Source organism: Gallaecimonas xiamenensis 3-C-1, from assembly GCF_000299915.1.
GTDB lineage: Bacteria > Pseudomonadota > Gammaproteobacteria > Enterobacterales > Gallaecimonadaceae > Gallaecimonas > Gallaecimonas xiamenensis.
This window is the reverse complement of the sequence record NZ_AMRI01000033.1, coordinates 1-40,602: the sequence shown is the minus strand read 5'-3', so window position 1 is coordinate 40,602 and position 40,602 is coordinate 1. Positions and strand designations below refer to the sequence as shown.

At 57.5% G+C, this 40,602-nt stretch carries 40 protein-coding genes and 1 pseudogene; 32 read left to right on the top strand and 9 right to left on the bottom strand.

Annotated features, from left to right (window positions below; translation table 11 throughout):
* Window positions 1-52: 52 nt before the first annotated feature.
* Both B3C1_RS17540 and B3C1_RS17535 read left to right on the top strand, forming a co-directional pair.
* Complete coding sequence (locus tag B3C1_RS17540; RefSeq protein WP_008486468.1) at window positions 53-793, top strand: 3-hydroxybutyrate dehydrogenase; 741 nt, start codon at window positions 53-55, stop codon at window positions 791-793.
* Window positions 793-4,146, top strand: coding sequence for a PAS domain-containing hybrid sensor histidine kinase/response regulator (locus B3C1_RS17535; protein ID WP_008486467.1), 3,354 nt, complete (start codon window positions 793-795; stop codon window positions 4,144-4,146). The genes B3C1_RS17540 and B3C1_RS17535 overlap by 1 nt, the downstream gene beginning before the upstream one ends.
* Here the strand turns inward: B3C1_RS17535 and B3C1_RS17530 are convergent.
* Both B3C1_RS17530 and B3C1_RS17525 read right to left on the bottom strand, forming a co-directional pair.
* The gene (locus B3C1_RS17530; RefSeq protein ID WP_008486466.1) at window positions 4,135-4,776 is read right to left on the bottom strand and encodes a response regulator transcription factor; all 642 of its coding nucleotides are present in this window, start codon (window positions 4,774-4,776) and stop codon (window positions 4,135-4,137) included. The genes B3C1_RS17535 and B3C1_RS17530 overlap by 12 nt on opposite strands.
* 61 nt (window positions 4,777-4,837) lie before the next feature.
* Window positions 4,838-7,084 (bottom strand): TonB-dependent receptor, encoded by a 2,247-nt coding sequence (locus B3C1_RS17525; protein ID WP_035482671.1) that lies wholly within the window; start codon window positions 7,082-7,084, stop codon window positions 4,838-4,840.
* 142 nt (window positions 7,085-7,226) lie between these two features.
* Between B3C1_RS17525 and B3C1_RS17520 the strand changes: the two genes are divergently transcribed.
* The gene (locus tag B3C1_RS17520) at window positions 7,227-8,525 is read left to right on the top strand and encodes a GntP family permease (protein ID WP_008486464.1); all 1,299 of its coding nucleotides are present in this window, start codon (window positions 7,227-7,229) and stop codon (window positions 8,523-8,525) included.
* 11 nt (window positions 8,526-8,536) lie between these two features.
* Window positions 8,537-9,694 carry an E22 family MetX-like putative esterase gene (locus B3C1_RS17515; protein WP_008486463.1) on the top strand — a complete coding sequence of 386 codons (1,158 nt, stop codon included), beginning with the start codon at window positions 8,537-8,539 and terminating at the stop codon, window positions 9,692-9,694.
* Window positions 9,695-9,731: 37 nt separating this feature from the next.
* Here B3C1_RS17515 and B3C1_RS17510 read toward each other — a convergent pair whose 3' ends face one another.
* Window positions 9,732-10,910, bottom strand: coding sequence for a multidrug effflux MFS transporter (locus B3C1_RS17510; protein WP_035482682.1), 1,179 nt, complete (start codon window positions 10,908-10,910; stop codon window positions 9,732-9,734).
* Between the two features lie 84 nt (window positions 10,911-10,994).
* Here B3C1_RS17510 and B3C1_RS19550 point away from each other — a divergent pair, with 84 nt between their 5' ends.
* The 16 genes from B3C1_RS19550 (at window position 10,995) to B3C1_RS17435 (ending at window position 23,042) form a co-directional block, all read left to right on the top strand.
* Window positions 10,995-11,429 carry a MarR family winged helix-turn-helix transcriptional regulator gene (locus B3C1_RS19550; protein WP_008486461.1) on the top strand — a complete coding sequence of 145 codons (435 nt, stop codon included), beginning with the start codon at window positions 10,995-10,997 and terminating at the stop codon, window positions 11,427-11,429.
* A 29-nt stretch (window positions 11,430-11,458) separates the two neighbouring features.
* Window positions 11,459-11,725: a hypothetical protein gene (locus B3C1_RS17500; protein ID WP_008486459.1), complete on the top strand. Its 267-nt coding sequence runs from the start codon at window positions 11,459-11,461 to the stop codon at window positions 11,723-11,725.
* Window positions 11,726-11,740: 15 nt separating this feature from the next.
* Window positions 11,741-12,427: a glutathione S-transferase family protein gene (locus B3C1_RS17495; protein WP_008486458.1), complete on the top strand. Its 687-nt coding sequence runs from the start codon at window positions 11,741-11,743 to the stop codon at window positions 12,425-12,427.
* Window positions 12,424-12,930 carry a GNAT family N-acetyltransferase gene (locus B3C1_RS17490; protein WP_008486457.1) on the top strand — a complete coding sequence of 169 codons (507 nt, stop codon included), beginning with the start codon at window positions 12,424-12,426 and terminating at the stop codon, window positions 12,928-12,930. Before B3C1_RS17495 ends, B3C1_RS17490 begins: the two co-directional genes overlap by 4 nt.
* Before the next feature lie 96 nt (window positions 12,931-13,026).
* A complete protein-coding gene (locus B3C1_RS17485; RefSeq protein ID WP_008486456.1) occupies window positions 13,027-15,036 on the top strand; it encodes a S9 family peptidase in 2,010 nt (669 codons plus the stop codon).
* A gap of 225 nt (window positions 15,037-15,261) precedes the next feature.
* Entirely contained in the window at window positions 15,262-16,593 is a 1,332-nt protein-coding gene (locus B3C1_RS17480; RefSeq protein ID WP_008486455.1) for a hypothetical protein, read from the top strand.
* Window positions 16,594-16,657: 64 nt separating this feature from the next.
* Window positions 16,658-16,981, top strand: coding sequence for a hypothetical protein (locus tag B3C1_RS17475; RefSeq protein ID WP_008486453.1), 324 nt, complete (start codon window positions 16,658-16,660; stop codon window positions 16,979-16,981).
* Window positions 16,982-17,029: 48 nt separating this feature from the next.
* Entirely contained in the window at window positions 17,030-17,623 is a 594-nt protein-coding gene (locus B3C1_RS17470) for a hypothetical protein (protein ID WP_008486452.1), read from the top strand.
* A gap of 177 nt (window positions 17,624-17,800) precedes the next feature.
* Window positions 17,801-18,304: a hypothetical protein gene (locus B3C1_RS17465; RefSeq protein ID WP_008486451.1), complete on the top strand. Its 504-nt coding sequence runs from the start codon at window positions 17,801-17,803 to the stop codon at window positions 18,302-18,304.
* Window positions 18,301-18,939, top strand: a complete 639-nt coding sequence (locus B3C1_RS17460; protein WP_008486450.1) for a CHAP domain-containing protein — start codon at window positions 18,301-18,303, stop codon at window positions 18,937-18,939. The genes B3C1_RS17465 and B3C1_RS17460 overlap by 4 nt, the downstream gene beginning before the upstream one ends.
* A complete protein-coding gene (locus tag B3C1_RS17455; RefSeq protein WP_008486449.1) occupies window positions 18,936-19,565 on the top strand; it encodes a hypothetical protein in 630 nt (209 codons plus the stop codon). Before B3C1_RS17460 ends, B3C1_RS17455 begins: the two co-directional genes overlap by 4 nt.
* 27 nt (window positions 19,566-19,592) lie before the next feature.
* On the top strand, window positions 19,593-20,102 hold the full coding sequence (locus B3C1_RS17450) for an endonuclease V (protein WP_008486448.1): 510 nt from the start codon (window positions 19,593-19,595) through the stop codon (window positions 20,100-20,102).
* Window positions 20,103-20,211: 109 nt separating this feature from the next.
* Window positions 20,212-20,559: a GlpM family protein gene (locus tag B3C1_RS17445; protein WP_336391135.1), complete on the top strand. Its 348-nt coding sequence runs from the start codon at window positions 20,212-20,214 to the stop codon at window positions 20,557-20,559.
* Window positions 20,560-20,742: 183 nt separating this feature from the next.
* Window positions 20,743-21,966: a GGDEF domain-containing protein gene (locus B3C1_RS17440; protein ID WP_008486445.1), complete on the top strand. Its 1,224-nt coding sequence runs from the start codon at window positions 20,743-20,745 to the stop codon at window positions 21,964-21,966.
* 438 nt (window positions 21,967-22,404) lie between these two features.
* The gene (locus tag B3C1_RS20350) at window positions 22,405-22,581 is read left to right on the top strand and encodes a hypothetical protein (protein ID WP_156804620.1); all 177 of its coding nucleotides are present in this window, start codon (window positions 22,405-22,407) and stop codon (window positions 22,579-22,581) included.
* Between the two features lie 89 nt (window positions 22,582-22,670).
* A complete protein-coding gene (locus B3C1_RS17435) occupies window positions 22,671-23,042 on the top strand; it encodes a lysozyme inhibitor LprI family protein (protein WP_008486443.1) in 372 nt (123 codons plus the stop codon).
* On the opposite strand, the gene B3C1_RS17430 is transcribed toward B3C1_RS17435, so the two are convergent.
* On the bottom strand, window positions 23,039-23,425 hold the full coding sequence (locus tag B3C1_RS17430; protein WP_008486441.1) for a hypothetical protein: 387 nt from the start codon (window positions 23,423-23,425) through the stop codon (window positions 23,039-23,041). The genes B3C1_RS17435 and B3C1_RS17430 overlap by 4 nt on opposite strands.
* A gap of 74 nt (window positions 23,426-23,499) precedes the next feature.
* On the opposite strand from B3C1_RS17430, the gene B3C1_RS17425 reads away from it, so the two are divergent.
* The 3 genes from B3C1_RS17425 to B3C1_RS17415 are packed head-to-tail and all read left to right on the top strand — an operon-like array spanning window position 23,500 to window position 25,022.
* On the top strand, window positions 23,500-24,132 hold the full coding sequence (locus tag B3C1_RS17425; protein ID WP_008486440.1) for a LysE family translocator: 633 nt from the start codon (window positions 23,500-23,502) through the stop codon (window positions 24,130-24,132).
* Window position 24,133: 1 nt separating this feature from the next.
* Window positions 24,134-24,655, top strand: coding sequence for a GNAT family N-acetyltransferase (locus B3C1_RS17420; protein ID WP_008486439.1), 522 nt, complete (start codon window positions 24,134-24,136; stop codon window positions 24,653-24,655).
* A gap of 10 nt (window positions 24,656-24,665) precedes the next feature.
* On the top strand, window positions 24,666-25,022 hold the full coding sequence (locus tag B3C1_RS17415) for a DUF1304 domain-containing protein (RefSeq protein WP_008486438.1): 357 nt from the start codon (window positions 24,666-24,668) through the stop codon (window positions 25,020-25,022).
* 43 nt (window positions 25,023-25,065) lie between these two features.
* On the opposite strand, the gene B3C1_RS17410 is transcribed toward B3C1_RS17415, so the two are convergent.
* Window positions 25,066-25,635 (bottom strand): hypothetical protein, encoded by a 570-nt coding sequence (locus B3C1_RS17410; RefSeq protein WP_008486437.1) that lies wholly within the window; start codon window positions 25,633-25,635, stop codon window positions 25,066-25,068.
* A gap of 302 nt (window positions 25,636-25,937) precedes the next feature.
* Here B3C1_RS17410 and B3C1_RS17405 point away from each other — a divergent pair, with 302 nt between their 5' ends.
* Together B3C1_RS17405 and B3C1_RS17400 are read left to right on the top strand one after the other, a co-directional pair.
* Entirely contained in the window at window positions 25,938-26,276 is a 339-nt protein-coding gene (locus tag B3C1_RS17405) for a tRNA-binding protein (RefSeq protein WP_008486436.1), read from the top strand.
* A gap of 14 nt (window positions 26,277-26,290) precedes the next feature.
* Window positions 26,291-26,905 (top strand): flavin reductase family protein, encoded by a 615-nt coding sequence (locus B3C1_RS17400; RefSeq protein WP_008486435.1) that lies wholly within the window; start codon window positions 26,291-26,293, stop codon window positions 26,903-26,905.
* A gap of 30 nt (window positions 26,906-26,935) precedes the next feature.
* Here the strand turns inward: B3C1_RS17400 and cobO are convergent, their stop codons facing one another.
* Entirely contained in the window at window positions 26,936-27,517 is a 582-nt protein-coding gene (gene cobO / locus B3C1_RS17395; RefSeq protein WP_008486434.1) for a cob(I)yrinic acid a,c-diamide adenosyltransferase, read from the bottom strand.
* 70 nt (window positions 27,518-27,587) lie between these two features.
* On the opposite strand from cobO, the gene metH reads away from it, so the two are divergent.
* Window positions 27,588-31,241 carry a methionine synthase gene (gene metH / locus B3C1_RS17390; RefSeq protein ID WP_008486433.1) on the top strand — a complete coding sequence of 1,218 codons (3,654 nt, stop codon included), beginning with the start codon at window positions 27,588-27,590 and terminating at the stop codon, window positions 31,239-31,241.
* An 802-nt stretch (window positions 31,242-32,043) separates the two neighbouring features.
* Here metH and B3C1_RS17385 read toward each other — a convergent pair.
* Entirely contained in the window at window positions 32,044-32,406 is a 363-nt protein-coding gene (locus tag B3C1_RS17385) for a transposase (RefSeq protein WP_008486431.1), read from the bottom strand.
* A gap of 496 nt (window positions 32,407-32,902) precedes the next feature.
* Between B3C1_RS17385 and B3C1_RS20345 the strand changes: the two genes are divergently transcribed.
* The 6 genes from B3C1_RS20345 to B3C1_RS20330 are packed head-to-tail and all read left to right on the top strand — an operon-like array spanning window position 32,903 to window position 37,418.
* Window positions 32,903-33,151, top strand: coding sequence for a hypothetical protein (locus B3C1_RS20345; protein WP_156804619.1), 249 nt, complete (start codon window positions 32,903-32,905; stop codon window positions 33,149-33,151).
* Window positions 33,144-34,100: a DHH family phosphoesterase gene (locus B3C1_RS19950; RefSeq protein WP_083858389.1), complete on the top strand. Its 957-nt coding sequence runs from the start codon at window positions 33,144-33,146 to the stop codon at window positions 34,098-34,100. The genes B3C1_RS20345 and B3C1_RS19950 overlap by 8 nt, the downstream gene beginning before the upstream one ends.
* A gap of 10 nt (window positions 34,101-34,110) precedes the next feature.
* The gene (locus B3C1_RS19945; RefSeq protein ID WP_083858388.1) at window positions 34,111-35,007 is read left to right on the top strand and encodes an HTH domain-containing protein; all 897 of its coding nucleotides are present in this window, start codon (window positions 34,111-34,113) and stop codon (window positions 35,005-35,007) included.
* A gap of 1 nt (window position 35,008) precedes the next feature.
* Complete coding sequence (locus tag B3C1_RS20340) at window positions 35,009-35,890, top strand: hypothetical protein (RefSeq protein WP_156804618.1); 882 nt, start codon at window positions 35,009-35,011, stop codon at window positions 35,888-35,890.
* Entirely contained in the window at window positions 35,891-36,856 is a 966-nt protein-coding gene (locus tag B3C1_RS20335; protein ID WP_156804617.1) for an AIR synthase related protein, read from the top strand. It abuts the gene before it with no gap.
* A 1-nt stretch (window position 36,857) separates the two neighbouring features.
* The gene (locus B3C1_RS20330) at window positions 36,858-37,418 is read left to right on the top strand and encodes a nucleotidyl transferase family protein (RefSeq protein ID WP_008486429.1); all 561 of its coding nucleotides are present in this window, start codon (window positions 36,858-36,860) and stop codon (window positions 37,416-37,418) included.
* Between the two features lie 1,237 nt (window positions 37,419-38,655).
* On the opposite strand, the gene B3C1_RS17370 is transcribed toward B3C1_RS20330, so the two are convergent.
* Window positions 38,656-39,612 carry a transposase gene (locus B3C1_RS17370; protein WP_008486427.1) on the bottom strand — a complete coding sequence of 319 codons (957 nt, stop codon included), beginning with the start codon at window positions 39,610-39,612 and terminating at the stop codon, window positions 38,656-38,658.
* A 569-nt stretch (window positions 39,613-40,181) separates the two neighbouring features.
* A pseudogene (locus tag B3C1_RS20485) lies at window positions 40,182-40,602 on the bottom strand (alpha-amylase family glycosyl hydrolase); the annotation flags it as partial.

Sequence of the window (40,602 nt, the reverse complement as noted above, 5' to 3'; positions counted from 1 at the left end):
CGCCGGCACGCTTATCGCTGCCGACGACACGCCAGAAATGGAGGTCTGAGCCATGAAAGTACTGGTTACCGGCGGCGCCTCGGGTATCGGCCTTGGCATAGGGGAACACTTTGCCAAGGCGGGCCACCAGGTGATTTTGGCCGATCTGGATGGCGCCAAGGCACAAGCGGCCGCCGCCACCTTGCCTGGGGCCAGGGGCGTTGCCCTCAATGTAACGGACCCGGCCCAAATCCAGGCCCTGGCCCAGGAGCTTGGCAGCCTAGATGTGCTGGTCAACAACGCCGGTATCCAGCATGTGGCGCGCCTGGAGGATTTTCCCCCGGAAAAATGGCGCCAGCTTATCGACATCATGCTGGTGGGCCCGGCCTTGATGACCCAGGCCTTCTTGCCGGCCATGCGCGAGCAGAACTTTGGCCGCATCATCAATATCGGCTCCATCCACGCCTTGGTGGCGTCTCCCTTCAAGTCCGCCTATGTGGCGGCCAAGCACGGCCTGTTGGGCTTTGCCAAGACCCTGGCCCTGGAGCTGGCCGAGGCGGACATCACCGTCAACACCATCTGCCCGGCTTATGTGAAAACCCCCCTGGTGGAAAAGCAGATAGCCGACCAGGCCCGTGAAAACGGCCTGACAGAGGATGAGGTGGTGAGCACCATCATGCTGGCACCCATGGCCAAGAAGGCCTTTATCGGCATCGATGAAATCGCCGGGACCGCCGCCTTCTTGGTGAGCCCGGCGGCCAGGAACATCACCGCCCAGACCCTGGTATTGGATGGGGGCTGGACCGCCAGGTGATGCCCCTGGGTTGGGGGCCGGTTACCACCGTCTCCCTTATCTACATCGCCCTGCTGTTTGCCATCGCCTATTGGGGCGAGCGGGTCAACGCCAGGCACCGGCTGTCCGGGTGGACGGCCGGCCTTTCCCTGGGGGTTTATTGCACCTCCTGGGCCTTTTTCGGGGTTACCGCCCAGGCGGTCCACAACCACTGGTGGCTGCCCCCCACCTATACCGGCACCTTGCTGCTCTATCTTTTTGCCTTCCCGGCTATCAAGCGCCTGGCCATCCATGTGCGGCGCAACAATATCACCTCCATTGCCGACTTTATCGCCACCCGTTTTGGCCGCTCCCGCACCCTGGCGGTAGCGGTGACCCTGGTGGCGGTGGCCGCCGTTATTCCCTATATCGCCCTGCAGCTGCGGGCGGTGGCGGACGCCATCAATGTGCTGACCGGGCATCAGAGCGGCTATTGGTGGCAGGACACCGCCCTGGGGGTGGCCTTGGCCATGGCCCTTTTTGCCATGCTGTTTGCCTCCCGCCGCACCCAGGCCCAGGCCCATAACGCCGGCCTGATGACCGCCATGGCCTTTGAGTCCGTGGTCAAACTTATCGCCTTCTGGGTGCTGGCCCTGGTGGTGATCTACAGCCAGTTCGGCAGTCTCTCGGCGCTCTTTGACGCCGCCAGGGACAACCCCCAGGTGGCCAAGCTGCAAAGCGAGGCCGCCCCCGGTTATGTGTATTGGGTCCATACCCTGTTGGGTCTGGCCGCCACCCTCTGTCTGCCACGGCTCTTTCACTTGGCCTTTGTAGAAAGCCCCAGGCTGCCTTTTTTGCGCCGAACCCGTTGGCTGTTTCCCGCCTACCTGGTGGCCATCGGCATCTTTACCCTGCCCCTGGGGCTGGCCGGCGCCGTGTTGCTGGGGGACAAGGTCAGCCCGGATCTGTACGTGCTCTACTTGCCCATGGCCATGGACTCCACCTGGTTGACCCTGCTGGCTTTCCTGGGGGGCTTGTCCGCCTCCACCGCCATGGTGGTAGTGGCCACTGTGGTGCTGTCGATCATGGTCACCAACGATCTTACCGCCCCCTTGCTGCTGCGCCTGCGCGGCCTGCCGGAAAAAGGGCAGGGCAGTTGGCTGCTGTGGCTGCGGCGCCTGGCCATGTTGGTGGTGGTACTGGGGGGCTTTTTCTATTACCGGGCCAGCGCCACCAGCGGCACCTTGTCGCAGATGGGGCTGATGGCCTTTGTGCTGGTGGCCCAGCTGTTCCCGGCGCTGCTGCTGGGGCTGGTGTGGCGCCGGGCCAATTCCCAGGGGGCCAGGGCCGGCCTGACCGTGGGGGCGGCGCTCTGGGCTTACTGTCTGCTGTTGCCCGAAGGCTTCGGCCTGGCCCTGCCGGGGCTGGCCAGCGGCATGGATGCCATCAGTTTTGGCTCCCTGGTAAGCCTGGGGGGCAACCTGCTGACCTTTATGCTGGTATCCCTGGCCACCAGCACCTCGGTCAGCGAGCAGCTGCAGGCCGACCAATTCTTGCGCCAGCCCCTGCAAAGCACCCCCTCCATCCTCACCGTCCAGGACTGCTTCGAGCTGGTCAAACGCTTTGCCGGGGAACCGGCGGCCAAGAGCCTGGTGCGCCGCCAGTTCCCCCATGGCCCCACCCCGGACCGCCAGGCCGCCCCGGTGGCTTTGGTACAGCAGGTGGAAAAGCACCTGTCGGCGGTGATCGGCGGCGCCTCCATGCGGATGGTGATGGACGCCCTCAGGGCGGAAAAATCCCTGCCCCTGTCCCAGGTGGCCAGCTTTGTGGACGAAGCCTCCCAGGTGCTGCGCTTTAACCAGAGCCTGCTGAGCGCCACCATAGAAAACATCTCCCAGGGCATCAGCGTGGTGGACCGGGACCTTCGCATCATCGCCTGGAACCATCGTTACCTGGAACTGTTCGAGTACCCGGCGGGACTGGTGACGGTGGGGCGGCCGGTGGAGGATCTGATCCGCTTTAACGCCGAGCGTGGCCTGTTGGCGGGGGATACGGACCAGGAGGTGCAAAAACGCCTCAACCACCTGCGCTCCGGTTCCCGTTACCGTTACCAGCGCCGCCAGGACGACGGCACCGTACTGGAAATGGTGGGCCATCCCTTGCCGGGGGGCGGCTTTGTCACCACCTACAGCGATATCACCGAGTTTATCCAGGCCCAGCAGCAGCTGACCGAGCTCAACGAAGCCCTGGAAGAGCGGGTGATAGAGCGGACCCAGGCCCTGCAGGACCTGAACCAGGAGCTCTTTGCCGCCAAGCAGGCGGTGGAGGAGGCCACTGCCGCCAAGACCCGCTTTTTTGCCGCTGCCGGCCACGATCTGTTGCAGCCTTTTAACGCCGCCATCCTCTTTGGCGCCCTGCTCAAGGAAAAGGCGCCAATGGGGGAGCTAAAAGATCTGGCGGACAATGTGCAAAGCTCCTTGCTGTCCGCCGAGGGGCTGCTGGGCTCCTTGCTGGAGATCACCAAGATAGAAGCAGGGGCCGTCAAGGCCGAATGGGGGGACTTTGCCCTGAGTGAGGTGCTCACCCCCCTGGTGCGGGAATTCTCGGCCCTGGCCGAGGCCAAGGGGATCTGCCTGAAGGTGGTGCCCACCCGGCTGTGGGTGCGCTCAGACAAGAAGCTCTTGCGCCGTATCCTGCAAAACCTGCTGGCCAACGCCGTGCGTTATACCGAGCAGGGCCGGGTGCTGGTGGGCATTCGCCGCCAGGGCCGGGAATTGGTGGCCTGGGTCAAGGACACCGGCCCCGGCATCAACAAGGCAGACCAGCGGCGTATCTTCGCCGAATTCCAGCAGTTAAGCCCGGGCCAGGGCCTGGGATTGGGCCTGGCCATCACCGACAGGTTGTGCCGGCTGCTGGGCCACGGCCTTTGCCTGGAGTCAGAGCCTGGGCGGGGGGCGGCCTTTGGTATCCGCCTGCCAAGGGCGGCCCCGGGCCAGTTGGCCGAGGTGAAAACCTTGGGCCGTGAAACCCACCAGTGGCTGCCCAGGCTCCCCATCTTGGTGATGGACAACGACGACAAGGTCCGCGAGGCCCTCAAGGCCCTGCTGGAAAGTTGGGGGGCACGGGTGGCGGCAGTGAGGGACGAGCACGAAGCCCAGGCCCTGGAGGAGCCGCCGGCCCTGTTGTTGATGGATTATCACCTGGATGACGGCGCCCTGGGAGTGGACGTGGCCAAGCGCCTGCAAGGGCGTTTTGGGGAGGTACCCTGTGTGGTGCATTCGGCCGACCAGTCCGAGCAGATCCGCAGCGCCGTTATCGACGCCGGCTTTCACTTCCTGCTAAAGCCGGTCAAACCCATGCCCCTGAAGAACCTGATGCGCCGCCTATTGGCTTGACGCCACCTGGTGCAGGCTCTGGTAAAGCAGCCCGGCCTGGGTGCGGTTGTACACTTCCAGCTTTCGCAAAATGGCAGAAACGTGCTGCTTGACGGTGGTTTCCTGCACCTGCATCTCAAAGGCGATCTGCTTGTTCAGCAGGCCGTCGGCAATCATTTTCAGCACCCTTAGCTGCTGGGGGGTGAGGCGGGCGATCAGCGCCAGTTTCTGGGTGTCTTCCCCCTGGGCCAGCTCTACGCCGTCGGGCAGCCAGCTGTCCCCGTCCAGTACCGCATCGATGGCCTGGGACAGGGTGCCAAGGGGCGCCGATTTGGGCACAAAGGCGCTGGCCCCCAGGGCCATGGCGCGGCTGATGGTGAGGTTGTCTTCGTGGGCGGAGATCATGATCACCGCCACGTCGGGGTATTCGGCCTTGAGCACGGACAGGCCGGCAAAGCCGTCGGTACCCGGCATCATCAGGTCTAAAAACACCAGTTCGGTGCCGGGGTATTGCTTGAGCAGGGCCCAGACGTCGGCCATGCAGGCCGCTTCCAGCACGGTGGCTCCGGGCATCAGGGAACCGGCGGCCTGTTGCAGGGCGCCGCGAAACAGCGGGTGGTCGTCAGCGATGATGGCACGCACGGCTAGCATAGATACCTTGTCAGCAGATGGTGCTAGTGTACCGGGCCTTTCGACCCGGTACAGCCTTGATTTAAAAACGATAACCTACTGACAGGCTGACGGTGCGCGGGTCACCGTAGTAGCCGACTATGGTGTCTTCGCCGCCAAGGCCGGGGCCGGTGACGTTGCCGTTGCTGTCGCGAACGGCGGCGAAGTTATAACCGGCCAGGCGGTATTCCTTGTCGGTGAGGTTGCGACCGGTCAGCTGCACTTCCCAGTTGTCTTTGTACCAGGCGATGGAAGCGTTCCACAGGGTCACCGAGCCAAAGTCCAGCATGGAGGGCACTTCGAAGATCTGGGTCTTGGAGCGGTAGTTGACCCCGCCGGAGACCACCATGTCGCCGCCGAAGGCTTCCAGGTTGTATTGGGCCAGCAGGCTGCCGGTCCAATCCGGGGTATTGGCAAAGCTCCACAGGTCGGAAACGTCGGTGACCTGGCCCAGGTTGGGGTCGAAGTAGTCCACCCGTTTGAACTCGGCGTCCACATAACCGGCGTTGGCGATGATCTGCAGGGCGTCGGTGGCGGCCAGGGTGGCTTCCAGCTCCAGGCCCTTGATATCGGCCTTACCGGCGTTCAGCACCTGGGAGGCCACGTCGGTGTTGTTGTTCACCGCCCGCTGCACCGTGATCTGCATGTCGTCGTAGTCGGAGTAGAAGGCGGCGACGTTGGTACGCAGGCGGTGGTTGAACCACTCGGCCTTGAAGCCCAGCTCATAGGTGTCGACGATTTCCGGATCGTAAGGGGCATCGGCATCGGGGTTGACCGACTTGTTGGCCCGCATGTCAAAGCCGCCGGACTTAAAGCCGTTGGTGTAGGAACCGTAGGCCATGATGTCGTCGCTCAGCTGGTATTCCAGGCCGACCCGGGGCGAGAAACGGTTGAAGGTGGCGCTGTCGGCAAAGTCCGACTGCACCGCAAAGGGTGTGGTGGGCTGGTCGTGGGGGTAGCGGATCCCCAGGTAGACGTAACGGTAGACGTCGGCGTCTTTTTCATCCCGGGTGTAGCGCCCGCCCAGGGTCATGGACAAGTCCTTGGCCAGGGGGAAAGAGGCCTGGGCATAGGCCGCCAGGCTCTTGGTGTCGACGCAGCCGCCGTTTTCCACCGTCAGCCCCTGCAGGCCCAGCACGGTTTCAAAGACGCCGCAGGCTTCGCCGTCCAGGTAATAGAGGCCGCCCACCGCTTGCCAGTTGCCGTTGTCAAAGTTGAGCTGGAATTCCTGGGTGAACTGCTTGTCGTCGTACAGGGCCGGGATATCCAGGGCCGGTTGGCTGGTGGAGTCGAAGTCGATATTGGTGTCGGTGTCACCGTCACGGTGGGCGGTGATGGACTTGAAGGTCCAGTCGTTGTTGATGTTGTAAGTGATGGTAAGGGCTTCGCCGCCGGTTTCCACGCTGTTGTCGGTGGGCATGGAGGTGTCGGAGTCGAAGACGTTGCCGTAGGGCTGCTGGCCGGTAACCAGGGAAGGAGTCAGGCGGTAGCCACCCTTGGCGTTGGAGTCGTCCCAGGTGCGGTCGGCCATAAAGCTAAAGCTCAGGTCGTCGCTGGGGTACCAGGCCAGGGACAGGCGGCCGGCCTGGATGTCCTTGTCGTAGTTGTCGGCGCCGGTGTTCTTGAACTCGCCGAAACCGTCACGGTTGAAGGTACCGTAGGCAAAGCCGGCCCAGAAGGTGTCGGACAGGGGCATCTGGCCCGCTATCTTGAAGTCTCGCTGGTTGTAGGAGCCCAGGGTGCCTTGTACATAGAGTTCCGGGTCGCCGTGCAGCTTCTTGGTCACGTATTTGACGGCGCCGCCTATGGTGTTGCGGCCATAGAGGGTGCCCTGGGGGCCGCGCAGCACTTCGATGCGCTGCACATCCAGGATGTCCATCACGGCCCCTTGGGGGCGGGCGATGTAGATGTCGTCGATGTAGATCCCCACACCGGGCTCAAAACCCCACAGGGGGTCTTGCTGGCCGATGCCACGGATATAGGCGGTCAGGGTGCTGTTGGTGCCCCGGCTGACCTGCAAGGTGGTGTTGGGTGAGTACCACTGGACGTCGGCCAGGTCTTCGACGCCGCGCTGGCTCATTTGCTCGGCCGACAGGCTGGTGACCGCCACCGGCACCGATTGCAGGTTTTCGCTGGTGCGCCGGGCGGTGACTTCAATCACCTCCAGGCTGGGATCCTCGGTTTTTTGGACGTCCTCGGCCGCCTGGGCGGTGGCCGAAAGGCTCAAACAGACCGCCAGGGCGATCCGGCTGGGCGTAAGGTGGTGCTGCAATTTCCTTGTTGTAGACATGGTTGGCGTTCCCCCATTTTTGTTATTTCGGTGTTAACCATACGCGCAATTGCCTCAGGGTCACGCTGTACCTTAGTACTATGGTCAATGACTTAGCCCTCCCCCAGACTGGACCCACAACCATCATAAGAAGGAAATCACCATGTTGAGCCTGTTGGGATTGCTGGTCGGCCTGGGGGGGCTTATCTGGCTGACCATGAGGGGCATGAGCCTCTTTTTGAGCGCACCCCTCTGTGCCCTTATCGTCGCTTTCAGCGGCGGCGTGCCGTTTTGGCAGGGGGGCAGCAACGATTTTGTCAGCGGTTACATGAACGGTTTCGGCGGTTTCGTGTCCGCCTGGTTCCTGATGTTCCTGCTGGGCTCCATGTTCGGTAAGTTCATGGAAGACACCGGCGCCGCCGAAAGCGTGGCCCGGGCCATCATCGGCAAGCTGGGGGTCAAGCAGGCCGCCATGGCGGTGGTGCTGGCCTGCGCCGTGCTGACCTACGGCGGGGTGTCGGTGTTTGTGGTGGCCTTCTCGGTCTACCCCATGGCCCTGTCGCTGTTCAAGGACGCCAACCTGCCCAGGCGCTTTATCCCGGCGGCCCTGGCCTTTGGCTCTGTGACCTTCACCATGACCTCTGCCGGCTCCCCCGAGATCCAGAACTGGATCCCCATCAAGTACCTGGGTACCAGCCCCTATGCCGGCTGGCAGGTGTCTCTGGTGGTGGGGCTGCTGATGGCGGTGATGGGCTACTTCTGGCTGCGCCACATGCTGCAAAAGGCGGTGGCAAGGGGCGAGCATTTTGTCGCCAGGGACGGGGACGTGGAGCTGGCCGACCGCAAGCTGCCCCCGGCCTGGACCGGCATAGTGCCGCTCTTTGTGGTGCTGGGGCTGTCGTTCTTCCTCCATGAAAAACTGGCCCAGGCCGCCCTTATCGTCGCCCTGGCCGGTGGCGTACTGACCCTGTGGCTGGTCAATTTCAGGTATTTTCGCAATCAGCAGACCGCCGTCAGCCTGGCCGCCACCGGCGCCCTGGTGGCCATAGGCAATACTGCCGCCGTGGTGGGCTTTGGCGCCGTAGCCAAGCTGTCACCGGCCTTTGCCATGGTGGTGGACGCCATGACCGGGCTGCCCGGCAACGAACTGGTGGGGGCTTCGGTGGCGGTGTCGGTGATAGCGGGCCTGACCGGCTCGGCCTCCGGCGGCCAGGCCATAGCCCTGCCCAGCATAGCGCCCCATTACCTGGATCTGGGGGTTAACCCCGACGCCCTGCACCGGGTGGTGGCCATCTCGTCCGGCGCCCTGGACTCGCTGCCTCACAACGGTTACGTGGTCACCACCATCCGTGCTATCTGTGGTGAGCGTCATGAAGATGCCTACTGGCCCCTGGCGGCCCTGACCGTGGTCATTCCCCTGCTGGGGACGGCCCTGGCCATCGCTCTGTTCTGTTGGTTCTAAGGAGAGACAAGATGCGTTATTGGATACTGGCCCTCGGCCTTTGCTGGGCCCTGGGGGCCCAGGCCCTGCCCCTGGTGGAAAAACAGCGTTTCGCCCTGGACAGCTTTACCACCCAATCGGGTACCACCCTCAAAGAGGTGGCGGTGGGCTGGGAAGCCTACGGCACCTTGAACGCCGACAAGTCCAACGCCATCCTTATCACCCATTTTTTCTCCGGCAGCTCCCATGCCGCCGGCAAGTACAGTGACCAGGATCCGCTGCCGGGCTACTGGGACGCCATCATAGGCCCGGGCAAGGCCATCGACACCGACAAGTACTATGTGCTGAGCGTCGACACCCTGGCCAACGCCAACGCCTTTGACCCCCATGTGATCACCACCGGCCCCGCCAGCCTCAACCCCGCCACCGGCAAGCCCTACGGCCTGGATTTTCCGGTGGTGTCCATCCGCGATTTCGTCAATGTGCAAAAGGCGCTGCTGGATAAACTGGGCATCAACAAACTCCATGCGGTGGTGGGAGCCTCCATGGGTTCTTTCCAGGCCCTGGACTGGGCCGTGGCCTACCCGGACAAGGTCGAGCGCATGGTCAGCGTCATCGGCGCCGGCCAGATGGACCCCTGGACCGTCTATGGCCTGGAGCGCTGGAGCGACCCCATCAAGGCCGACCCGGCCTGGCACAACGGCCATTACTATGAGCAAGGCCAGCCCAAGACCGGCCTGACCAAGGCGGTGGCCTACATCATCTATGACGCCACTTACCCAGACGGCTTTAACAGCCGCTACACGCCTCCCACGGACGCCGCCCCCAAAAGCGACATCCGCGCCGGCTACAAGTCGGTGGACGAGCTGATGGGCCATGCCGCCATCCGCGCCCACTTCCAAGACGCCAACGCCATCCTCTACCTGGTGCGGGCCTCCCAGATGTTCCTGGCCGGCTACAACGGCAAGCTGGAAGACAACCTGGCCAAGGTCAGCGCCAAGACCCTCTTTATGCCGGCCAGCCATGACCGGCTGCTGGTGCCGAAAATGGCCCGCAGCACCTACGAGACCCTGAAAAAACTGGGCAAAGACAGCCAGTACCAGGAGATTGACGGGGTCTGGGGCCACCTGGACGGCCTGGTCAATATCCAGAGCCAGGGCCAGGTGTTAAAGGACTTTTTGGACAAGTAAAAAAGCGGCCCAAGGGCCGCTTTTTTATGGGCCGCGTTTAGGCGGCCTGGGCGTTCTTGCGGGTCCAGATAAGCACCAGGCACAGGGCCGAACAGACCGCCTGGGCCAGCACTATGGCGCTGACACTTTCCGGCAGCAAGGAAGAGAGCCCGGACAGGGCGCCGGCAATGGAGAACTGCACCGCCCCCATCAGGGCCGCCGCCGTGGCGCCATGCTCGTGGAAGTAGTCCATGTAGCAGGCCTGGATATTGGGGGTGATGGCGCCAAGGGCCCCAACTGTCAGCATCATGGCCGGCAGGAACAGCCACAGCTGGGGTTTGAAGGCCATCACCAGTATCAGCAGCACTATGCCAAGGGCCTGCAGGCTCAGGGTCCAGCGCAGGATCTGCTGGGGCTCGAAGTGGTTCAACAGGCGCCTGTTGGTCAGGTTCATCACCAGCATCAGCACGATGTTGGCGCCAAACAGCAGGGCGAACAGGCCGGGGCTGACCCCAAAGTGCTCCTGGTAGATAAAGGACGAGTGGGTGATAAACAGCATCATTACCGAGAAGGCCAGGGCTTGCAGCCACATGAAGCGAAGGGCAGGGCGGGTGGCCAGCACCGCGCCATAGCGCTGCCAAAGGCTAAGGTGGGGGCCCTGGGGGCGGGTGCTTTGGCCACGGAAAATAACCGCCTTGAGCAGCAGCACCAGCAGCAGGGCATAGGCTCCCAGGAATACAAAGATGCTGGGCCAGCCAAAGGCCTCCAGCAGCAGGCTGCCCAAGCTGGGAGCCAGAGCCGGGGCCGCCACCATGATAAGGCCAATCAGGCTGAAGAACTTGGCTGCTTCCCGGCCGGACAGGCGGTCGCGCACCAGGGCCGGCACACAGACCATGGCCCAGCCAGCACCAAAGGCCTGCAGGGCCCGCAGCGCGATCAGGGCTTCATAATGCTGGAAGCGCCAGATACAGAAGCTGGCCAGGCCAAAGAGGCTAAGGCCGCTCAGCATCACCGCCGCCCGGCCAAAGCGGTCCGCCAGGGGGCCGGCCACCAACTGCCCAAAGGCCAGGGTAAACACATAGATGGAAATGCTCAGGGCTATCTGGTGCACCTGGGTGCCCAGGCTCAGGGCCATGGCCGGGAAGGCCGGCAGGTAGGTGTCCAGGGCCAAGGGGCCCAGGGCCATGGTCATGGCCAGCAGCAGGGCGAAGCCCAAATGGGGTTTGCTGTCGCTCAAGAAAGTTACCTCGACGGATAGCCCGGGGGTGGCCCAGGGGCTATTATAGTTGACATCGTCAACTATCATAGCAGCCAAAGCCCCATGCCAGATAGCCCACAGATCCCTTTTAGCGCCCTGATGACCCTGCTGCGTCGCCACTTGCAAGCGGCCTTGGCCGGCGCCGGTATCAGCTTAAGCCCGCCCCAGGGGCAATTGCTGGGCCTTATCGCCGCCAGCCCCGGCATCAGCCCCCAGGCCCTGGCGGCGGCCACCGGCCGGGACAAGGCCCAGATCACCCGCCATCTGGCGGCCCTTGAGGCCTACATTCAACGCCAAAGCGACCCCAAGGACGCCCGCCGCCAATGCCTGTCGTTAAACCAGCAAGGGCAAAGCCTGGCCATCGCCTATGCCAAGGTCCGCCAGCAGGCCCAGGCCGCCGCCTTTGCCCCCTTGACCGATGCCGAGCGCCAGCAACTGGCGGCCCTTATCGGCAAGTGCCTGGCCCCTGGCGCCGAACCGGGCAATAGCGCATCATAGCCCCATCTTTTTTGTAGCCAAGAGGCCTTATGAGCCAGGAAGACAACCCCTTTGACGAAAGCGAGCTCCTGGAGATCGTCGAAAACCAGCTGGCCGACAACAACCCCATCAAGGTCAAGGAAACCCTGCTGCGCCTGACCATGAAGGGCATGGACAGGGCCGAAGCCATGCAATACATCGCCTGCGCCCTGTCGGTGGAGATCATCGATGTGGTGGAAAACGGCCAGTCCTTTAACCACCAGCGTTACGGCGCCAACCTGGATCTGCTGCCGGACATGCCCTGGATGGAAGACTGAGCCACGGAGGCCGCCATGTACCAGCTCTATATCGCCAACAAAAACTACTCGTCCTGGTCCCTGCGCCCCTGGTTGTTGGCCAAGGAGCTGGGCATTGCCTTTGAGGAAGTGCTGGTGCCCTTTGCGGGGGCTGACAACCCCGATCGCTTCGGCCGCTTCGCCCCCAACGGCAAGGTGCCTTGCCTGGTGGACGGCGATCTTACCGTCTGGGACAGCCTGGCCATCATCGAATACCTGGCCGAGGGGCACCCCGGGGTCTGGCCGGCCGACGCCAAGGCCAGGGCCTTTGCCCGCAGCGCCTGCGCCGAGATGCACTCGGGCTTTGGCGCCCTTCGCACCCTTTGCACCATGAACTGCGGTATCCGGGTGGCCCTGAAGGAAAGAACGGCGGCCTTGGCAGCGGATCTGGCCCGTATCCAGGCCATCTGGCAGCAGGGGCTGGACAGCTTCGGCGGCCCCTTCCTGGCTGGCGCCGCCTTCAGCGCCCTGGACGCCTTCTTCGCCCCCGTGGTGTTCCGTTTCCAAAGCTATGGCATAGCCCTGGCGCCGGCCCTGGCCCAATACCAAGCGCGGATGCTGGCCTTGCCGGCCATGGTGGACTGGTACCAGGCGGCCCTGGCCGAACCCTGGCGCGACGAGGCCCACGAGCAGGAAGTGCGCGACGCCGGCACCGTCCTTGAAGACAGGCGCCAAAGCCGATGAACCCGGTCGCCCAAAGCCCGCGCCTCTGGCTACAGCTGCTGGGGGAGAAGGACGCCCCCTTTGTGCTGGAGCTGGTCAACCAGCCGGCCTGGATCGCCAACATCGGTGACAAAGGGGTGCGCACCTTGGACGGAGCCAAGCGCTACCTGGCAGAAGGGCCCCTGGCCAGCTACCGCCAGCACGGTTTCGGCCTCTATCTGGTCAGCCTTAAAGACGGCACCCCCATAGGGCTTTGCGGCCTGCTAAAACGCGACTACCTGGACCACCCGGACATCGGCTATGCCCTGCACTCCGGCCATTGGGGCCAGGGCTATGCCCGTGAGGCGGCCAGGGCCGTGCTGGACTTGGCCCGGCAAAAGGGCCTTGGCACCTTGCTGGCCATCACCCTGCCACAAAACCAGCCCTCCTGCGCCCTCCTTGAAACGCTTGGTTTCAGCCTGGACGGCCTGACCCAGGTGCCGGGAGGCAGTGAAGCCCTGCGGCTGTACCGCCTGGCCCTTTGACCCTGGCCGCAGCAGGCTGGCTGCTGGACGGGGTAAGGCTGTTGTTATCAATGCTTTGCACTAGGGTAGGTGGGGTGTAACAACAGGAAGCCCGAGATGAACAGACCCCTGCTCGCCCTTTCCCTGGTGCTGGCCCTGCCAGCGCTGGCGGCCGACCCCTTTACCCCCATGGACGTTTTCAGCCTCGAATACGCCGCCAGCCCGCAACTGGCGCCCAACGGCAAAACCGTCGCCTATGTGCGTACCGCCATGGACATCAAAACCGACCGCAGCTTCGGCAACCTCTGGCTGGTGGACAGCGACGGCAAGCACCACAGGCCCCTGACCTCTGGCCCCCACAGCGCCCGCTCCCCGGTCTGGTCGCCGGACGGCAAGCAGCTGCTGTACATCGCCAACGACGACGGCTCAAGCCAGCTGTACCTGCGCTGGCTGGACAGCGGCGAGACCGCCCGCCTCACCAACCTCACCGACAGCCCCGGGGACATCAGCTTCTCCCCCGACGGTAAATGGATTGCCTTCACCCTGCCGGTGGCGCTGGAGGAAAAACCCCTGGCCACCCTGCCGGCCAAACCGGATGGGGCCAAATGGGCCGAGCCTGCCAAGGTCATAGACAAGGTCTACTACCGGGCCGACGGCGCCGGTTACCTGGACAACAAGGTGCGCCAGCTGTTTGTGATGGCTGCCAGCGGCGGCGCCCCGCACCAGCTCACCACGGCGCCCTTTGACCATGGCGGCCACTACAGCTGGGACGCCGACAGCCAATCTTTGGTAATAAGTGCCAACCAGCATCAGGACTGGCAATACCAGCCCCTTAACTCCGAGCTGTACCGGGTCAGCCTTAACGGCAAGGTACAGGTCCTGACCGACCGCAACGGCCCCGACACCCAGCCGGCGGTGTCCCCCAACGGCAAGCACATTGCTTACCTGGGCTTTGACGACAAGAAGCTCGGCTACCAGAACACCCGCCTCTACCTGATGGACAAAGACGGCGGCAACCCCAAGGTGCTGACCGCCAAGCTCGACCGCAGCGTCACCGATGCCCAGTGGGACAGTGACGGCGACGGCCTCTTTATCAGCTACGACGACAAGGGCCATACCAAGCTGGCCTACGTCAGCTTGTCCGGCAAGCTCACCGACATCATCGACGATCTGGGGGGCACCTCCCTCGGCCGCCCCTATGACGGCGGCAGCTTCTCGGTGGCCGGGGACAAGGTGGCCTACACCCGCACCAGCACCAGCCGCCCGGCCGACGTGGCCCTGGTGACCAAGGGCGGCAAAGCCAAAAGCCTGACCGCCCTCAACGACGACCTCTTTGCCTTCAAGAGCCTGGGCAAGGTGGAAGAATTCTGGGTGGACTCCAAGGCCGACGGCTTGCCGGTACAGGCCTGGCGGGTGTTGCCGCCGGACTTTGATGCCACCAAGCAGTACCCGCTTGTTCTTGAAATTCACGGCGGCCCCTTTGCCAACTACGGCGCCCGCTTTGCCGCCGAGATGCAGCTCTATGCCAATGCCGGCTACATAGTGGTGTACGTCAACCCCAGGGGGTCCACCAGCTATGGCGAAGACTTCGCCAACCGCATCCACCACAACTACCCAAGCCAAGACTATGACGACCTGATGAGCGCCGTGGACGCCGCCATCGAGATGGGCAACGTCGACAGCCGCAACCTCTTTGTCACCGGCGGCTCCGGTGGCGGCGTGCTGACCGCCTGGATAGTGGGCTCCACAGACCGCTTCCGGGCCGCCGTGGTGGCCAAGCCGGTGATCAACTGGCTGAGCTTTAGCCTCACCGCCGATTTCAGCCCCTTCTTTACCCAGTACTGGTTTGCCAAGATGCCCTGGGAAGATCCCATGGCCTACTGGCGCCGCTCCCCCCTGTCCAGGGTCGGCAACGTCTCCACCCCCACCATGCTGCTGACCGGCGAGGCCGACTACCGCACCCCCATCTCGGAAACCGAGCAGTTCTACCAGGCGCTGAAGCTGCGCAAGGTGGACACGGCCATGGTACGGATCCCGGACGCCGGCCACGGCATCACCGCCCGGCCGTCCAACCTGATGGCCAAAGTGGTCTATATCCTGGCCTGGTTCGATAAATACAAAGAATAAAGTCCAAGGCGCCTACGGGCGCCTTATTTAATTGCAAGTCAAGTGTTTACCTTCTTGCCACATCCGCATACCCTGCACCCTGCCCAGGGCCGCCCTCCAGAGCGGCCCTGGGTTTATTGCCAGGGAGGCGAGATCACTCAGGACCAGCTAAAGGGCGTCAGCCTGCCTGGCCCAAGGCCTGGGCAGAGCCCTCGCCAACAGCTCAACAAACAGGGATAGACCACATTGCTACGCGCGTTAACTCATAAAACCAGCCCGCTGCTGCTGGCGGCCAGCCTCGCTACCTTGGCCGGCTGCGGCTTCCTCGACACCGAACAGAGCATCGACACCGACCGCAAAGAACAGCAGGAAGTGACGAACGGTTTCTTCGCCACCTACTGGAAAGGGGCCAAGCTCTCCATTCGTTCCATGCCGGTAGACGAACACACCCAGGCCATCGACTTTGCCGCCATACGCCAGCAACAGGCCGACCGCCTGGGCCTGGGGCCACAACTGAGCCGCATCTACGACTGGCAAAGCGCCCTGAGCGGCGACTATTCCGACAACGCCCTGGTGCCCTTTGATGGTGGCGATCTGGTGGACTTTGGCAAGGAAGTCTACGCCTTGTCCGACACCCTCGAAGGCCAGGACGAAGACAGCTACCCCACCTTCCTGGAAGTGCTGCACCACTCCAGCCGTGCCCTGGGCCGGCCCCAGGTAACGCTGCCAAAGGACTGGAACAACGCCATGGACCACTGGCTGTTCGCCCTGGTGCTGGAAGCCCGTATTGGCCTTGGCTCCTGGAAGACCTATGAACTGGCCAAGGTGGACACCAGCACCATGGCCAGCACCGATTATCGGGTGCTGGCGGGGCTGCACAAGGGCCTCGATGCCCTGCGTAACCAGTGGTATTTCCTGGCTGACGAAGATTTCAGCCGGGTGATTGACGAGGCCAACAGCGCCGACATTAAACTCAAACCCCAGACCCTGGAAGTGCTGACCCGCACCGCCATTGACGGCTTTACCCCCCAGCAGCAGTTCAAACTGCTGGCCAGGGCCAATGCCCTGCTGATGCGTGGCTACAGCCGCCACCAGGCCAAGAGTGCTGACCTGAACGACAAGGCCCTGGCCGACATCGAAGCGGCCATCGCCGACTACCGCACCCTGGGAGTGGAAAACGAACTGGTGTGGCTGGCCGAGAGTTACGTCTATATCAGCGAAGAAGAAAAGGACAAGGCCATCGCCTCCCTGACCAAGCTGCAAGGCAGCCGCTACCTCAGCGCCAAAGAAAAGCAGCTGCTGGCCGACACCCAGCGGGCGGTGCAGGACAGGGACCCGAAAAGCGCCCTTAACGTGCTGACCGACAAAGTGATTTTCTACCGCCTTGGGCTAAGCTACGCCCTCTCTTACCTAGACGAGATCCAGTGGCTGAAACTGCTCGAGCAAAGCGAGCAGGGCCAGCGCATCCTGGCGCACTTTACCGAACTCGAGCAGTACTACCACAAGGCCAAAGACAGCCTGGAGCTGGATAACCTCACCGAAAAGGGCAAGGGCCTCTTTAAGGACTTGGTGGAATAACACCAGGGGTAGAGCCCGGCCCCAAGGGCTGGGCGTTGTTGTCACAAGGACTGGGATTGATGCTGTGCTGATTGCCCTTAAAATCGCCATTTTCATTTCGTGTATCCGTTACTTACAGCTAAGTGGCCGGCCGGGGCGCACCGCCTTTATCTACGCCGGCAGCTGGTTGCTGCTGGGCTTGCTATGGATAGTGATGAACGCCAGCGACAGCGAGTCGGGGCTGCTGGTGTTGGGCATTTTTGGTTACGACCTGGCCCTGGGCTTTGCCTTATTCTGGCTCCTTGACCGCTTTGCCGGCCGAACAGTGCTGTTTTTGGGCACCATCGCCCTTTGGCTGGTGGTGGATAAGTTCCTCCAGGTGTTCCTGGTGCTGGCCTGGAATGCCTAGTGGGCGTCGAAGGCTGATGGCCTTTATTGAGGACTGCGGGAGCTACTGATGCTGGATAAAAGTTACAAGAAGCTGCTGGCGGTGCTGGCCATCATCACCGTCTTGGGTACCCTTGCGGGTAACATCAACAATATCCACGATTTTTTCAGCCAAACCCTGCCTTCTAAAAGCCAGGCCCAGAAGCTCTACGGCATCTGGTACGGGGATTACAGCTACCCCATCAGCGGTGGCCGCTTGGCGGTCAAAGGCACCACCGAGTACTTCAAGAACAACAAGTACAACTTCATCGGCGAGATAGCGGTGACGGCCGAGAAGGGCGGTCACAGCGTCAAGGTGCGCTACGACGTTGACGGCACCGGCCTGTGGCAGGTGGACGAGCAGTCCCTGACCGTAACCCTTAACCAGTTGCGCTCCGTGGTCAAAGATGCCAGCTATGACGGCCACCCCTTGGATATCCAGGCCTGGACCCAGGCAACGGGCCAGCAGCTTCCGGGCCTGGACCAAGCCATGGTCAACGGCATGAGCGACGACTTCACCATCTTGAGCCTGACCGAGCGGCGCCTGGAGCTGGCCAGCGATGCGCCCAAAGGGGGCAAGCTGACCCTGGCCATGACCCGGCGCGACCAGGTCTTTTCACACTGAATCGGGCCATGGCAGAGAAACTGCTGCCTTTGCCGGCATCTGCCCCAGGGCAGCGCTTTTTGTTGCAATAGCTCGTAACGGGCGCGGTGGACAACGAGCCGGCCACAGGCTGCTTCGCCACCGGCCAGAGGCCCTTCGCTGGCCTGTCATTTTCACGTTCAACCCAGGAAACGCATCATGGATGACATTCGCCTGCCCTATAAAACCGGCAACCTCAAGCTCATCGGGGCCATGGGGTTGTTCGGCGCTTGCGCCGCCCTGATCGGCCGTGAGGCCGCCACCAACGACAGGGGCCTTATCCTCAATCACCTGCTGGAGTTCTCAGCCCAGGGCGCCACCCTCTTTTACTGGGCCCTGGCCGGGGCGGCGCTGCTGTTTGTGCTGCTGGCGGCTCTGGCACTGGTGAAGAACAACCTGTCCAAACGGGAACTGGTGCTCACCGGCACTTACCTGGAGGCCCCTAAGAACGGCATCAGCAACCGCCTGGTCCGGGTCCAGTACAGCGCCATTACCGATCTGGTGCTGCAGCAGGTGCAGGGTATCCAACTGCTGAAGATCAGCCACACCCAAGGCAAGCTGACCCTGGCCAGCAGCATGCTGCCGGGCAAAGAGGCCTTTGCCCAAGTGTTGGCGGCCATCGAAGCCAGGGTGGCAACCCAGGGCGGGGAGGCCAAGGTATGAACAAGAAGGCCTGTCTTTACCTGGGCCTGGCTGCCCTAGCCCTTTTTGGCGGCTACAAGGGGGCGACCCGCCTTGACCCCAATCCCGCTCACCAGGTGGGGGAAGTGCTGGATAACCTTGATGGGGTGGCAGTCTATTACAACGGCGGCGTCAACCATGTGCTGGAGCGCAACCTGGCCGCCGACGGCTACAACCTGGGCCTCAAATACCAGTGCGTGGAGTTCGTCAAACGCTATTACTACCAGCAACTGGGCCACAAGATGCCCGACAGCTACGGCCATGCCAAAGATTTCTTCGACAAGGCCTTGGCGTCCGGCAGCCTCAACCCCAAGCGGGGCCTCTACCAATACCGCAATGGCGAAGGGGAACTGCCGGCCTTTGGCGACATCCTGGTGTTTGACGCCAGCCTGCTCAACCCCTACGGCCATGTGGCCATCGTCTCCAACCTGGATTTGGCCGCAGGGCACCTTGAGATCATTCAACAAAACCCCGGGCCTTTTTCCGGCTCAAGGGCAGCGTTCAGCATCGCAGTAGAAGACGGCAAGGCCAGGGTAGCCAGCAGCAGGCTGCTGGGCTGGCTGCGTAAGGCGGACCCTGCCGTCAGCCAGTCCAGCTATTCGGAGGTAGCGTTATGAAAGGGATGAAAGCCGGGTGGTTGGGGTTGGCGGCCCTGATGGCAACAAGCGCCGGCGCCCAGCAAGGGGATTATGTGGTAGACGCCATCTCCTTGCAGGCGTTTCGAGAGGCCCTGGCCCAGGCCCAGCCTAATCCCCAGCCCAGGCTGGACAGCATTCAGAATTGGGACCAGGCCCAGGCGCTGTTGGCGGGCCGGCTGATTTTGGATAGCGACCTTAAGGTGTTGGACGCCACCGGCCGGGTGTTGGCCCAAGAGGCGCAATTTGCAGATTGGTGCGACTTTGACGCCTATTACCCGGCCTTGGACCAGGTCAGCTTCAAATGCCTGCAAGAAAACGATGTGCTGCTGGATATGGCCACCGGCCAGCAACAAGAAGACGATCCCAGGCAAAGGCGCTACGCCCCGGGCGGCCAGTACCGCTACGGCGGCTATTACAACGGCCAGGAGCCGGTGTCCTTTATCCAAAAACGGGTAGGGGAGCACTGGCTAACCCTGCGCGAAGCCACGGACACCATGGCATCGGGCAAGCTGTATTTCCCAAGTGATTTCACCTGGGTATCGGCTCGGCGCTTCGTGTTCCAAAGCACCCTGGACCAGGGCTACTTCATGGGCACAATCCAATGAGGGGCAAAGGGACCCAGGCCAAAACTGATGTTGCTGGCAATGGATGTGCAATACCAGGGTGACCAAGCCCTGGTGGCCGCCGTGGCCTTCAATGACTGGCACTCGGCCCAGGCCTGCGGCCAATACCTGAGCCGGGTAGGGCCTGTGGCACCTTACCTGCCCGGGCAGTTCTACAAGCGCGAGTTGCCTTGCCTGCTGGCCCTGCTGCAAGAACACCGGCTGGCGCCAAAGGTTATCGTGATTGACGGTTACGTCTACCTGGACGGCCACAGCAAGCCTGGCCTGGGCTGGCATCTGCACCAGGCCCTTGGGGGCCAGGGCTGCGTCATTGGCGTCGCCAAGAAAGCCTTTGCCGGCATAGGGCAGGCCCACGAGTTACTGAGAGGGCAAAGCCAGAAACCGCTCTTTGTGACCAGCACCGCCGATCTGGCGTGGGCCAAGGCCTGCATAGGTGCCATGAGCGGCCAGCATCGGCTGCCCACCTTGCTGAAAATGGCCGACCAGCTGTGCCGGGCGGCGGCCAAGGCCAACCCCTAGGCGCTGTGGCCATTGGGTTTGTCCCGGTGGCACTTGGGCGCAGTGGCCCTTGGCAAGGGCGGGCAGGGGCCCTAGGCTCAGGCTCTCAACCTGCCAGAGGTGCCCGGTGCTGCCCCTTTTCCTTAAAAGCCTGCTTGGCGCCGCTGCGGTGCTGCTGATAAGCCTGTTGTCGCGCAGCCGCTTTGTTTACCTGGCAGGCCTGGTGCCGCTCTTTCCCACCTTTGCCCTTATTGCCCACTACCTGGTGGCAAAGGAGCAAGGCCCAGCCGCCTTGCGCCAAACGGCCCTCTTTGGGCTTTACGCCCTGCTGCCCTACGGCGCCTACCTGCTGGCGGTCTACCATCTCAGTGCCCGGCTGAGCCTGGCCTGGACCCTGGGCCTGGCCACCTTGGTCTGGTTGCTGTCGGCCAGCGTTTTGCTGTTGGCCTGGACCCGGCTGCAACCGGCGCTGGCTTGAGCAGCGTTTTACCGCCCAACACCGGCATTTGGCCGCTGCCAGCGGCTTTTGCCATTTTGACGCACTTTTCCCTAAAGTCCTCCTGGGCTATGGTCGCCTCAGAGGGGAAAAGCCAAGATCTGCCTTGAGGCAGGCTTACGACTAGCGCCCAAAAACAAGTCCTGCTGTTACCAAGGTATATGGATGGCCCAACGACAATTGATCGGCACTTTGCTTCCACCTTTTTTTATCTTGCTGCTGGCGGCTGCCGCCACCTTCTTTAACGAGCGGATCACCGGCGAGTGGCAATCGGCCTTGCTGTGGCTGCCCTATGCTCTGGGCATGGTGGGGGTGTGGCTGGCTATCCAGTTTTCCAAACGCCAGTTGCTGATGAGCGTGGTGTTGACCCTGCTGGGCTATGTGTTGATCCAGGCCTATCTGCAAAGGCCCATCAGCGAGCCCCTGGTGCGTTACGTCTACACCTTGTTGGTGCTGGGCCTGCCCCTGGCCATGCTCCTTAACCAGCTCTTCGTGGAAAGGGGCCTTAGCCACCCCAGCGCCATGTCCCTATACAGCGTGGTGGTGCTGGCGTTACTGATAGCCATCGCCATCTACCAGTTGCGTGGCCCCAATGTGGTGCTGCCCCTGGATAGCCACTTTGCTCCCAAGCGCTACGACGGGCTCTTTATCAGCGCCAACGGCCTGCTGATCTCCATTCCCCTTATCGGCGCCAGCGTGCTGTGCTTCCTGCTGCGCCGGGGCACCATCGAAGCGGGGCTGCATTTTGTCATGCTGGCCAACCTGGTGCCCCTTTATTGCCTGGACGTGCCCTTTATCTCCAGCATCTTTGCCACGGCGGCCCTGCTTATCGCCTTGCTGACCGGCATCAAGAACTCCCACGACCTGGCCTACCGGGACGCCCTCACCGGCCTTAACGGCCGGCGCAAGCTGTTCGAGCGCCTGGCGGGCTTGTCGCGCCACTACAGCCTGGCCATGCTCGATATCGACCATTTCAAAAGCTTCAACGACACCTACGGCCACGACGTGGGTGACGACGTGCTGGCCATGGTGGCCAGCAAAATCGCCCAGGTGGGCGGCGGTGGCGAGGTGTTCCGTTACGGGGGCGAGGAATTTACCCTCATCTTCAACGGCCGCAGCAAGGACGACGCCATGACCTACCTGGACGAGGTCCGTGAGCTGATCGCCACCACCCCCTTTATCGTGCGGGACAAGAGCAAGCGTAAGGTCGGCACCCCCGAGCAGCGCGGCAAGGGGCCCCGCAACAACAAGAAGGTGCAGATCACCGTCAGTATCGGCGTCTCGGAAAAAGGCTATGGCCAGGAGAAGGCCGAACAGATCATCAAGGCCGCCGACAAGGCCCTGTACAAGGCCAAGAAGCAAGGCCGTAACTGCGTGGTGGCCGGTTAAGGCGCCCTGTACTGGCCGGCGTCCTGCCGGCCGGTAACCTCTCCCAACTGACATTCTGCCATGGCCGCTGCCAGCGGCCCTGCTGGCGGGACTTTTGCCCCACCGCTCACCGCTCACCAGCGGCATTTCATCTGAAAAATCCTAAAGTTTTGTCGCCACAGGGTCGGATCTTCAAGGAGTGGCCGGCAAAGGGCTGGGACAAGGGTTCCCCCTGGCGGGCCACTGTATCGGTGATGTGGATAAGGATGTTGTTGCAAATGAAGCACGACCGGCACTCGAAGAAAACAACCATCTACTGCATGGTGCCATGCCCCAAGGGCCGGCCTGTGCCACCGTCATTTCTCCAAGATGAAAAACAGCCACTGGCGCGGTTCCCACGTTAAAAGCGCCCGGCAACTCGATAACGACAAATTTCATTTCAAAGAGGTGGAGTAGACAATGCGCGACGTACAAGTAGCCATGATGGACGCAGAGCTGAATACCCAAAGCTTCCAGGACAAGGAGCAGGGCAGCCAGGCCAGCCTTCGCGAGGTGCGCCCAGAAGACAGCTACAACGGCTGGAGCACCGACGCCATTCTTACCCAGGAAGAACGCCAATTCATCATGGCCCTCTGAACCCATTTCCCGTTGCCGGCCGCTGCCCCAGGGGCTAAAGTGGCCGGCCTGGCGCCCAGGGCGGGCGCCCACCCATCAAGGATGTCTCGATGAAATACCTTTCCCTGCTGGCCCTGATGGCCACCGCTGGCTTTGCCCAGGACTTCCAGGCCCAATACGATCAGTGCGTCAAGGACAACGGCCCCATCAACAACGGGGTGGTGGACTATTGCGCCGGCACCGTGGCCGACAGCGCCGACAAGGCCATCAAAGCCAAGGTCAAGGCCATCGCCAAGACCATCGCTGCCGACAACAGCGAAGAAGCCGCAGAGGATTTCACCCGTTTTGAAGACAACTGGCGCCAGTACCGTGACCAGCTGTGCAACTACAAAGGCTATTACGTGGGCTCCCCCATGTACGCCTATTGCCCCATGGAAGAAAACATCGCCCACCTGGCGGTGCTGGAAGAGCTGGGCTTCTAAGCTCGGCTGGCCTCGGTAAAACCCAGGTGATGCATCACTTCGCGCAGGGTCAGCAGCCATGACACCTGGGCCGGGCTGAAGGCCGGGCCGCCCACATAGGAGCGACGCTCGGCGGCCCTGGCCAAATCCCCGAAGGCCGCTTCCACGGCGGCCAGTGCCAACGGCAAGTCAAAGGCGTTGGCGCCGGGACCATCGAGCTTAAGCGCGGTGCCCGGCGGCAGGTCCCGGGCCAGGGGCATGATCACCTCTTCCAATTGGCCTATGGCCGCCTCCAATGCCATGGCCGTGGGCGGCTCGCCATCCAGGGCCGGCTGCGGCAGGGCCCAGCGCCTGTCCCCATGGCCAAGCCAGCTTTCCTGGCCCAGGTAAAGTCGGGTTCCCATGATGTGAAGTCCTTGATAAGCCTTGTGCTTCATTGTCATAGTGTCTCACTTCCCCCTGCGGAGCTACCCTCGCCATGTTAGGTACCCAAGATCTGCTGCTGTTTATGCTGTCGGGGCTGCTGCTCAATATGATCCCCGGGCCCGATTCCCTGTTGATCATGGCCCGCAGCGCCAGCCAGGGTTGGCGGGCCGGATCGGCGGCGGCCCTTGGCATAGGCGCCGGCACCCTGGTGCATATACTGGCGGCGGCCCTGGGGCTGTCGGCGCTGCTGGCCACCTCGGCTACCGCCTTCACCCTGGTCAAGTTGCTGGGGGCCTGTTACCTGCTGTATATGGGCCTGAGCATGCTGCTGGCCAAAGGCAGGGAAAAGGCCCAGCCCCATGCCCTCAAGCCACAGCGCTTGGCGCGTACCTTTGCCCAGGGCTTTTTAACCAATGTGCTCAACCCCAAAGTGGCCCTGTTCTTTTTGGCCTTTGTGCCCCAGTTCATCCGCCCCGACGCCCCGGACAAGGCCCTGGCCTTCGTGTTCCTGGGGCTGGTGTTTAACCTCAACGGCATGCTCTGGTGCCATGGCCTGGAGCTCTTTACCGCCTACGCCAGCAGCAAGGTCAAGGCCAGCCAGCGCCTGGCCCTGTGGCTGGGCCGCAGCATGGGGGCGCTGTTTTTGGGCCTGGGGGCTCGCCTGGCCTTGTCGGACAATCACTGATATGAAACTCATCCATTGCACCCAGGCTCGCCACGGCGACGCCATACTGGCCATCTTCAACGACGCCATACTGCACTCCACCGCCCTCTACGATTACCAGCCCCGCACCCAGGCTGACATGGACCAGTGGTTTGCCGACAAGGCCGCCCACCAATACCCGGTGCTGGGCCTGGAAGACGACAGCGGCGCCCTGATGGGCTTTGCCAGTTACGGCCCCTTTCGGCCCAGGCCCGCCAACAAGTACACGGTGGAACACTCCCTCTACCTGCACCCGGGCCACAGGGGCAAAGGCCTTGGCAAGGTGCTGCTCAAGGCCATTATCGACGCGGCCCGGGGCCAGCAATACCACGTGCTGGTGGGGGGCATAGATGCGGCCAACGAAGCCAGCAAGGCCCTGCACCTCAAACTGGGCTTTGTCCACGCCGGCACCTTGACGGAGGTGGCCTTCAAATTCGGCCGCTGGCTGGACTTGGCTTTTTACCAATTGACCCTGGACACCCCGGCCCAGCCGGTGGACGGCTAAAGGAGAAGACATGCTGATAACCCAACTGCTGGCGGCCCTGGTGGCGGCCATTCATGGTTACATCTTGGTGCTGGAAATGTTCCTTTGGGACAAGCCTGCCGGGCGCCGCGCCTTTGGCATGAGCGCCGAGCAGGCCGCCCAGACCAAGGTGTTGGCCGCCAACCAAGGGCTCTACAACGGCTTCTTGGCCGCCGGCCTGGTGTGGGGCCTGTGGCTGGGAGCGGCAGGTCTTGGGGTACTGGGCTTCTTCCTCGGCTGTGTGCTGGTGGCGGGGGTCTATGGTGCCCTGACCGCCAGCCGCAAGATCCTGTTCGTGCAGGCCCTGCCGGCAGCCCTGGCCCTTATCAGCCTGGGAGCTGGCTGGTAACAAAAAAGGCGCCAAGGGCGCCTTTTTCAATGGGCCTTTGCCCTTAAGCGGTGGCCGGTTCCTTTTTGGCGGCTGCCTTGGCCGGGGCCTTGGCGGGAGCCGGGCTGCTCTTGTCCAGGCAGGCCTTTTCAAACCAGCCCTTATAAGCCCCCTGGATCTCGCTCAGGGTGGCCAACTGGGCGTTTAGCCCGGCCTGGTACTGCTTGACGGCGTCCAAGGTGGAGCTCAGGTAGCCGGCCATCATTACCTGGGGCGTTTTCGGCTCCTTGGCCAGGGCCACCAGGGATTCCCCATAGGCCTGGGTGGCCTTGAGGGACTGGTTGTAATGGTCCCAGAGCTTGGCGGTGCTGCTGTTTTGCAGCTCGGTCAGTTCCGCCAGGGCCTCGCTGTCCAGGGCCGGGGCCTTGGCGAAGCCGTCCAGGTCCGGCTTCCAGTTCAGGTCCTTGACGCTGGCCAGGAAGGTCTCGCTGGCTTGCACCGCGTCCTTGATGGGGGCATAGGCGTTGAACAGATCAAAGCCCTTGGTCAGGGAATGGCTGTAAAAGTCCTTCCACTCGGCCAGGGCCTGGGTCAGGCTGGGGTCGACAAAGTCTTCCGCTTTAAAAGCGTTCATGGTGTGTCCTCAAAGGTAGTGTGGGGGAGACGGGCAAGGCCCGACAGCAACGCGCAGCGGCGGGAAAGGCGCGGGATCCCAAACTCTGTCGGCCTTCCCTGAACACATAACGCGCAAGGTTAAGCTATAGCCCATTTCTGGCAGTAGCATGAAAATTAACCACCCAGGCTGTGATCTTTTTTCAAAATGGTGCCCCGCTCAGACTTCAAAAACCAAGCTGTTGATGCGTATAGTGAAATCCTGTAACTGCCAGCAACAGGGCCAACCGGCAGAGGCCGGCCTGGCACCAGGGAGTCGTTCTGATGGAAACCATCGGCTTTGAGGACTTTTTAAAAGTCGAACTGAGGGTAGGGCAGGTAGTGGCTGCCGAGCCTTTCAAAGAAGCCCGCAAACCGGCTTATGTGCTGCACGTGGATTTCGGCCCTGAGCTGGGGGTGCGAAAGTCCTCGGCGCAGATCACCGACCACTACCAGCCCGAAGAACTGGTGGGCCGCCAGGTGGTGGCTGTGGTCAATTTTCCGAAAAAACAGATAGGGCCTTTGATGTCCGAATGCCTGGTGACCGGCTTTCATGACCAGAACGGCGCCGTGGCCCTGTGCATACCCGACAAAACCGTGCCGCTGGGCACCCGCCTGCTGTAAATAACGAGTGTCAGATGTCCGATCGTCATTTCTACGAACCCACCAAAGGCCACGGCCTGCCCCACGACCCTTTTAACGCCATCATCGCGCCTCGGCCCATCGGCTGGATCTCCAGCCAAAGTGGAGGCGGCGTGCTGAACCTGGCGCCCTACAGTTTTTTCAACGCCTTTAACTACGTGCCGCCCATCATCGGCTTTGCCAGCATCGGCGCCAAAGACAGCCTCAACAACATCCAAGAGACCGGCGAGTTTTGCTGGAACCTGGTCACCAAGCCCCTGGCAGAAAAAATGAACCAAACCTGCGCCGGCGTCGGCCCGGAGGTGGACGAATTTCAGCTAGCGGGGCTGACCCCCAAGGCCTCAAGCGTGGTCGCCGTGCCCCATGTGGCCGAGACCCCGGTAGCCTTTGAGTGCAAGCTCAGCCAATGCATCCAGCTCACCACGGCGGCAGGGGAAGCGGTAGACAGCTGGCTGGTGCTGGGGGAAGTGGTAGGGGTGCATATCGACAAAAGCCTCTTAAAAGACGGCATCTTCGACACCGCCGCCGCCCAGCCGGCCCTTCGCGGTGGCGGCCCGGCCGATTACTTCACCATCAGCGAAACGCTTAAATTCCAGCTCTTTCGCCCCTGAAAAAAGCCCCGCTCTAGCGGGGCTTTTTTATCAGTAATCAAGGCCGAGCTGGGCCTTGATGCCGGCGTCAAAGGCGTGTTTGACCGGGCGAATCTCCGACACCGTATCGGCCATCTCCACAAGGCGGCGGTGGGCGCCTCGGCCGGTCACCACCACATGCTGCAGGGCAGGGCGGTTGGCAATGGCCTCCAGCACCTCGTCGATATTGAGGTAGTCATAGCTCAGCATGTAGGTAAGCTCGTCCAGCACAACGAGGTTAATAGCCGGGTCTTTAAGCCAGGCCTTGGCGTCATCCCACACCTTTTGGGCGGCGGCCATATCCAGCTCGCGGCTCTGGGTTTCCCAGGTAAAGCCGGTGGCCATTACCGCGAAGGGTACGCCGTGGCTCTGTAACAGGTCGCGCTCGCCGCAGGCCCAGCTACCTTTTATAAACTGCGCCACGGCTGCCGTTTGGCCATGGCCCACGGCCCGGCACACTGTGCCAAAAGCGGCGGTGGATTTGCCTTTGCCGTTGCCGGTTAACACCAGCAGGATGCCTTTCTCATCTGTGGCGGCCTCGATACGGGCGTCGACCTTTTCTTTGAGCCGCTGTTGGCGCTCTTGGTGGGACATTAGGGCTACCTGTTTTTTGCCAATTTGCGTATTATGGCCGTCCAAACGTATAAACGTCCAATGGTGTCCGATGTCCGAACAACTCCTTGCCGCTCTCAAAGACCGCATCCTCATTATCGACGGCGGCATGGGCACCATGATCCAGAACCGCCAGTTGGAGGAGAACGACTTTCGCGGCGACAGGTTCGCCGATTGGCCGAGCGATCTCAAGGGTAACAATGACTTATTGGTGCTTACCCAGCCCAAGGTCATCAAGGACATCCACCGCCAGTACCTGCTGGCGGGGGCCGACATCATCGAGACCAACAGCTTTAACGCCACCCCCATCGCCATGGCAGACTACGGCATGGAGGCGCTGTCCAAAGAGATAAACCTCGAAGCGGCCCGCCTGGCCCGCCAGGCCGCCGATGAAGTGGCAAGTGAAACCGGCATTGCCCGCTTCGTTGCCGGGGTATTGGGCCCCACCAACCGTACCTGCTCCATCAGCCCCGATGTCAACGACCCCGGCTTTCGCAACGTCAGCTTTGACCAGCTGGTCGCGGCCTACACCGAGTCTACCGAGGCGCTGATTGACGGCGGCGCCGACATCATACTGGTGGAAACCATCTTCGATACCTTGAACGCCAAGGCGGCGCTCTTTGCGGTAGACGCGCTTTTTGAGCAAAAGGGGATCAAGCTGCCGGTGATGATCTCCGGCACCATTACCGACGCCTCAGGCCGTACCCTTACCGGCCAGACCACCGAAGCCTTTTACAACTCGCTGCGCCACGTGCGGCCGCTGTCCATGGGCCTTAACTGCGCCCTGGGCCCCAAGGAGCTGGCCCCTTATATAGAAGAGCTGTCACGCATTGCCGAGTGCTATGTGTCGGTGCACCCCAACGCCGGCCTGCCCAACGAATTTGGCGGCTACGACGAAACCCCCGAGCAGATGGTCGAATTTATCGGCCAGTGGGCCCTGGACGGCTGGCTGAACCTGGTGGGGGGCTGCTGCGGAACCACCCCTGCGCACATCAAGGCCATGGCCGAAGCGGTGAAGGGCCTTAAGCCCCGGGCGCTGCCGGACATCCCGGTAGCCACTCGCCTGGCTGGCCTTGAGCCCTGCAACATCTTTGCAGACAGCCTCTTTGTGAACGTGGGTGAGCGCACCAACGTCACCGGCTCGGCGCGGTTCTTGAAGCTCATCAAATCTGGCGATTACGAAACCGCCCTTGAGGTGGCGCGCCAGCAGGTGGAAGCCGGGGCGCAAATTATCGACATCAACATGGACGAAGGCATGCTCGATGCCGAAGCGGCCATGGTGCGCTTTTTAAACCTGATTGCCTCGGAGCCCGACATCAGCCGGGTGCCGATCATGATTGACTCCAGTAAATGGCACGCCATCGAAGCGGGCCTCAAATGCATTCAAGGCAAAGGCATTGTCAACTCCATCTCCATGAAAGAAGGGGTGGAGAACTTTAAAGCCCAGGCCCGGCTTATTCGCCGCTACGGCGCCGCCATGGTGGTCATGGCCTTTGACGAAGACGGCCAGGCCGATACCTACCAGCGCAAGGTGGAAATTTGCACCCGCGCCTACCGCATCTTGGTAGACGAAGTGGATTTCCCCCCCGAAGACATCATCTTCGACCCCAACATCTTCGCCGTAGCCACCGGCATCGACGAGCACAACGACTACGGCGTCGCCTTTATCGAGGCCTGCCGCACCATTCGCGACACGCTTCCTCATGCCCGTATCTCCGGCGGGGTCAGTAACGTCAGCTTCTCGTTCCGGGGCAACAACCCGGTGCGCGAAGCCATCCACGCCGTGTTCCTCTACCACGCCATCAAGGCGGGGCTGAGCATGGGTATCGTCAACGCTGGCCAGCTGGCCATTTATGACGATATCGACGACAAGCTCCGTGAAGCGGTGGAAGACGTGGTGATGAACCGCCGCGATGATTCCACCGAGCGGCTGCTGGCCATTGCCGACGACTACCGGGGCGACGGCACCGAGAAAGAAGCCCAAACCCAGGCCTGGCGCGAACTGCCGGTCAATAAACGCCTGGAATACGCCCTGGTTAAAGGCATTACCGATTTTATCGACGAAGACACCGAACTGGCCCGCGCCGCCGCCACCCGCCCGCTGGATGTAATAGAAGGGCCGCTGATGGACGGCATGAACGTGGTGGGGGACCTCTTTGGTGCCGGCAAGATGTTCCTGCCCCAGGTGGTGAAATCCGCGCGGGTCATGAAAAAGGCGGTGGCCTACCTCACCCCTTATATCGAGGCCGAGAAAGAAGAGGGCAAGTCCAACGGCCGGGTGGTGATGGCCACCGTCAAAGGTGACGTGCACGACATCGGCAAGAACATTGTTGGCGTGGTGCTGCAATGTAACGGCTTTGAGGTGATTGACCTTGGAGTGATGGTGTCGGTCGAGAAGATCATCGAGGCCGCCAAAACCCACAACGCCGACGTGATTGGCATGTCGGGGCTCATTACCCCGTCGCTGGACGAGATGATCCACAACGTCAAAGCCTTTAAAAAGGCCGGGATCAGCCTGCCGGTTATTATTGGTGGCGCCACCACCTCGAAAATCCACACCGCCGTGAAAATAGCCCCCCACTACGAGCACGGCGCCCTGTACGTAGCGGACGCCTCGCGCACCGTGCCGGTGGTCAGCAAGCTCATCGGCGGCGGCCGCGACGCCCTGGTGGCCCAGGAGTACAAAGAGTACGACATCATGCGCGAAAAGCGCCTCAGCCAAGGCCGCCGCAAGGCCCTGGTGAGCCTGGCCGCTGCCCGCGACAACCGCGCCAGCACCGACTGGGCCAACTACCAGCCCTTCAAGCCCAACAAGCTGGGCATCCAGGTGTTTGACGACTACCCCCTTGAAGATTTGATTGAGCGTATCGACTGGACACCGTTTTTCCGCTCCTGGGAGCTGCACGGCCGCTACCCGGACATCTTGAAAAACCCCACCGTCGGCGCCGAGGCCAAAGAGCTGTTCGACAACGCCCAGGCGATGCTCGAAAAAATCCTCAGCGAGAAATGGCTCACCGCCCGCGCCGTGATTGGCCTCTTCCCGGCCAACAGCGTCGACTTTGACGATATCGATATCGAAACCGATGAAGGCACGGTGCGCCTGCACCACCTTCGCCAGCAGATGGAGCGGGCCGGCAACCACAACTTTGCCCTGTCAGACTTCGTAGCCCCCAAAGGCACGGTGCAAGACTACATGGGCGGCTTTGCGGTAACCGCCGGTATCGGCATCGACCCATATGTAGAAGCGTTCGAAAAAGCCGGGGACGATTATTCGGCCATTATGCTCAAAGCCCTGGCCGACCGTTTGGCAGAAGCCTTTGCCGAGCGCATGCACGAGCGGGTGCGTAAAGAGTTCTGGGGCTACGCCGCCGATGAGGCGCTGAATAACGAAGATCTTATTCGTGAGCGCTACAAAGGCATACGCCCAGCCCCCGGCTACCCCGCCTGCCCGGATCACACCGAGAAAGGGCTCTTATGGGAGATTCTGAAGCCCGATCAGCGTATCGGCCTTAATATCACCGAGAGCTTTGCCATGTTCCCCACCGCCGCCGTGTCCGGCTGGTACTTTGCCAACCCCGAATCCCGCTACTTCGGCGTATCGGATATCGACCGTGACCAGGTGCAAGATTACGCGCGGCGTAAGGGCTGGACTATCGAGCAGACGGAAAGGTGGTTGGCGCCGATCCTCGGGTACGATCCAGAGTGAGTGACAAAAAAGCCGCGTTAAGCGGCTTTTTTGGTGAGGGAGGGTTCGTTTTCTTTGTGGGTAGCTGTCAAAGTGCTCGCTGTTGTCAGCCTTCCATGGCGGCTCCTTCCGGCTCGCACGTCCTGTGCTCGCGCTCAGCAGCATCGAAGCTGTGCTTCGACATACAAGCTTCGCCCCGACGCGTACTCACCTGCACCTAGGCGGCCCCTTCGCATCCCTGTCTCAGCTGCCCCTTCACTCCCTCCAGCAAAGCGCTGCACTTAACGGGCGTCAAAAGCGTGGGCTTCGATATTGCTCTTTTGACTCAGGTTAGGCGTATCACTTTTTTGCCAATTTTTGATGCCAAGCGGTTTACCCGTAACCTTGATGTGGTTATGGTGGTTTAAGTTGCGTTTATGTGAATGCTTAATGGAGTGGCAAGGACTGCCGGGAATAAGCAAAGGGATTTTGGGGACCACACCCAAGGGCGGTAGCGTGGGTTTTGGTTTGGTCAGGTTTCCATTAGCGCGTTGCGGATTTTGCAGGCTGCTAGCTTCCTTGTTGTTCGTTTAAATGCCGGGACTCGCCCCGGCGGGCGAGGCACTTTGTTTTCGCACAAAGTGCCCAAAGGCACCGCCCCGGCGTTACGCGATGTCCTTTCCTCTAGTCGCTTGCCGCTGACCGCTGCGTACGGTTCCCGACGCGTCCTCCGCTCGCTCGACATCCCTGTCTCGCGTCAGCTCACGCTCCTGGCGTAAAGGCGCTTTACTTAAAGGGGCTCCAAGAGCGGGTGGCTTCGTTGGGGTTTTGATTTTATAAAAGTTTAGAAGTGGATGTCCTTTGTTCTTAGCTTGCCAGCCAGGTACCGGCTAATGAGGAGTGGCAAAGAAAACAGCACCTCCCAGCGAGCCATCACCGCGTCATCGTCCACCGCCGCTGCGGCTTTGGCATCCGCATGCACCACCAGATGGTAATGATTGGACATCACCGCATAGGCACAAAGCTCAATGGTAAAGACAGATTGCAACACCTTCAGCCGGTCCATCACCCAGGCTTTGCGGTGACTGAAGTCCTGGCCAGTGAGGTTGTCTTTGCCACAGAGAAAGGCGCGGCGAACACAGCGGCAAATGCAGTGGTAGTAAGGCGTGTCGTTAATCGATACCAGTTCAGAGTGCGGGCGGGTCATGACGCTAATCCTTTAGCTAATGAGCTTTAAGCCTAGACCGCTAACGAATTCCTGTATAAACAGATGGGTGTCCTTTTTTACTTTTGAGCAAGATACTGAAAAATTAGCTAGATGTACAAATCAAAGAAATACCCAAAGGAAAAGCAGAGATCGAGGAAGCATCATTTATGATGTTCATATTTAAAAGGAAAAACTAGTTCAGGCATAAATAATCTTTGGGTGTTGGACGAATAAATTGTTAATTTTGATGGGTTTTCTGAAACACAATTTACCAAGATGGAGCTCAAAGATGGCAGACCAGTTATTGCTCCCGAAGCTTTAGAGGAAATGAAAGGGATGGAGTTTAAGCCAGATCGTAGACCTTATGTCTTTCTATTTTCTGACGAAGGAAAATGCATCGTGGTAGAGTTTAAATAACCAGAAACAGATCTAGCCGATTACCTCCAGCAGATGCCAATATATTGCCAACTAATTGCGAATTATGGTCAGGTAAAAGTTGAGATATGTCATTGGTGGAAAAATATTCAATGAAGCTGATCTGAATGAGTATGAAGAATCAGTTACTGGTTCTTGGTATAGAGATTCTATTCCAATTCGAGCTGTAAAAAAGAATGATCGCAGTGTGATTGCAGATATGAGACTTGAAGTAATTAGATTATCTGATATGGCAAAAAGAGCACACATAAGAAACAAGAGTTTCGCTGACAAATTGGGGCTAGATAAGCTAATTAATAATTATGAGTAATACACAATTTATTGAAACTAATGAAACTGTAATTGTTACCTCTGGTTCTGCTTATATAGACATAGACGTTCTCGCTTGTTCTTTAGCATTAAGTTGTTTACATAGACTATGTGGTAGAGAGTCAGTCGCATGTCATACAGGAAAAATGAATGGAACCATTCCCGAATATGTAAAAGTCGAAGTTAATGACTTATTTGAGAATGAATTACCCAGTTCGGGTAGATTTAAGTATGCATTAGTTGATATATCCAATCCTGAGTATTTTGAAAGTTTTGTTGATCATGAAAAAATCATCGAGATTTATGACCATCATTTTGGATTTGAAAAATATTGGAAAGATAAACTTGGCAAGTTTGTGCACATAAAACATGTAGGTTCGTGTGCAACATTGATATGGGAAAAATATGTCAAGCTTGAAAAAGTTCATCAACTTCCAGAGTCGATAGCTAAATTGCTTTATTTAGCAATAGTCTCCAACACATTAAACTTAAAAGCATTTGTAACAACTGACAGGGATATTGAAGCAAAAATTGGTATCGAGAAATTGGGATTTTTCAAATCGGAATTGATAACGGAGTACTATTCACATATTGAACATCAATTATTGAATGATTTTAAGAATGTTCTTCTAAATGACGTAAAAACTCACGATTGGAAAGGTGAAGATTGCTTCATTGGGCAACTTGAGATGTTAGATTCCGAAGAATTAATCGAAACATACTTTTTAACAGGTACTGCGACTAAATACATACAAGAAAAATACGCAACGAATGAACAACTTTGGTTTGTAGTTATTTCGGACATTAACAAAGGCTATAACTTGATTTTTACGGAAGATAGAAAAACTAAGCGTTTGATTGAAAGAAATTTTTCATTTACCTTTGATGGTAATTTCGCCAAGTCGGATAGGCTATGGATGCGAAAAGAGTTTATTCGAGACATGAGTTAAGGACAGTTTAATGGAAAAGAGTCTTCTAGACATAATACACATTGTCTTAGCTCAAGTTAAAAAACCCTTGACAGCGGAAGCGATCTTGAGAGAAATAGAATCAAATTGTTTATATGATTTCACAGGTAAAACTCCTAAAACAGCAATTAGAGCAAGGCTTGCTGAAAACATAGATCAATTAGAAAGCGCATCAAAATTTGTAAGGTTACAGAAAGGAACATTTGGTCTGAGAAAATGGCTGAATGACAGCCCCGGAAAGTATAAAGAGTACGAAGCGACAAAGAAAAGAAATCAGCTAATGGATGAATATTTACCTGTATTTGATAGAAATATCTTACCCCAAATAGTCTCCATCAACGGTTTAAACGAAGTTCCTATAGACTCTAATTGGTTCAAAGAAAATTGTACGCCTATGGTTAGGCATGAAGCTGAAGAAGATTATTCGGTTGTTCAATTAATCTCTGTTTTTATAATTAAATTTAAAGATAAAATCATAACTCACACTAGATCTGCAAAAGCTCCTGAGTCAAGGTTACATGGAGAACGGTCGATTATTTTTGGAGGGCATATTACATATGAAGAAGTTAACTCTTTATTTGACCCTTTTGACCCAGAGTCGACTCACCCATTTATTAAGCGAGAATTAGAAGAAGAAATTACCATTTCACCAGATTCAGTTATGACACCAATTGGCTTACTTTATGATTCTACAAGAGATGTAAGTAGTCAGCATTTGGGGCTGGTATATTTAGTTGAAATGATTAATGAAGATTACGAAGTTGGTGAGAAAGGCTACCACATTAATGATGAATTAACTCACATAAGTGATGTTATAAAAAACAAGACGGATTATGAGAATTGGTCGGTAGAACTTATAGATAAAATTTTAAATAAATGGAAATATTAACATGAATCAAAATGATATACATAGCGTTTATCTATCTCTAATAGCTAGTGTCGTTTTTCAAATTCTCTTTTGGATATTTAGTGCAATATACAACAAGTTAAAAAATGGATTTAAAGAAACTTCATTAAGTTTTTCGAGTCCGATTATTGCGATTTGGTTTACTCCAATTTTTATATTGTTAACATTGCTCTTTGTATATTTTAATAAAGTCGATATTTTAGTTGCTGCTTTGGTTATAAGCTATGCTCTTTTTATTACTACTTGGGTGTTAGCTAAGGAAATTCTCAATTTTAGAAAGGTAGGTATAGTTGGGGTTGATGTAAATATAGCTGAAGGTATTGATTATAAAAAAGCTTTAAAGCTCACAAAAAGAAACCTTAAGGTATTAGGTACTGGTGCTGATAAGTTGACTCAACTTGAAGATGAATTTTCGGAGGCGATAAATTCAGCTTCAAGGCAAAATAGAGTTCAGTTATTACTTTGTAATCCAAATAATAAAGCACTAGTGGAGATGGCACTCAATGATGGTAAGCAACAAAATGAATATGCTGACAATGTAAAGACTTCGTTGAACAGAATTAAAACAATCCATCAAAATACAGAAAAACTAGAAATTAGATTCTATGATGCAGAAATTCAAGAGGATATGCCTGTTTTTAGATTAATGTTTTTCAATGAACATTATTGTTTGTGCTCATTTAATTCGTTTGGAAACAACGATAAAGGAACATCTGCGCCTCAATTGCATCTGCACTGTCCTACTAATAATAACGGAAAACTTCTCTATTACAGAGCATTTGAGAATTATTTCAATGACTTATGGAAGCAGAGTGAAAAAAATAGGATTTACGACAAAGATGATTGGACAAAATTTGGACTATAAATGTTAGATTACGATCAAACCTATTTTGGATGTGGAAACAAGGTTCCTGCACATAGCCTTAAATCACTACTAGATGAGAATGATTATTCATTTTTAATACCAGATAATAATATTGTAAAAATTAACGATGAATTCTTAGTAAGTTCGATTGACACCGTGTTTCCGTTTACAAGTGATATTGCATTATTTACAAAGGCGACTGTGTTGCATTGTGCTAATGATTTATTCGCATCAGGAGTTTACCCGATTCAAGCAAACGTGAGTGTTGGTGTTAGCGCAAGCCTTAATGTTAATGAGATAAAACAATTATTTAATAGCTTGAAAGTAGCATTAAATGAGAGGGAAATAAACTCTTGTAATTACCACACATTTAGGGCCGATCAGACATCGGTCACAATAGCAATGAATGGCACAGCCAAAGAGTTAAAATCGAAAGCTAGATTGAGTGGCGAGTATGATATTTTTTTAACTAAACCTATTGGTTTTTGGACAACTCAAAAGCATAGAGCTGGTGATGCTAATCTTTGTTCAAAACAGTTGCTTTTAGAAAGTAATTCCACATGGTTATATTTTATTCAATCTGAATTAGTAAAGTACTCAACAGACATTTCAGGGTTTGGTTTAATTGGTCACATAGCCTCTTTTTTAAAAAGTCAGCAGTATTGTGCATCATTAGATTTGGATAGGATTATTAGTCCGCTAAATATAGATTTTGCTAACATCGAGCATTATTTAGGATGTTCAGCGAAATCTAATCTTGAGTCATTTGGAGCATGTGTTTCCTCAGTCGAAAGGTTAAATGATGTAGTGCTGGATGTGTTATTTGGTGGCGAAATAAATGGTCCGATCTTAATGATAGTTGAACAAGGTGCTGAATTAGGTATGTGGTTTGACAAGTTGATGCATATAGGCACAGCTTCACCTCATGTGAGTACTGAAAATCAAATAATAAAAGTTAGGGGTTAATATGAAAGTTGGGTCAATTCATGGAAGGTTTCAGCCATTTCACAATGAACATTTAGATTACGCTCTAGCAGCATTAAAATCCTGTGATTTTCTTTGGATTGGCATTACCCAGTACGATATTGAAGAATTAAAAAAGTGTAATGACTCTCCAAACAGAAGTGTTCTGTCATCAAATCCACTTACCTATTTGGAAAGGATCAATATTATAAAAGACGCGTTACTAGACGCGAATATCGATAGATCCAAATTTGATTTTATTCCATTCCCTATTGATGAACCTGAAAAACTTTACCAGTTTATTGATATTAATACTGTCTGCTTTACGACAATTAGGGAATCGTGGAATAAAGCTAAAGTAGAGCGCTTGTCACAAGCGGGCTATAAAGTTGAAGTACTATGGGAGAATCTTGAAGATAAAGTGGTTTCATCTACTTTGATTCGGGAATCTTTGTTAAATGGTAATGGGTTATGGAAAAAAATGGTTCAACCTTCAACACAGCGACACATTAGCTCCCTTGATATAGCTAATCGACTTCAAGAATATCTTCGACAGGAATCATAAGCTCCACGTTGTTAAGTTAGAAAATAAAAAATGACACCCATCTTCTGAGTAACCCAAAGACGTATTTCTTAAAGGTACTAGTTTCAGAAAACCGGGCATGCATTTAATTGGCTTTAACATCAGTAATAAAGGACACCCATCTTCTAAGTAGCCAAAAACGTATTTCTCAAAGGTGAAATAACAGAGGACGCCCATCTTCTGAATGGCCTCGAAATAAATAATAAAGGACACCCATCTTCTGAGTGTTCGAAATACGTGTTTCTTGAAGGTGTCGTATCCAGCAAGCCGGGCATGCCTTTAATTGGCTTTAAGGGTTATTGCATTTCGGTGGGCGTTGAAGTGATGATTTTTGGCCGCGCGGGAATGTCAGTGGCCACTGAAGCGGATCATTTGATCGGTATGAGTGGCTTACGCGGCTTTTATCGGTGGGCCGACCATATGCCACCGCTAGTTGGACGGGCATAGGTTTACGGCTCTCCTGTGACTATTAACACTGAACTTTTTAAAAAATGAAAGCCTAATCACGCAACCCCCCCAACATCCTCCGGTTGATTATGAAACTTAGAAACATCGTGGTGTTAGGCATGCTGATGCTGCTTGGCGCTTGCAGCAGCATGCCCCTTGGCACCATGTTCAAGATGGTTAAGCTAAACCCGTTAGAATTGCAAAAATAAAGGACACCCATCTTCTGAGCAGCCATAAAGAGTAAGCTCGACGTGTCTTCTCGTCGCCATATCAATACGCTTTGGGTGAGGGGGACTTCACGCTGATACCGTGTTTTGTTGTTAAAAATGCAAATCCAAGGCGAGCGAGATTATCAGCGGGTGCCGAAGGTCTGTGAGTGTGGCGGTGCAGGGGGAGTTAAGCGGCTTTTATCGGTGGGCCGACCACGTGCCGTCGGTGATGGGCTTTGGCGTAGGCACTTTGAGCCTGTTTTTGGCCAATCACAGAGCCACGGGAAAGCTGGTGTTGGCCAAGGGCGATAAGGAAGCTGTCGGCATTGAGGCCTAAGCGTTCCAGAATGGCGGGCGTCTCTTGGCTAAAAAAATAAAAAAGGACACCCATCTTCTGAGTGACCCCAATACGTATTTCTTGAAGGTGTCGGATCCAGCAAGCCGGACATGCCATTAATTAGCTTTAAGGGTTATTGCATTTCGGTGGACGTTGAAGTGATGATTTTTGGCCGTGCGGGGACGTCAGTGGTCACTGAAGTGGGTCATTTGATCGGTATGAGGGCTTACGCGGCCTTTATTGGTGGGCCTACTACGTGTCGTCGGTGGTGGGCTTTGGCGTAGGCACTTTGGGCTTGCTTGTGGCCAATCACCGTGCCACGGGAAAGCTGGTGTTGGCCAAGGGCGATAAGGAAGCTGTCGGCATCGAGGCCTAAGCGCTCCAAAATGGCAGGCGTCTCTTGGCTGATAAAGCCGCGTTTGTCTTGGCGCTGTGCCCGACCAGTCCAATCCACCAGCGCCAGGTAGTCAGCCAATGCAAAGGGGATACCTTTGGGGCTGTCTTTAAACTGGGTGACAAAGGGCAGTAACGCGGGCTTAGTGTCGTCTTCAGTATTAAGCCTTGCCGACAGTGACACATCAGCAGAGGCCTCAGGGGTATCCACTATCTTGGCGCGAAGGGGGTTGAGGTCCACATAGGCCATGCAGGCCAGTAACCCTGCTTCATCCAAAATGGCTTGGGACTTAAAACGTGCCTCCCAAAACCGGCCTTTGCAATGGTCCTCTTCATTGGCCCTACGGGCAATATGCTCGTTCAAGCAACGCATAAACCAAGATAGGTCACACAAGCGCTGCCGCAGTTTGTCGATATGTAACCGCGCCACAGTGCGTTCAGCGTCACAGGTTAGCTTACCGGTTCGGTAGCGACTGACCAGCAGCGGTAGTGAGAACAACTGCTCCCATCGCGCCATAACAGCCTCATCGTCTAACGCGGCTGCGGCTTTCGCATCCACATGCACCACCAGATGGTAATGATTGGACATCACCGCATAGGCGCACAGCTCGATGGTAAAGACAGATTGCAACACCTTCAGCCGCTCCATCACCCAAGCCTTGCGGTGGCTGAAGTCCTGGCCGGTGAGCGTGTCTTTGCCACAGAGAAAGGCACGGCGAACGCAGCGACCAATGCAGTGGTAGTAGGGCGTGTCGTTCACCGACACCAGTTCAGAGCGCGGGCGGGTCATGGCCGGAGCCTTTATCTAGAGAAGGGTCTTACAAGGCTAGTTTTCAAAATGCGACTTCGCCATGATTGGATGGGTGTCCTTTTTTTTCGTTTTTTTCGGTTCTTTTTTTCGGTTCTCACTGAGAGTAAATGATTTATCAGATGGTCCGACTTCAAGATAAGAAGCCGGTCCAATCAGCAAAAGGAGCCGGCGCATTTTTGCGCAGCCGCTTGAGTGGGACTGATGCATTAGTCTTGTAAAATAACGAGTTGCAGTTATTCTGACCAGTGGTCTAATGAGTGAAAACGAGCCAGCTTCATAACTATTGTTAGCTATTCAAGGAAAAATGACAGTATGAATGGAACGGACCTTAAAAGTCTGCTTGTTGGTATTTTAGTATTTAACAAAGGACACCCATCTTCTGAGTAGCCATAAAGAGTAAGCTCGACGTGTCTTCTCGTCGCCATATCAATACGCTTTGGGTGAGGGGGACTTCACGCTGATACCGCGTTTTGCTGTTAAAAGTGCAGATTCAAGGCGAGCGAGATTGTCAGCGGGCGCTGAGGATGTATGAGCGTGCTGTGAGGGTATTAAGCGGCTTTTATCGGTGGGCCGACCACGTGTCGTCGGTGGTGGGCTTTGGCATAGGCGCTCTGGGCTTGCTTGTGGCCAATCACAGAGCCACGGGACAGCTGGTGTTGGCCAAGAGCGATAAGGAAGCTGTCGGCATCGAGGCCTAAGCGTTCCAGAATGGCGGGCGTCTCTTGGCTGATGAAACCGCGTTTGTCTTGGCGCTGTGCCCGACCAGTCCAATCCACCAGCGCCAGGTAGTCAGCCAATGCAAAGGGGATACCTTTGGGGCTGTCTTTAAACTGGGTGACAAAGGGCAGTAACGCGGGCTTAGTGTCGTCTTCAGTATTAAGCCTTGCCGACAGTGACACATCAGCAGAGGCCTCAGGGGTATCGACTATCTTGGCGCGAAGCGGGTTGAGGTCCACATAGGCCATACAA

What these genes read in the sequence shown, in the direction of transcription:
- B3C1_RS17540 (WP_008486468.1), top strand. Translation starts at nt 53, where the DNA reads ATGAAAGTACTGGTTACCGGCGGCGCCTCGGGTATCGGCCTTGGCATA.
- B3C1_RS17535 (WP_008486467.1), top strand. Translation starts at nt 793, where the DNA reads ATGCCCCTGGGTTGGGGGCCGGTTACCACCGTCTCCCTTATCTACATC.
- B3C1_RS17530 (WP_008486466.1), bottom strand. Translation starts at nt 4,776, where the DNA reads ATGCTAGCCGTGCGTGCCATCATCGCTGACGACCACCCGCTGTTTCGC.
- B3C1_RS17525 (WP_035482671.1), bottom strand. Translation starts at nt 7,084, where the DNA reads ATGTCTACAACAAGGAAATTGCAGCACCACCTTACGCCCAGCCGGATC.
- B3C1_RS17520 (WP_008486464.1), top strand. Translation starts at nt 7,227, where the DNA reads ATGTTGAGCCTGTTGGGATTGCTGGTCGGCCTGGGGGGGCTTATCTGG.
- B3C1_RS17515 (WP_008486463.1), top strand. Translation starts at nt 8,537, where the DNA reads ATGCGTTATTGGATACTGGCCCTCGGCCTTTGCTGGGCCCTGGGGGCC.
- B3C1_RS19550 (WP_008486461.1), top strand. Translation starts at nt 10,995, where the DNA reads ATGCCAGATAGCCCACAGATCCCTTTTAGCGCCCTGATGACCCTGCTG.
- B3C1_RS17500 (WP_008486459.1), top strand. Translation starts at nt 11,459, where the DNA reads ATGAGCCAGGAAGACAACCCCTTTGACGAAAGCGAGCTCCTGGAGATC.
- B3C1_RS17495 (WP_008486458.1), top strand. Translation starts at nt 11,741, where the DNA reads ATGTACCAGCTCTATATCGCCAACAAAAACTACTCGTCCTGGTCCCTG.
- B3C1_RS17490 (WP_008486457.1), top strand. Translation starts at nt 12,424, where the DNA reads ATGAACCCGGTCGCCCAAAGCCCGCGCCTCTGGCTACAGCTGCTGGGG.
- B3C1_RS17485 (WP_008486456.1), top strand. Translation starts at nt 13,027, where the DNA reads ATGAACAGACCCCTGCTCGCCCTTTCCCTGGTGCTGGCCCTGCCAGCG.
- B3C1_RS17470 (WP_008486452.1), top strand. Translation starts at nt 17,030, where the DNA reads ATGCTGGATAAAAGTTACAAGAAGCTGCTGGCGGTGCTGGCCATCATC.
- B3C1_RS17465 (WP_008486451.1), top strand. Translation starts at nt 17,801, where the DNA reads ATGGATGACATTCGCCTGCCCTATAAAACCGGCAACCTCAAGCTCATC.
- B3C1_RS17460 (WP_008486450.1), top strand. Translation starts at nt 18,301, where the DNA reads ATGAACAAGAAGGCCTGTCTTTACCTGGGCCTGGCTGCCCTAGCCCTT.
- B3C1_RS17455 (WP_008486449.1), top strand. Translation starts at nt 18,936, where the DNA reads ATGAAAGGGATGAAAGCCGGGTGGTTGGGGTTGGCGGCCCTGATGGCA.
- B3C1_RS17450 (WP_008486448.1), top strand. Translation starts at nt 19,593, where the DNA reads ATGTTGCTGGCAATGGATGTGCAATACCAGGGTGACCAAGCCCTGGTG.
- B3C1_RS17440 (WP_008486445.1), top strand. Translation starts at nt 20,743, where the DNA reads ATGGCCCAACGACAATTGATCGGCACTTTGCTTCCACCTTTTTTTATC.
- B3C1_RS20350 (WP_156804620.1), top strand. Translation starts at nt 22,405, where the DNA reads ATGCGCGACGTACAAGTAGCCATGATGGACGCAGAGCTGAATACCCAA.
- B3C1_RS17435 (WP_008486443.1), top strand. Translation starts at nt 22,671, where the DNA reads ATGAAATACCTTTCCCTGCTGGCCCTGATGGCCACCGCTGGCTTTGCC.
- B3C1_RS17430 (WP_008486441.1), bottom strand. Translation starts at nt 23,425, where the DNA reads ATGGGAACCCGACTTTACCTGGGCCAGGAAAGCTGGCTTGGCCATGGG.
- B3C1_RS17425 (WP_008486440.1), top strand. Translation starts at nt 23,500, where the DNA reads ATGTTAGGTACCCAAGATCTGCTGCTGTTTATGCTGTCGGGGCTGCTG.
- B3C1_RS17420 (WP_008486439.1), top strand. Translation starts at nt 24,134, where the DNA reads ATGAAACTCATCCATTGCACCCAGGCTCGCCACGGCGACGCCATACTG.
- B3C1_RS17415 (WP_008486438.1), top strand. Translation starts at nt 24,666, where the DNA reads ATGCTGATAACCCAACTGCTGGCGGCCCTGGTGGCGGCCATTCATGGT.
- B3C1_RS17410 (WP_008486437.1), bottom strand. Translation starts at nt 25,635, where the DNA reads ATGAACGCTTTTAAAGCGGAAGACTTTGTCGACCCCAGCCTGACCCAG.
- B3C1_RS17405 (WP_008486436.1), top strand. Translation starts at nt 25,938, where the DNA reads ATGGAAACCATCGGCTTTGAGGACTTTTTAAAAGTCGAACTGAGGGTA.
- B3C1_RS17400 (WP_008486435.1), top strand. Translation starts at nt 26,291, where the DNA reads ATGTCCGATCGTCATTTCTACGAACCCACCAAAGGCCACGGCCTGCCC.
- cobO (WP_008486434.1), bottom strand. Translation starts at nt 27,517, where the DNA reads ATGTCCCACCAAGAGCGCCAACAGCGGCTCAAAGAAAAGGTCGACGCC.
- metH (WP_008486433.1), top strand. Translation starts at nt 27,588, where the DNA reads ATGTCCGAACAACTCCTTGCCGCTCTCAAAGACCGCATCCTCATTATC.
- B3C1_RS17385 (WP_008486431.1), bottom strand. Translation starts at nt 32,406, where the DNA reads ATGACCCGCCCGCACTCTGAACTGGTATCGATTAACGACACGCCTTAC.
- B3C1_RS19950 (WP_083858389.1), top strand. Translation starts at nt 33,144, where the DNA reads ATGAGTAATACACAATTTATTGAAACTAATGAAACTGTAATTGTTACC.
- B3C1_RS19945 (WP_083858388.1), top strand. Translation starts at nt 34,111, where the DNA reads ATGGAAAAGAGTCTTCTAGACATAATACACATTGTCTTAGCTCAAGTT.
- B3C1_RS20340 (WP_156804618.1), top strand. Translation starts at nt 35,009, where the DNA reads ATGAATCAAAATGATATACATAGCGTTTATCTATCTCTAATAGCTAGT.
- B3C1_RS20335 (WP_156804617.1), top strand. Translation starts at nt 35,891, where the DNA reads ATGTTAGATTACGATCAAACCTATTTTGGATGTGGAAACAAGGTTCCT.
- B3C1_RS20330 (WP_008486429.1), top strand. Translation starts at nt 36,858, where the DNA reads ATGAAAGTTGGGTCAATTCATGGAAGGTTTCAGCCATTTCACAATGAA.
- B3C1_RS17370 (WP_008486427.1), bottom strand. Translation starts at nt 39,612, where the DNA reads ATGACCCGCCCGCGCTCTGAACTGGTGTCGGTGAACGACACGCCCTAC.